Origin of the sequence: Phyllobacterium pellucidum (genome assembly GCF_013327855.1) — a bacterium.
In the GTDB taxonomy this organism is placed as follows: Bacteria; Pseudomonadota; Alphaproteobacteria; order Rhizobiales; family Rhizobiaceae; genus Phyllobacterium; species Phyllobacterium pellucidum.
Map to the genome: position 1 here is coordinate 508,186 of NZ_JABUMX010000001.1, position 56,513 is coordinate 564,698.

General features: G+C 59.5%; 53 protein-coding genes (2 of these 53 only partly in view). 36 read left to right on the forward strand and 17 right to left on the reverse strand.

Translation table 11 applies throughout. The features are described 5' to 3' along the window. Positions 1-261, forward strand: partial view of a hypothetical protein gene (locus HQ945_RS02515; RefSeq protein ID WP_174207624.1) — the 3' portion only. It extends 84 nt beyond the left edge of the window; 261 of the gene's 345 nt are visible here — the last part of the coding sequence; the start codon falls outside the window, past its left edge; the stop codon is at positions 259-261. 42 nt (positions 262-303) lie between these two features. On the opposite strand, the gene HQ945_RS02520 is transcribed toward HQ945_RS02515, so the two are convergent. Next, positions 304-639, reverse strand: coding sequence for a hypothetical protein (locus HQ945_RS02520; protein WP_139217607.1), 336 nt, complete (start codon positions 637-639; stop codon positions 304-306). A gap of 232 nt (positions 640-871) precedes the next feature. On the opposite strand from HQ945_RS02520, the gene HQ945_RS02525 reads away from it, so the two are divergent. Continuing rightward, a complete protein-coding gene (locus HQ945_RS02525) occupies positions 872-1,048 on the forward strand; it encodes a hypothetical protein (protein ID WP_174207625.1) in 177 nt (58 codons plus the stop codon). Here the strand turns inward: HQ945_RS02525 and HQ945_RS02530 are convergent. Further along, positions 1,042-1,725, reverse strand: a complete 684-nt coding sequence (locus HQ945_RS02530) for a TetR/AcrR family transcriptional regulator (protein ID WP_174207626.1) — start codon at positions 1,723-1,725, stop codon at positions 1,042-1,044. The genes HQ945_RS02525 and HQ945_RS02530 overlap by 7 nt on opposite strands. A gap of 92 nt (positions 1,726-1,817) precedes the next feature. On the opposite strand from HQ945_RS02530, the gene HQ945_RS02535 reads away from it, so the two are divergent. The 4 genes from HQ945_RS02535 to HQ945_RS02550 are packed head-to-tail and all read left to right on the forward strand — an operon-like array spanning position 1,818 to position 6,924. Continuing rightward, the gene (locus tag HQ945_RS02535; protein WP_113281988.1) at positions 1,818-2,861 is read left to right on the forward strand and encodes an HlyD family secretion protein; all 1,044 of its coding nucleotides are present in this window, start codon (positions 1,818-1,820) and stop codon (positions 2,859-2,861) included. After that, entirely contained in the window at positions 2,858-4,621 is a 1,764-nt protein-coding gene (locus HQ945_RS02540; RefSeq protein ID WP_113281989.1) for an ATP-binding cassette domain-containing protein, read from the forward strand. The genes HQ945_RS02535 and HQ945_RS02540 overlap by 4 nt, the downstream gene beginning before the upstream one ends. After that, positions 4,621-5,796, forward strand: a complete 1,176-nt coding sequence (locus HQ945_RS02545) for an ABC transporter permease (RefSeq protein ID WP_113281990.1) — start codon at positions 4,621-4,623, stop codon at positions 5,794-5,796. Before HQ945_RS02540 ends, HQ945_RS02545 begins: the two co-directional genes overlap by 1 nt. Before the next feature lie 6 nt (positions 5,797-5,802). Beyond that, positions 5,803-6,924: an ABC transporter permease gene (locus HQ945_RS02550; protein WP_027229891.1), complete on the forward strand. Its 1,122-nt coding sequence runs from the start codon at positions 5,803-5,805 to the stop codon at positions 6,922-6,924. A gap of 8 nt (positions 6,925-6,932) precedes the next feature. Here HQ945_RS02550 and HQ945_RS02555 read toward each other — a convergent pair whose 3' ends face one another. Further along, the gene (locus HQ945_RS02555) at positions 6,933-7,517 is read right to left on the reverse strand and encodes a TetR/AcrR family transcriptional regulator (RefSeq protein WP_091919168.1); all 585 of its coding nucleotides are present in this window, start codon (positions 7,515-7,517) and stop codon (positions 6,933-6,935) included. A 169-nt stretch (positions 7,518-7,686) separates the two neighbouring features. On the opposite strand from HQ945_RS02555, the gene HQ945_RS02560 reads away from it, so the two are divergent. From HQ945_RS02560 to HQ945_RS02580, 6 genes are all read left to right on the forward strand, one after another. Beyond that, positions 7,687-8,904: an efflux RND transporter periplasmic adaptor subunit gene (locus HQ945_RS02560; RefSeq protein ID WP_091919170.1), complete on the forward strand. Its 1,218-nt coding sequence runs from the start codon at positions 7,687-7,689 to the stop codon at positions 8,902-8,904. A gap of 30 nt (positions 8,905-8,934) precedes the next feature. Then, positions 8,935-12,156, forward strand: a complete 3,222-nt coding sequence (locus HQ945_RS02565) for an efflux RND transporter permease subunit (protein ID WP_113281991.1) — start codon at positions 8,935-8,937, stop codon at positions 12,154-12,156. A gap of 232 nt (positions 12,157-12,388) precedes the next feature. Next, on the forward strand, positions 12,389-12,514 hold the full coding sequence (locus tag HQ945_RS23015) for a hypothetical protein (protein WP_255453099.1): 126 nt from the start codon (positions 12,389-12,391) through the stop codon (positions 12,512-12,514). Between the two features lie 204 nt (positions 12,515-12,718). Next, positions 12,719-12,973, forward strand: a complete 255-nt coding sequence (locus HQ945_RS02570) for a hypothetical protein (protein ID WP_091919176.1) — start codon at positions 12,719-12,721, stop codon at positions 12,971-12,973. Between the two features lie 195 nt (positions 12,974-13,168). Next, positions 13,169-14,206, forward strand: a complete 1,038-nt coding sequence (gnd, locus tag HQ945_RS02575) for a phosphogluconate dehydrogenase (NAD(+)-dependent, decarboxylating) (protein WP_091919178.1) — start codon at positions 13,169-13,171, stop codon at positions 14,204-14,206. A gap of 36 nt (positions 14,207-14,242) precedes the next feature. Further along, complete coding sequence (locus HQ945_RS02580; protein WP_091919180.1) at positions 14,243-14,905, forward strand: hypothetical protein; 663 nt, start codon at positions 14,243-14,245, stop codon at positions 14,903-14,905. A 28-nt stretch (positions 14,906-14,933) separates the two neighbouring features. On the opposite strand, the gene HQ945_RS02585 is transcribed toward HQ945_RS02580, so the two are convergent. Further along, on the reverse strand, positions 14,934-15,839 hold the full coding sequence (locus HQ945_RS02585; RefSeq protein WP_113281992.1) for a LysR family transcriptional regulator: 906 nt from the start codon (positions 15,837-15,839) through the stop codon (positions 14,934-14,936). Positions 15,840-15,961: 122 nt separating this feature from the next. Between HQ945_RS02585 and HQ945_RS02590 the strand changes: the two genes are divergently transcribed. After that, positions 15,962-17,467 carry an MFS transporter gene (locus tag HQ945_RS02590; RefSeq protein ID WP_228018782.1) on the forward strand — a complete coding sequence of 502 codons (1,506 nt, stop codon included), beginning with the start codon at positions 15,962-15,964 and terminating at the stop codon, positions 17,465-17,467. A gap of 35 nt (positions 17,468-17,502) precedes the next feature. Here HQ945_RS02590 and HQ945_RS02595 read toward each other — a convergent pair whose 3' ends face one another. Further along, a complete protein-coding gene (locus HQ945_RS02595) occupies positions 17,503-18,507 on the reverse strand; it encodes an aldo/keto reductase (RefSeq protein WP_113282076.1) in 1,005 nt (334 codons plus the stop codon). Positions 18,508-18,606: 99 nt separating this feature from the next. On the opposite strand from HQ945_RS02595, the gene HQ945_RS02600 reads away from it, so the two are divergent. Together HQ945_RS02600 and HQ945_RS02605 are read left to right on the forward strand one after the other, a co-directional pair. Then, entirely contained in the window at positions 18,607-19,515 is a 909-nt protein-coding gene (locus HQ945_RS02600; protein ID WP_113281993.1) for a LysR family transcriptional regulator, read from the forward strand. A 120-nt stretch (positions 19,516-19,635) separates the two neighbouring features. Then, entirely contained in the window at positions 19,636-20,925 is a 1,290-nt protein-coding gene (locus HQ945_RS02605; protein ID WP_113281994.1) for an Hsp70 family protein, read from the forward strand. Here the strand turns inward: HQ945_RS02605 and HQ945_RS02610 are convergent. From HQ945_RS02610 to HQ945_RS02620, 3 genes are all read right to left on the reverse strand, one after another. Next, entirely contained in the window at positions 20,922-22,115 is a 1,194-nt protein-coding gene (locus tag HQ945_RS02610) for an MFS transporter (RefSeq protein ID WP_425500624.1), read from the reverse strand. The two genes, HQ945_RS02605 and HQ945_RS02610, sit on opposite strands and share 4 nt — an antisense overlap. A 78-nt stretch (positions 22,116-22,193) precedes the next feature. Continuing rightward, a complete protein-coding gene (locus HQ945_RS02615; RefSeq protein WP_113281995.1) occupies positions 22,194-23,243 on the reverse strand; it encodes an aldo/keto reductase in 1,050 nt (349 codons plus the stop codon). A 191-nt stretch (positions 23,244-23,434) separates the two neighbouring features. After that, positions 23,435-23,935 carry a DUF1236 domain-containing protein gene (locus tag HQ945_RS02620; RefSeq protein WP_027229903.1) on the reverse strand — a complete coding sequence of 167 codons (501 nt, stop codon included), beginning with the start codon at positions 23,933-23,935 and terminating at the stop codon, positions 23,435-23,437. Between the two features lie 127 nt (positions 23,936-24,062). Between HQ945_RS02620 and HQ945_RS02625 the strand changes: the two genes are divergently transcribed. From HQ945_RS02625 to HQ945_RS02635, 3 genes are read left to right on the forward strand one after another with little or no spacing between them, the layout of a single operon-like run. Next, a complete protein-coding gene (locus HQ945_RS02625; RefSeq protein ID WP_091919192.1) occupies positions 24,063-24,950 on the forward strand; it encodes a protein-methionine-sulfoxide reductase heme-binding subunit MsrQ in 888 nt (295 codons plus the stop codon). Between the two features lie 50 nt (positions 24,951-25,000). Continuing rightward, positions 25,001-26,101: a pyridoxal phosphate-dependent aminotransferase gene (locus tag HQ945_RS02630; protein ID WP_027229904.1), complete on the forward strand. Its 1,101-nt coding sequence runs from the start codon at positions 25,001-25,003 to the stop codon at positions 26,099-26,101. Positions 26,102-26,127: 26 nt separating this feature from the next. Next, positions 26,128-26,493 carry a DUF423 domain-containing protein gene (locus tag HQ945_RS02635; protein WP_162737276.1) on the forward strand — a complete coding sequence of 122 codons (366 nt, stop codon included), beginning with the start codon at positions 26,128-26,130 and terminating at the stop codon, positions 26,491-26,493. A 305-nt stretch (positions 26,494-26,798) separates the two neighbouring features. Here the strand turns inward: HQ945_RS02635 and HQ945_RS02640 are convergent, their stop codons facing one another. After that, a complete protein-coding gene (locus HQ945_RS02640) occupies positions 26,799-27,305 on the reverse strand; it encodes a hypothetical protein (protein WP_113281996.1) in 507 nt (168 codons plus the stop codon). 138 nt (positions 27,306-27,443) lie between these two features. Here HQ945_RS02640 and HQ945_RS02645 point away from each other — a divergent pair, with 138 nt between their 5' ends. The 5 genes from HQ945_RS02645 (at position 27,444) to HQ945_RS02665 (ending at position 33,546) form a co-directional block, all read left to right on the forward strand. Further along, positions 27,444-28,100: a TetR/AcrR family transcriptional regulator gene (locus HQ945_RS02645; RefSeq protein ID WP_113281997.1), complete on the forward strand. Its 657-nt coding sequence runs from the start codon at positions 27,444-27,446 to the stop codon at positions 28,098-28,100. Further along, positions 28,066-29,229, forward strand: a complete 1,164-nt coding sequence (locus HQ945_RS02650; RefSeq protein WP_113281998.1) for an isovaleryl-CoA dehydrogenase — start codon at positions 28,066-28,068, stop codon at positions 29,227-29,229. The genes HQ945_RS02645 and HQ945_RS02650 overlap by 35 nt, the downstream gene beginning before the upstream one ends. Before the next feature lie 56 nt (positions 29,230-29,285). Next, positions 29,286-30,893 (forward strand): carboxyl transferase domain-containing protein, encoded by a 1,608-nt coding sequence (locus tag HQ945_RS02655; RefSeq protein WP_113281999.1) that lies wholly within the window; start codon positions 29,286-29,288, stop codon positions 30,891-30,893. 21 nt (positions 30,894-30,914) lie between these two features. Then, the gene (locus tag HQ945_RS02660; RefSeq protein WP_113282078.1) at positions 30,915-32,921 is read left to right on the forward strand and encodes an acetyl-CoA carboxylase biotin carboxylase subunit; all 2,007 of its coding nucleotides are present in this window, start codon (positions 30,915-30,917) and stop codon (positions 32,919-32,921) included. A gap of 97 nt (positions 32,922-33,018) precedes the next feature. Continuing rightward, positions 33,019-33,546, forward strand: a complete 528-nt coding sequence (locus HQ945_RS02665) for a Dps family protein (protein ID WP_027229911.1) — start codon at positions 33,019-33,021, stop codon at positions 33,544-33,546. A gap of 90 nt (positions 33,547-33,636) precedes the next feature. Here HQ945_RS02665 and HQ945_RS02670 read toward each other — a convergent pair whose 3' ends face one another. Together HQ945_RS02670 and HQ945_RS02675 are read right to left on the reverse strand one after the other, a co-directional pair. Continuing rightward, the gene (locus tag HQ945_RS02670) at positions 33,637-33,843 is read right to left on the reverse strand and encodes a hypothetical protein (RefSeq protein WP_091919206.1); all 207 of its coding nucleotides are present in this window, start codon (positions 33,841-33,843) and stop codon (positions 33,637-33,639) included. Positions 33,844-34,013: 170 nt separating this feature from the next. Further along, positions 34,014-34,280, reverse strand: a complete 267-nt coding sequence (locus HQ945_RS02675; protein ID WP_027229913.1) for an SEL1-like repeat protein — start codon at positions 34,278-34,280, stop codon at positions 34,014-34,016. 449 nt (positions 34,281-34,729) lie between these two features. Here HQ945_RS02675 and HQ945_RS02680 point away from each other — a divergent pair, with 449 nt between their 5' ends. Beyond that, a complete protein-coding gene (locus tag HQ945_RS02680) occupies positions 34,730-35,077 on the forward strand; it encodes a DUF2147 domain-containing protein (protein ID WP_174207627.1) in 348 nt (115 codons plus the stop codon). A gap of 1,042 nt (positions 35,078-36,119) precedes the next feature. Here HQ945_RS02680 and bla read toward each other — a convergent pair. Next, a complete protein-coding gene (gene bla, locus HQ945_RS02685) occupies positions 36,120-37,010 on the reverse strand; it encodes a class A beta-lactamase (protein WP_246272473.1) in 891 nt (296 codons plus the stop codon). 167 nt (positions 37,011-37,177) lie between these two features. Here bla and HQ945_RS02690 point away from each other — a divergent pair, with 167 nt between their 5' ends. From HQ945_RS02690 to chrA, 3 genes are all read left to right on the forward strand, one after another. Next, positions 37,178-37,579 (forward strand): GFA family protein, encoded by a 402-nt coding sequence (locus tag HQ945_RS02690; protein WP_113282000.1) that lies wholly within the window; start codon positions 37,178-37,180, stop codon positions 37,577-37,579. Between the two features lie 1,237 nt (positions 37,580-38,816). Then, positions 38,817-39,635 carry a chromate resistance protein ChrB domain-containing protein gene (locus HQ945_RS02695; RefSeq protein ID WP_113282001.1) on the forward strand — a complete coding sequence of 273 codons (819 nt, stop codon included), beginning with the start codon at positions 38,817-38,819 and terminating at the stop codon, positions 39,633-39,635. Continuing rightward, the gene (gene chrA, locus HQ945_RS02700) at positions 39,586-41,046 is read left to right on the forward strand and encodes a chromate efflux transporter (RefSeq protein ID WP_113282002.1); all 1,461 of its coding nucleotides are present in this window, start codon (positions 39,586-39,588) and stop codon (positions 41,044-41,046) included. The genes HQ945_RS02695 and chrA overlap by 50 nt, the downstream gene beginning before the upstream one ends. Before the next feature lie 35 nt (positions 41,047-41,081). On the opposite strand, the gene HQ945_RS02705 is transcribed toward chrA, so the two are convergent. Then, complete coding sequence (locus tag HQ945_RS02705) at positions 41,082-41,783, reverse strand: glutathione S-transferase N-terminal domain-containing protein (protein WP_091921357.1); 702 nt, start codon at positions 41,781-41,783, stop codon at positions 41,082-41,084. A 182-nt stretch (positions 41,784-41,965) separates the two neighbouring features. On the opposite strand from HQ945_RS02705, the gene HQ945_RS02710 reads away from it, so the two are divergent. Both HQ945_RS02710 and HQ945_RS02715 read left to right on the forward strand, forming a co-directional pair. Next, the gene (locus tag HQ945_RS02710) at positions 41,966-42,130 is read left to right on the forward strand and encodes a hypothetical protein (protein ID WP_162737277.1); all 165 of its coding nucleotides are present in this window, start codon (positions 41,966-41,968) and stop codon (positions 42,128-42,130) included. A 45-nt stretch (positions 42,131-42,175) separates the two neighbouring features. Further along, positions 42,176-43,684, forward strand: coding sequence for an AMP nucleosidase (locus HQ945_RS02715; protein WP_091919223.1), 1,509 nt, complete (start codon positions 42,176-42,178; stop codon positions 43,682-43,684). Between the two features lie 18 nt (positions 43,685-43,702). Here HQ945_RS02715 and HQ945_RS02720 read toward each other — a convergent pair whose 3' ends face one another. Further along, complete coding sequence (locus HQ945_RS02720) at positions 43,703-44,470, reverse strand: VOC family protein (RefSeq protein ID WP_113282003.1); 768 nt, start codon at positions 44,468-44,470, stop codon at positions 43,703-43,705. 88 nt (positions 44,471-44,558) lie between these two features. On the opposite strand from HQ945_RS02720, the gene HQ945_RS02725 reads away from it, so the two are divergent. Further along, the gene (locus tag HQ945_RS02725; protein ID WP_027229922.1) at positions 44,559-45,005 is read left to right on the forward strand and encodes a MarR family winged helix-turn-helix transcriptional regulator; all 447 of its coding nucleotides are present in this window, start codon (positions 44,559-44,561) and stop codon (positions 45,003-45,005) included. Positions 45,006-45,008: 3 nt separating this feature from the next. Here the strand turns inward: HQ945_RS02725 and HQ945_RS02730 are convergent, their stop codons facing one another. Beyond that, positions 45,009-45,359, reverse strand: coding sequence for a VOC family protein (locus tag HQ945_RS02730; RefSeq protein ID WP_091919228.1), 351 nt, complete (start codon positions 45,357-45,359; stop codon positions 45,009-45,011). Positions 45,360-45,884: 525 nt separating this feature from the next. Between HQ945_RS02730 and HQ945_RS02735 the strand changes: the two genes are divergently transcribed. Then, a complete protein-coding gene (locus HQ945_RS02735; protein ID WP_027229924.1) occupies positions 45,885-46,925 on the forward strand; it encodes an endonuclease/exonuclease/phosphatase family protein in 1,041 nt (346 codons plus the stop codon). A gap of 3 nt (positions 46,926-46,928) precedes the next feature. On the opposite strand, the gene HQ945_RS02740 is transcribed toward HQ945_RS02735, so the two are convergent. After that, the gene (locus tag HQ945_RS02740) at positions 46,929-48,596 is read right to left on the reverse strand and encodes an electron transfer flavoprotein-ubiquinone oxidoreductase (RefSeq protein ID WP_113282004.1); all 1,668 of its coding nucleotides are present in this window, start codon (positions 48,594-48,596) and stop codon (positions 46,929-46,931) included. A 278-nt stretch (positions 48,597-48,874) separates the two neighbouring features. Here HQ945_RS02740 and HQ945_RS02745 point away from each other — a divergent pair, with 278 nt between their 5' ends. The 3 genes from HQ945_RS02745 to HQ945_RS02755 all read left to right on the forward strand — a co-directional run bounded on the left by HQ945_RS02745 (position 48,875) and on the right by HQ945_RS02755 (position 51,722). Continuing rightward, positions 48,875-49,486 carry a hypothetical protein gene (locus HQ945_RS02745; RefSeq protein WP_244532706.1) on the forward strand — a complete coding sequence of 204 codons (612 nt, stop codon included), beginning with the start codon at positions 48,875-48,877 and terminating at the stop codon, positions 49,484-49,486. Positions 49,487-49,536: 50 nt separating this feature from the next. After that, positions 49,537-50,367: a uracil-DNA glycosylase gene (locus tag HQ945_RS02750; RefSeq protein WP_174207628.1), complete on the forward strand. Its 831-nt coding sequence runs from the start codon at positions 49,537-49,539 to the stop codon at positions 50,365-50,367. Positions 50,368-50,468: 101 nt separating this feature from the next. After that, positions 50,469-51,722 (forward strand): MFS transporter, encoded by a 1,254-nt coding sequence (locus HQ945_RS02755; protein WP_174207629.1) that lies wholly within the window; start codon positions 50,469-50,471, stop codon positions 51,720-51,722. Between the two features lie 5 nt (positions 51,723-51,727). Here the strand turns inward: HQ945_RS02755 and HQ945_RS02760 are convergent, their stop codons facing one another. Then, complete coding sequence (locus tag HQ945_RS02760) at positions 51,728-52,642, reverse strand: DMT family transporter (protein WP_091950308.1); 915 nt, start codon at positions 52,640-52,642, stop codon at positions 51,728-51,730. 276 nt (positions 52,643-52,918) lie between these two features. Here HQ945_RS02760 and pepN point away from each other — a divergent pair, with 276 nt between their 5' ends. Continuing rightward, on the forward strand, positions 52,919-55,564 hold the full coding sequence (gene pepN, locus HQ945_RS02765) for an aminopeptidase N (RefSeq protein WP_174207630.1): 2,646 nt from the start codon (positions 52,919-52,921) through the stop codon (positions 55,562-55,564). A 218-nt stretch (positions 55,565-55,782) separates the two neighbouring features. Continuing rightward, positions 55,783-56,513: the 5' end (the start) of a PAS domain-containing sensor histidine kinase gene (locus HQ945_RS02770; RefSeq protein ID WP_174207631.1), read on the forward strand. Its footprint extends 1,591 nt past the window's final position; only the first 731 of its 2,322 coding nucleotides appear in the window; it begins with the start codon at positions 55,783-55,785; its stop codon lies off the right edge, out of view.

Below are 56,513 nucleotides of genomic sequence, written 5' to 3' on the forward strand. Positions count from 1 at the left end.
GTTATCGCCTCATATCAGTGCCAGGACGCCTTGGGGCGCGAACCGCACTACTCGGCTATCGAAAGCAGCGAAACCGTGTTGAAGGCGCTGGGTAAATCCGCCGATCAAGCCGATCAGACCGTGCGCAGCTGGCTACGCGAGGTAAACGCGGGGCCGAAACAACCAGGCGATTTCGACGCGAAGACCTGCAAGGACAGATTGTTGACACTCGCTGAAAAAGTGCGCGTTGGCTACGAGGCTATCAAGCGAAAAGGGAACTAGTCCGAATACGAAAAGGGCGGCTTGCGCCGCCCTCGGTGTCAATTACTGATGGCTGCGGCCGCTGCCACCCATCTGGTTTTCGCGCCACCTGCGGTCGCGATAGGTGCGAACATTGCGGCGCTCCCAATCGGACCGGCCCCAATGGGACCTGCCCCAGTTTCGGTTGTAGCGGTGATTTGATCTGTTCCAGTTACGGCGATTGTCCCAACCGTGACGATAGTACGGACGATACCTGTCGCGCGAACGTACCTGCTCAATATTGGACGTCACCTGCACGGGCTGGGAAGGGACCGGCGCGGCAAACGATGATATGGCCGAGCCCAGCAACATCGCCAAACCGACGATTGCGGCCGACAAGGCGGAAAGTGTTCTTTGCATATAAATGCCTCCTGATAAAAGCGGTACAGTTCTCAAATGCACCTCGAAGCATGAACTTGTCGTGAACGGATTGGTTCCCTGTTCACGCAATTGCTACCGCAGATCGCAGACATGCGCGGATCTGTAAATGCCGGTTGCAATTCTTGAATGGCACAGGCGGAACCGAGACCTTATTTGATCGTTATCCGCGACGCCTAAGGATCACACCCAATCGAATACTGGAGGTTGCAGAATGACGACACCGACCGTTCCGCAGGATGTTTATCAACGCCACGAAAGAGAATGGCAAATGCTGCGCGAGGCGATCGCCAAGTCTCAGGAGTTGTCCGAAAAGGCTGAGAAAAAGCCCGCGGAAATCAAAGCCGTTGCGGATGCCTATCGCTGGCCGCCCATTCAGATGCATCAATGAGCGGAACGCAGCGCCGAGGCTGTAGCCTCGAGCCCCGCCATGGCAAATCTCTGAAAATGCTCGACGATTTCATTCTGGGTCTGGGGTTCCGCGGGGTTTAGCCCCGGTAGGACGCGCGTGAAGATCTGCTTGTTGCCGACGACCAGCATCGCAAAGGGCGAAATGATGTTGAGGGCGCAACGCGTCACCGCCGGATCGTCATGCGGCAATCCCAGAATCTCGCCGACAATCGTCGTAACCACAAGCTTCTTCGGCAAAATTTCCTTGTCGAGAAGCAAATAAAATGCCGGTGATGGCGAAAGAATCTCACGTCCGAGCACCCCGAGCGCCCACGACGATCGAGCCGAACCCGTCACCGCGCGTGCGAGCAATCCGATGAGGCTACGCAGCTTTTCCCTGGGGTCACCCGGACCTTCCGCTACAGTCACAAGACTTTCATAGGTCAGGAGGCGGCGGTGTGCCTCGAGCAGCACTTGCCCGTAGAGACCGTCGATACCACCGTAATAGTAGTTGACGGCGGCGGAGTTGCTGCCTGCCAGTTCGGCAATTTCCTTGCCGGTGGCTCGATCGAATCCCTTTTCGGCAAAGACCTCCCCTGCAGCCTCCAGAATCTGAGCCTTGGTTGTGGCGCCATCCTCGCGCCGGCCGGGAAGTTTTCGAGTGCTCTGTTTCGCCATGGAATCATTGTAGCGGAGTCTACACGTTTTTCAAAGTTGAAATTCAAATTCTAATTTGACATAACCGCGCAAGTTGAATATGATGTGCGGCCATGGGCAAAAAAATCCGCATATTGATCATCCTGATCGTTCTTGCTGCGCTTGGCGTTGGCGCATGGTGGTACTGGCACCGTCCGGCAACCGCCGACGCACTGACACTCTATGGCAATGTCGACTTGAGGCAGGCCTCCCTCGCCTTCAATGGCTCGGAGCGCATCGATCAGGTCCTTGTCGAGGAAGGCGATGTCGTGAAAAAGGGACAGGTGTTGGCCCGCCTCGATACCGGCCGGCTTGCGCCGCAGGTCCGCGAGGCTGACGCGACCGTTGCCTCACAGCGCGCCATGGTCCTGAAACTGCGCAATGGCAGCAGGCCGGAGGAGATCGCGCAGGCCCGCGCCAATCTCACGTCGGCGAAGGCCGATGCGGACAACGCCAACATACAGCTCGAACGGCGGATGAGCCTGACGGTCAATTCCACGATCAGCAAACAGGAACTCGACACCACCAAGGCAGCGGCCGCCGTTGCCGACGCCAAGGTCGAAGTGGCCCAGAGCGCGCTGGAACTCGCCATCGCCGGTCCCCGCGCCGAGGACCTGTTGCAGGCCGAAGCACAGCTGCGCGGCAGCGAAGCGCAATTGGCGCTGATACGCGAACAGCTCAACGATGCGGAATTGATAGCGCCCGTCGATGCCGTGGTGCGCTCACGCCTGATGGAGCCGGGCGAAATGGCCGCGCCGATGAAACCGGTGCTTTCGCTCGCCGTGATCAAGACGAAATGGGTACGGGCCTATGTCTCCGAGCCCAATCTCGGACATGTGAAACCCGGCATGCGGGCGCGGATCACCACTGACAGCTTCCCGGACAAACCGCAGGATGGCTGGGTCGGATTCATATCACCGGTGGCGGAGTTTACGCCGAAAACCGTGGAGACTGCTGATTTGCGATCGAGCCTCGTCTATGAGGTCCGGGTTTTTGTCGATGACAAGGATGATCTTCTACGGCTTGGCATGCCGGCTACTGTCACGCTTCTGCCGAACGAACCGCTGAAGCCACTGCCGGCCGGCGGCCAGGAGACCGACGCCAAGGCAAAGTCATGACAGAAGCCGCGCCTTCCGCACCGGTTGTCGCAAGAAACCTCTTCAAGACGTTTCACCGCGAAACCGGCGAGACGGTCAAGGCGCTGGAGGATGTCTCATTCGAGGCACGGCACGGCACGTTGACCGCGCTCGTTGGGCCGGACGGCGCCGGCAAGACAACGATCCTGCGCCTGATCGCCGGGTTGATGACCGCTGAAAAGGGCGAGCTTTCCGTGCTTGGCGTCGATGTCGCCGCGGACCCGCAGAACATTCAGAACCGTATCGGTTACATGCCGCAGAAATTCGGCCTCTATGAGGACCTGACCGTTCAGCAGAATCTCGATCTCTATGCCGATCTGCACGGTATCGGTCACGACGCGCGCAAGGAAATCTACCCTCGCCTGATGGAAATGACCGACCTCGGCCGCTTCACGGATCGGCTAGCCGGCAAACTTTCCGGCGGCATGAAGCAGAAGCTCGGCCTTGCCTGTACCCTCGTTCGCGCGCCAGAGCTTCTTCTTCTCGACGAACCGACAGTCGGCGTCGATCCACTGTCGCGGCGTGAACTCTGGGAAATTGTCACCAAACTTGTGCGGGAAGACGGGCTAACAGTCGTCGTCAGCACCTCCTACCTCGACGAGGCGGAGCTTTGCGATCATGCCGTGGTCATGCATCTCGGCAAGGTATTGGCGCAAGGCAAGCCCGAGGAAATCACCGCCAGGGCAAAGGACCAGGTGTTCATCGCAACGCCCGACGCCGGCACGACCGCCAGGTCCCTGCAGGCGCGGCTGTTTCGCCAGGAAGGCGTCGCTGACGCCGTGCCGGAAGCCGGCAGGGTACGCGTCGTGAAGCAGCCGGATTTCGGCGGCGGTATCCGCATCGACGACAAGCCTGTCGAGCTCGAACCAGTGAAGCCGCGCTTCGAGGACGGCTTCATGATCCTCTTCAGCGCAGTAGCCAGGAAAAGCCAGTCGAGCGCGGTCACTCTCGACAGGCCGAAGCCGGCTGGGGGCAGCGAGATCTCCGTCGAAGTCCATGATCTCGTGCGCAAGTTCGGTGACTTCACTGCCGTCGATCACGTCACGTTCGAGGTAAGGCGCGGCGAAATTTACGGATTGCTCGGCCCGAACGGCGCGGGCAAGAGCACGACCTTCCGCATGCTGTGCGGCCTGATGCCGGCAACGAGCGGCACCTTGCGCGTCGCTGGGGCGGATCTGCGGACGTCCCGCGCCGAGGCCCGCGAAAATCTCGGCTATGTGGCGCAAAAGTTTTCGCTCTACGGCGATCTCTCCGTGGACGAAAACCTTGATTTCTTTGCCAGCGCCTATGGCCTGCGCGGGGCGAAAAAGCGCCAGCGTATCGAATGGTCAAAAGATCAATTCGAACTCGGCAGCCTGTCGACACTGCCAAGCGGGCAATTGCCCGGAGGCTTCAAGCAGCGTCTCGCCATGGCGGCGGCGCTCTTGCACGAGCCGGATATCCTTTTCCTCGATGAGGCGACCAGCGGTGCCGATCCGCTGGCGCGGCGCGAATTCTGGGGCCGCATCACTGCGCTGTCCGAACAAGGCGTTACCGTGATCGTAACCACCCATTTCATGGAAGAAGCCGAGTATTGCGATCGCATCATCATTCTCGATGCCGGCCGCAATCTTGCCGAGGGCACCCCCGCCGAAATCCGAGCCCATGCCAAGCCGAAGAAGGGCGAAGAGGCCAACATGGAAGACGCCTTTATCGCCATCGTCGAGGAATCGCGCCGCGAAACGCGCGAAAAGGCAGCGTGATGGCTTACCAAACCGGCGAGGGCTCAGCCATGAACGCGCCCGCTTCGCATCCCGCCAGGAACAGCCTGCGCCGCATCCTGGCGCTGGTGCGCAAGGAATCCTGGCAAGTCGTGCGCGATCCGAGCAGCATCGCCGTCGGCATCGTCATGCCCATGATCCTCCTGATCCTCTTTGGCTACGGACTTTCCTTCGACCTGAAGAATTTGCCCGTGGCGATGGTGATCGAAGATTCGTCCGCCGAGGCCCGCAATGCCGTCTCCGGCTTCGAACTCTCGCCCTATTTTCAGACGCATCGGGTGATGACCATGGCCGAGGCGCAGCGTCTTCTGATGAACAAGACCGTCAACGGTATCGTTCGTATACCGCCGCAGTTTGCGCGCGATGTCGAGGCTGGGACGGCGGAGATCCAGTTCGTGGTCAATGGCAGTGACGCCAATACCGCCCGGATTGCACTCGGCTATGCGCAGGGTGCCGTCGGTATTGCAGCTGCCCGGCAGATGGCCGAGGGCAAGATCGTCAGCAACGGCGCGACGATCGATCTTGAACCGCGCCTCTGGTTCAACGCGGCCAATGACAGCACCTATTTCCTCGTCCCCGGGCTCATCGTATTGGTCATGACGCTCATTGGCGCCCTGCTGACGGCGCTGGTCATCGCGCGCGAATGGGAACGCGGCACGTTTGAAGCGCTCTTCGTCACCCCCGCCCTGCCAAGCGAGATCCTCCTCGGCAAGACGGTGCCCTATTTCGTGCTCGGCATGCTCGGACTTGCGCTTTCGGTCATCGGCAGCCAGGTTCTGTTCGGCGTTCCACTGCGCGGATCGCTCTGGATCCTGGTGGTGGTCTCGACGTTCTATCTGCTGGTTGCGCTCGGCATCGGGCTCTTGATTTCGTCGCTGACCAAAAACCAGTTCGTGGCGAGCCAGATCACGCTGATCGTCACCTTCCTGCCGGCAATGATGCTCTCGGGGTTCATGTTCGACATCAGGAGCATGCCCTATGCGATCCAGGTCATCACCCATATTTTCCCGGCGCGCTATTTCGTCAGCGTGTTGCAGACGCTGTTTCTGGCCGGCGATATCTGGCCGGTCATACTGCCAAATGCCGCTGTGCTGGCCGTGATGGCGGCGGTGCTGATGACCGCCTCGGTCTTTGCAACACGCAAGAAACTCGGGTGAGCGGTCATGAAGGAATCGTTCTTCCGCATCATCGCCCTGATCCGCAAGGAATTGCTGGCAATCTTCAAGGATCCGAAGAGCCGGATCGTGCTTGTGCTGCCGCCGATCCTGCAGTGCCTGATCTTTGGCTACGCGGCGAGCTATGACCTCAACAACGTTCCCTATGCTATCCTCGATCACGATCACAGCGCGGCCTCCATCGAATTCATCTCCAAGCTTGACGGCTCTGGAACGTTCACGCGCGTGGCAACGCTGCAGCGGACCTCGGACATCGCGAAATTCATCGATGAGGGGCGCGTGCTCCTTGTCATCGTCGTCGACGAGGATTTCGAAAAGCGGCTGATGGCGGGGATGCCGGCCAAGCTGCAGGTGATCGCTGATGGCCGCAACTCCAATACGGCGGGCACGGCGCAAAGCTATATCAGCACGATCGCATCGGACTTCGCCACACGCTGGCGGGCAGATAATGGTCAGGATCCGCCCGGCGGCATGAAGCTCACCACCCGGGCGTGGTATAATCCAAGCCTTGAGACGCGCTGGTACATGATCCCTTCGCTGATCGGCACGATCACGATGATGATGACGTTGATGCTCACGGCAATGTCCGTGGCGCGGGAGCGCGAGGCAGGCACGTTCGACCAATTGCTGGTCACGCCATTTCGGCCCTCCGAGATCATGATCGGCAAGGCCCTGCCCTCGATGCTGGTCGGGCTCAGCCAGGCAACGACGATTCTTCTCGTTGCCCAATTATGGTTCCAGATCCCGTTTACCGGGTCCTATTTCATGCTGTATCTCGGATTAATACTGTTTCTCGCCGCAGCCGTCGGCATCGGACTGTTCATCTCGTCGCTCGCCGCCAACATGCAGCAGGCCATGATCTATTCGTTCGTGCTGCTTATGCCGTTCATGCTGCTTTCCGGCCTGACGGCGCCTATCGGCAACATGCCCGAGATCCTGCAGTATATGACCCTCGTTAATCCACTGCGCTATGCGATCAGTATCACGCATCAGGTCTATCTGGAGGATGCAGGCGTAAGGGAGCTCTATCCGGAAATGCTGGCGCTGGTCGCGATCGCCGCGGTCACCCTGCCGTTTTCGGCGTGGCTGTTCCGCAACCGGCTGACATGAAACGGCGGCTATTTGTCAGGAAAAGACTTCATCGCGATATCGACAAGCCTGTAGACGTCTTCACGGCTGGCGCCGCTCGACGCCTGCACGGCGGTACCTTGCGCAACGGTCAAAATGTACCGGGCAAGGTCCTCGGGATTGCTGTCGTCAGGCAGGTCGCCCTCGCGCTTGGCGCGCTCGAACCGACGCGCCAGCGCCTTCTGACCGACCTGAATACGCTCGACAATGGTCTTGTGGATCTCGAGTGCGGCATCGCTGCAGGAACTTGCGGCGTTGACGACGAGGCAGCCGCCGGGATTGCACGCTTCGGTCTGCGCCCGGACGAATCCGCGCAAAATGTCCAAGGCGACCGTGCGGGCTTCCGGCTGTTCGAGCGCGCTCCAGAAGAACGCCATATAGTGCTCTTCGTAACGCTGCAGCGCCATGCGGAAGAGTTCTTCCTTGTTGCCGAATGTGCCGTAGAGGCTTGGTTTTGTTATGCCCATGCCGTCAGTAAGGTCAGTGATGGACGTGCCTTCGTAGCCCTTGCGCCAGAACAGCTCCAAAGCCGTCTGCAAGGCATCGTCCGCATCAAATTCCCTCGGCCGTCCCATGGACAAGACTCCCTAAAAGAATTATACCGCTCGGTATAAAATCGGTTGACAGCTGCTGTACCGCAGCCTTATATCACCGCTTCTATACCGATCGGTATAGAACGTCAATGATCGAGTTCCGATCTGCCATCCTCCCAAGTGGCATATATTTTCAAAGCAGGTGACCACGATGTCAATCAGCACTTTTAAGAAGAGCCTCCTCGTCAGCGGCATTGTTCTAACGCTTGCAACCGTAGGTGGCACAAAAGTTTTTGAATTCTCCAAAGGTCATGCAGAAGTTGAAAAGCAGCAGGCTCCCGCTCAGGCAATGCCGGTGTCGGTAGCGCTCGTCCAGCCGAAAAACGTGACGCAGTGGAACGAATTTTCCGGCCGTCTTGAAGCAATCGATTCGGTGGAAGTGCGCTCGCGCGTTGCCGGCGCTGTCCAGTCGATCCATTTCAAGGAAGGCGCGATCGTCAAGCAGGGCGACCTTCTGGTGAAAATAGACCCGGCGCCGTTCGAAGCAGAGGTTGCGCGGGCTCGCGCCGAGGTTAGCGCTGCACAATCGAAGCTCGCCTTTGCCAAGAACGAGCTTGAGCGCGGCAAGCGCCTGATCGATTCCCGCACCGTATCGCAGAGCGATTACGACCAGCGCATGAACGTGCAGACCGGCGCGCAGGCTGACCTCCAGGCAGCTGAGGCCGTTCTCAAGACGGCCATGCTCAATCTCGACTATACGGATATCCGCGCACCGATCACCGGACGCGTCGGGCGCATCGAGATCACACCCGGCAACCTGATCGCTGCCGGCCCGAGCTCACCGCTTCTGACGTCGCTCGTCTCGATCAGCCCGATCTATGCAAGCTTCGAGGCCGACGAGAACGTCGTCGCCAAGGCGCTCGCCGATCTGCCGAGCGGTCTCAACGGCCGTGACTTCGTGGATCGCATTCCCGTGCAGATGGATGTGCAGGGGTCGAACGGCGTTGCCGGAAAACTCCAGCTCATCAACAACAGCGTCGATGTGTCGAGCGGCACGGTCAAGGTGCGTGCGGTCTTCGATAATGCCGACGGCAGGCTGATGCCGGGCCAATTCGCCAAGGTGCGCATGGGCCAGGCCAATGAGCGTCAGGAACTGCTCGTTGATGAAAAGGCTGTCGGTACCGACCAGAACAAGAAGTTCGTCATGGTCGTCAATCCGCAGAACATCGTCGAATATCGCGAGATCACGCTGGGCGCGCGGGCCGAAGGCCTTCGCATCGTGACGGCGGGCCTGCAGGCTGATGAAAAGATCGTCGTCAACGGCTTGCAGCGCATCCGTCCCGGTTCACTTGTCGCACCGCAAATGGTGGCAATGGGGGCAACGGCGGCCGCTAACCAGCAAGCGCTTGCGGAACCCGCAAAGCAATAATCCAGAGCCCCTCCGGGCAGGTGGAATGACATGAACATTTCCAACTTCTTCATCGATCGCCCGATTTTTGCGGGCGTTCTTTCTTTCGTCATCTTTCTCGGCGGCCTGATTGCCCTCACGGCGATGCCCGTTTCGGAATATCCGGACGTGGTACCGCCTTCGATCGTGGTGCGCGCGCAGTATCCGGGCGCCAATCCCAAGGTCATTGCGGAAACGGTGGCGACGCCGATCGAGGAATCGATCAACGGCGTCGAAGGCATGCTCTACATGGGCAGCCAGGCGACTGCCGACGGCCAGATGACACTGACCGTCACCTTCGCGCTTGGTACCGATCCAGACAAGGCGCAGCAGCTGGTACAGAACCGCGTCTCGCAGGCAGAACCGCGCCTGCCCGAGGAGGTGCGCAGTCTCGGCATAACCACGGTGAAAAGTTCGCCGGACCTGATGCTGGTCGTGAACCTCATCTCCCCCAACAACCGCTATGACATCACCTATCTGCGCAACTATGCCCTGATCAACATCAAGGACCGGCTTGCCCGCATCACTGGTGTCGGCGATGTGCAATTGTTTGGCTCGGGCGACTATTCGATGCGCATCTGGCTCGATCCGCAGAAGACCGCCGAGCTTGGTCTCTCGGCAACCGACGTTCTTAGCGAAATCCGCGCCCAGAACGTCCAGGCGGCTGCGGGCGTGATCGGTGCTTCGCCGAGCCCCAACGACGTCAATCTGCAGCTGTCGGTCAACGCGCAAGGGCGGCTCCAGTCCGAAGAGGAATTCGGGCAGATCATCGTCAAGACGGCGGCCAACGGGGCGATCACCCGCCTGAAGGACATTGCCCGCGTCGAGCTTGGCGCGGCGCAGTATTCGTTGCGCTCGCTGCTCGACAATAAGCCTGCGGTGGCAATCCCGGTTTTCCAGGCGCCCGGTTCCAATGCGATCCAGATCGCGGATCAGGTGCGCAGCGTCATGGACGAGATGAAGCTGACCATGCCGGAGGGCGTCGACTACGAAATCGTCTACGATACGACGCAGTTCGTGCGCGCTTCGATCGAGGCCGTGGTTCATACGCTGCTTGAAGCTGTCGTTCTCGTCGTCCTCGTGGTCATTCTCTTCCTGCAAACGTGGCGCGCCTCGATCATTCCGCTGATCGCCGTGCCGATCTCGATCATCGGCACATTTGCGGTGATGCATCTTTTCGGCTTTTCGGTGAACGCGCTCAGTCTCTTCGGTCTCGTCCTTGCCATCGGCATTGTCGTCGACGATGCGATCGTCGTCGTGGAAAATGTCGAGCGCAATATCGAAAACGGGCTTGCGCCCCGGCAGGCGACCATCCAGGCCATGCGCGAAGTTTCGGGACCGATCATCGCCATTGCGCTTGTGCTGGTCGCCGTGTTCGTGCCGCTCGCGTTCATCACCGGACTGACCGGCCAGTTCTACCGGCAGTTCGCGCTGACGATCGCCATTTCGACCGTGATCTCGGCGTTCAACTCGCTGACCCTGTCGCCTGCCCTCGCCGCCCTGCTCCTCAAGGGACATGACGCCCCGAAGGACCGGCTGACACGGTTTATGGACGCGTCGCTGGGCTGGCTGTTCCGTGGCTTCAATGCCGTCTTCACACGCGGCGCCAACGGCTATAGCCGGGGCGTGCGCGGTGTCATTTCGCGCAAGACGTTGATGATGGCGATCTACCTCGTCCTCATCGGCGCGACGGCGTTCATGTTCAGGAGCGTTCCCGGCGGCTTCGTTCCGCCGCAGGACAAGCAATATCTGGTCGGCTTCACCCAGTTGCCGGATGGCGCCACCCTTGACCGGACCGAGGCGGTCGTCCGCCGCATCGGCGACATCGCGCTGAAGATCCCGGGCGTCCAGAGCACTATTGCTTTCCCGGGCCTCTCGATCAACGGCTTCACCAACAGCGCCAATGCCGGTATCGTCTTCGTCTCGCTCAAGCCCTTCGAAGAGCGCAAGACGCCGGAACTCAGCGCCGGAGCGATTGCGATGCAGCTCAACCAGCAACTGTTCGGCATCCAGGAGTCGTTCAGCGCCGTGTTCCCGCCTCCGCCGGTGCAGGGTCTCGGTGCGATCGGCGGCTTCAAGTTGCAGATCGAAGACCGTAACGGCCTCGGCTACCAGGCGCTCGACGACGCAACCAAGGCATTCCTCGGCAAGGCGGCAGCGGCTCCGGAGCTGACAGGCCTCTTCTCCAGCTACCAGATCAACGTTCCGCAGCTTTACGCAGATGTCGATCGCGCCAAGGCGCGCCAACTCAACGTATCGCTGCCGGAGATCTTCAACACGCTGCAGATCTATCTCGGTTCCGTCTACGTCAACGACTTCAATAAGTTCGGCCGTACCTATTCCGTGCGGATGCAGGCGGAGTCGAATTTCCGGGCGAAGGCCGAGGACATCGGCGACCTCAAGGTACGGTCGGGAACTGGCGAGATGATCCCGCTTTCCGCCCTGATCAAGGTCGATTCCAGTGCGGGTCCCGACCGCGTGATGCGGTATAACGGCTTCCTCTCCGCCGATGTGAACGGCAATGCCGCGCCCGGATATTCGTCCGGCCAGGCACGCGCGGCTGTCGAGAAGATCGCCGCCGAGACGCTGCCGGCAGGCATCGGTTTCGAATGGACCGAACTGACATACCAGGAGATCATTGCCGGCAACTCCGCCTATCTGATCTTTCCGCTGTCGATCCTTCTCGTGTTCCTTGTACTTGCGGCCCAGTATGAGAGCATGGCCTTGCCGCTGTCGATCATCATGATCGTGCCGCTCGGGCTCCTCGCTGCCTTGACCGGCGTCTGGCTGACGGCTGGCGACAACAACGTGTTCACGCAGATCGGGTTGATCGTTCTGGTCGGTCTGTCGGCCAAGAACGCGATCCTGATTGTCGAATTCGCGCGTGAGCTCGAGTTTGCGGGGGCGACACCCTTCAAGGCCGTCGTCGAAGCGAGCAGGTTGCGCCTGCGCCCGATCCTGATGACGTCCCTCGCCTTCATCATGGGCGTCGTACCACTGGTTACCTCGACCGGGGCGGGCGCTGAAATGCGCAGCGCCATGGGCGTCGCGGTATTTGCCGGCATGATTGGCGTGACCCTGTTCGGACTGTTCATGACCCCGGTCTTCTATGTTCTGGTCAGGGCGCTCAGCGGGAATCGGCCTTTGCGTCATGCGACGCATGGGAGCCATTTCGAAGCAACATCAGGCCATAATTCGGACGTGATTCTTCCGGCCCCGTCGCCGGCAGAGTAAAAAAACGCGGCGGCGCGGGCTTTTTCCCCACCCGCGCCGCTCGAATCAAAGCATTGATCCAGCATCGATTTTTTCCGCCAGAAAGCGGCCAGCGCTAATTTCAATTTGGTTATGGAACTTTTTGGGTGACAAAAGGTTTCAAACTGTTACAGTTATGTGACCAGCCGAATTCGGCACTGACGATCATGATCCTACCGCCTGTCGCGGGGGTCGTTAAAATCAGGAGAACGCCTTGAGCAGCTTTGCCGCAGCCAATGATAATCGGAAGGTCAGCGACGGATTTATTCCCTTCGTTGTCTTTGTGTTTCTGACCGAAGTCGCAGCAACTTTCCTGCTGACCGTGCCCAATTGGTATTGAGGCCGCAAAACACGTCCCAAGGTTTTTCCATACTGCCGATCCTGGCGGGCGCCATCGTGCTTTTGATGATTGGCGGCTTGTTGTTTATCTGAAAACCCCATTTCCCCTATCATATGCCCAAAGTCTGACTGTTCAACCTGCCAGCCAAGCGACATAATGGCGGCGGGCCGACAAGTTCGTATTCTGGTGGCCCAGGAGGGACAGATGAGATTTACGGTGTTGTTCGCGCTCTTGCTGCTGCTGTTCGTTGCCGCATGTCAGACCATCACCCCCGAACAGCAGCGGGCCATGGACAACCAGAAGTGTGCCTCCTTCGGCTTCAAGCGCGGTACGACCGCCTTCTCAAACTGCCTGCTCCGCCTCGATCTCGACCGGCGTGCCGATCGTCGTGCGCAGATGCAATTCAACCAGCCCGTGTTCATTTACGGACCGCCCTATTACGGACCCGGCTGGTGGTAGAATCGATGGCGAAAGCCAATCAAAACCTCTCATGAGTCTGTCATCGGACTGAGGCACCAGCAATTCCGGCCATCACGATCTTATGACTCGCGCGTGTGCTTGTACCGCCAAAGCCCGGGGCATAACTTGGCTGTTGAACGCGCCGCCGATAACGTGCAGCCTGCATGCAAATTACTCTGACCTGGGAGATTTAAAATGCAGCTTGGCATGATTGGGCTGGGGCGCATGGGTAGCAACATGACGCAGCGCCTGTTGAAACACGGCCACGAGCTGGTGGTCTACGATACAAGAGCCGAGAGCGTAGCCGAACTGCAGCGGCTCGGAGCGGATGGCTCGACCGTGCTCGAGGAATTCGTGGCAAAGCTGTCGCGTCCGCGTGCGGTATGGCTGATGCTGCCCGCAGCTGTGGTGGATACGGTGCTCGCCAAGCTGGTACCGCTGCTCGAGAAGGATGATATCGTCATCGACGGCGGCAATTCCTATTACCACGACGACATCCGGCGCGGCGCGGCGCTTAAATCATCCGCCATCCATTATGTTGATGTCGGGACGAGTGGCGGCGTGTTCGGCCTTGAACGGGGTTACTGCCTGATGATCGGCGGGGAACCGGACATCGTGCAGCACCTTTCGCCTATCTTCGCAGCACTCGCGCCGGGAAAGGGCGATCTGCCCGAGACCGAGAGCCGCCGTGCCATGCTGGCGGGCGAAAGCACCGCAGATCAGGGTTTTCTCCATTGCGGCCCGCACGGCGCCGGTCACTTCGTCAAGATGGTGCATAATGGCATCGAATACGGCCTGATGGCCGCCTATTCGGAGGGGCTGAACATCCTGCGCAATGCCGATATTGGCCTGCGCTCGCACGAGGCGGATGCCGAGACGACACCGCTCAAGAACCCTGAACATTATCAGTATCAATTCAATCTTCCCGACATTGCTGAAGTCTGGCGGCGTGGCAGCGTGATAAGTTCATGGCTGCTCGACCTCACGGCCGACGCGCTTTACGAAGATCCGGGCCTCGCCGGCTATGCGGGGCATGTGTCGGATTCCGGCGAAGGCCGCTGGACGCTGATTGCCGCCATCGACGAGGCGGTGCCCGCCCCTGTGCTCGGCGCCGCGCTGATCGAGCGCTTCAGTTCACGCGGCAATGCCGATTTCGCCAACAAGGTTCTGTCCGCCATGCGCCGTGAATTTGGCGGACACGTGGAAAAGCAGGCCAAGCCCGGCGGGCAATAGGGTTGCGCCGGCTGCCTGTCTGACAGGAGCAGAAACATGGCTAGGATAACATCGAGATTTGGCTTCCCGGCAGCGCTGTTGGGAGGAGTGCTTTCGCTCGCCTTCCCGCTCGCGGTTCACGCAGAGAACACAATGTCCAAGCAGACGGCAGCAACGCCAGCCACCAAACGCGTCAACGTTCGCGGCGCGATCGAAAGCTTGAGCGACACTGCGATCGTGGTGAAAACTCGCGAAGGACCCGATGCGACCGTTGCCTTGAGTGACGGCTGGCAGGTCGGCGGCGTCGCCAAGGCTTCGATCGACGATATCAAGAAGGGCGATTTCGTCGGCATAACCAATGTGCCGAAAAGCGAAGGTGTTGCGAGCGCCGTCGAGGTCGTGATCTTCCCGGCCGCTCTCAAAGGCACGGGCGAAGGCGACCGGCCCTGGGATCTGAAGCCGAATAGCAGCATGACCAACGCGACGGTCGCCGATGCGGTCGAGGACATCGACGGACGGACGCTGACGGTCGTCTATCACGGTACGGAAAAGAAGATCGCTATCCCTGATGGAACGCCTATCGTGACGCTGGCCAAGGCCAGCAAGGATGACCTGAAGCCTGGCGCCACGGTGTTCATCTCAGCCGAGCGCGGCAATGGCGACAGCCTTTCGACAAAGCGCATCGTCGTCGGGACCAACGGTATCGTTCCGCCGATGTAATGAATGGGATCGCGCGCGTGCGCGGCCATCATCCAATAAGCGCATGGCCAGACAGACTTGTGACTGTCCTTTGGGGGGCTGACCGCGGATGCTCGCGAAAGGCCGCGGTTATGGCCCGAAGCGCTTCCCGGCTCTTCGGATCCGTCAGGGAAGAGTGCAAGACAATCGACAAGGAAGGCAGCGGCGGCAGCGCAAATCTTTCGCTGACTTCCACGACATCGGCCGGCGCCAGCCTGTGTGGAAATGCGGCGACGGCAAGCCCTGCCGAGAGGGCGGCGACAATTGCGGACGTGCTTCCAATGAAAACCTCCGTCCACGAAATCGCCGCCCGATCCAGCAGGCTGGTCGAAACGTCGCGAACGACGCAGCTAGGAGAGATCCCGGCAATGCGCAAGGGTTCACCCTTGCAATGAACGAATCCCGGCGCTGCGAACCACCCGAAATGCTCGGGTCCCAGGGTTTCGCCATCGCGCCTGTCATCATCGCTGCGGATTATGACCGCATCGAGTGAACCGGCATCGTACAAATCCAAAAGCGACCGCGAACTGTCGACACGAACCTCGATTATCAGTGTCGGATCCAGCGACTTCAGCTTTGCCAATAACGATGATACCTCCGGGCCCATGACATGGCTCGCTATGCCAAGCGCAAAGCGCCGGCGGGAGGCGGTAAGATCGGCCAATGCCCTTTCATGGGCAGTAAGAAAGGCCCGCGCCGATTGAATGAACATCTCGCCCTGGGCCGATAGCCTGACCTGGCGCGGCGTTCGCTCCAGCAATTTTTGCCCCAGCCGGTCCTCCAGTCGTTTCAGCTTTACGCTGATTGCGCCCTGAGTCGTTCCCAGCACCTCCGCTGCACGCGTGAAGCTTTGAAAATCGGCAATGGTCACGAAGGCTCGTACGGCATCCACTTCAAGTGAAATCACTTCAATCATCCAGTTTTGTTATCACTGATATGCGTTATCATACGATTGTGTTGTCATCAACTTCGCGACATTTTGCTCGTCGGTGTTCCCTCGCAGCCAAGGTACTGGCCGCTCATTCGATCAAGGCAATCATGACAACCGACGTTTCAAGAAATACGATGGCGCTGGCCGCCGTCTGCTTGTCCGCGCTTATGCTCGGGCTCGAAATCTCCAGCATTCCCTCCATCCTGCCGACGCTCCAGAGCGTTCTGCCGGCAAGCTTCAAGGAGCTTCAATGGATAATGAATGCCTATACGATCGCCATGTGCACGGTGCTGATGGCGATGGGCGCGCTGGCGGATCGTTTTGGCCGCAAGCGTATTTTCCTGATCGGGATAATTGTTTTTGGCGCGGCATCTTTCGCTTGCGGTCTGGCTAACACCCCGTCGCTGCTCATCGGTGCACGCTTTCTGCAAGGCGCAAGCGGCGCCGCAATGCTGGCGTGTCAGGTCGCCGTTCTTTCCGATCAGTTTCGCAGCGACAAGGAAAGGGCACGCGCATTTGGCTGGTGGGGCATTATTTTCGGGATCGGGCTCGGCTTTGGTCCCATTATCGGAAGCCTGATCGCGAGCTTTGCAGGCTGGCAATGGGTATTCCTGATCCACACGGTGCTTGCGGTCGGCACCGCTTTTCTTACGCTCGCAGGCGTGGTCGAGTCGCGCGATCCGCACGCGACGCGGATCGACTTTGCCGGCATGGCGGCCCTCTCGCTATCCGTGTTCTGCCTTGTCTACTTCATCACCCAGGGGCAAGCCATTGGATTGACCAGTCTGCACGGGTTGGCAATTCTGGCATCGAGCGGCATCAGCCTGCTGGCATTCATCGTCATCGAGAACTCCATTTCCCGGCCGATGTTCGACTTCCGCACTTTTAAAGTGCGCCTCTTCTCCGGTGCTCTCTTGGGATCGAGCGGCATGAACTTCAGCTTCTGGCCATTCGTCATCTACTTGCCGATCTTCCTACAGGCGGTCCTAGGCTACGACAGTATCGAAGCCGGGTTTATTCTGCTTGCCTACACGGTTCCCAGCCTTGTCGTTCCGCCGCTTGCTGAGCGCCTGCTCCTGCAGCGGGGACCACGGTACGTCATTCCTCTCGGACTCTTTACGATCGGTACGGGCTTTCTGCTGATGCGCTTTGCGACGTTCGGTGATCAAGCTGCCATTGCGATTGTGCCCGGCTGCATTGTCGCCGGGATCGGATTGGGATTGACGAATACGCCCGTCACCAACACCGCCACCGGCGCACTGCCGGTCGAACGCGCGGGCATGGCATCGGGAATGGACATGAGCGCCCGCATGATCTCGCTGGCGGTCAACATCGCTTTGATGGGCTTCATACTCGTTCTGGGCATTTCCGGCGCCCTCGCCCCGAATTTTCCCGCATCTGCGGCCCTGATCGACGCTATAGCCGCCGGCAATTTCTCCGAGGCAGTCGCCGCAGGCGTTTCACACGAACAAGCAATAAGCGCGTTGAACAACGGATTTGGCTGGGTGATGCTCTATGGTGCAACTGCCGCCTGGATCATGGGCGCACTCAGTTTAACGGTTCTTCCCCGGCGCTGCGACAAAGTCAGATTGGCTGCGGCGTCGGGGAGCTAGGTGCGGGCCCGCCTTGCAAGGCGGGCCAAGGGAACCTATCGATGTGCCGACGCCTCGCTGTCGAGATGAGCCATCTGGAACGCAGCATAGCGGTCGCCGGCTGCGGCACCCTTCGGCACGGCCTTTTCGATAGCCGCAAGGTCATCGCGGCTGAGGCTTGCATCGAGAGCACCAAGCGTTTCAGCCAGACGATCGCGGCGGCGCGCGCCAATGACGGGGAAAATATCGCTCCCCTGCGCTACGACCCAGGCAATGGCGATCTGCGCGACTGACACGCCCTTTGCCTCCGCGATCTTCTTCAGCGCTTCGACGAGCGCCAGGTTGGCGTCAACATTTTCGGCCTGGAAACGGGGACTATGGGCGCGCCAGTCACCGGTCTGCGCGCTCTCCTTCGTCCAGTGGCCACTGATCAGCCCCCGCGACAGCACGCCATAGGCTGTGATGGCGATGCCAAGTGAGCGGCAGGTCTCAAGGATATTGTCCTCGATACCACGCGAAATCAGTGAATACTCGATCTGCAAATCGACGACCGGATGGACCGCGGCAGCACGGCGGATCGTCTCCGAGCCCACCTCGGAAAGCCCGATATGCCTGACGTAACCAGCTTTCACGAGATCGGCAATTGCGCCTATCGTTTCTTCAATCGGTACGGCCGGGTCGAGCCGTGCGGGGCGGTAAATGTCGATATAGTCGACACCGAGGCGCTGCAGCGAATAGGCTGCGAAGTTCTTGACCGCCTGCGGCCGCCCGTCAAAACCGGTCCAGCCGCCTGCTGGGTCGCGCAGCCCGCCGAACTTGACGCTGAGCACCGCATCCTGACGCCTGACACCCTTAAGCGCCTCGGCAATCAGCAATTCGTTGTGACCCATTCCGTAGAAATCGCCGGTGTCGATGAGGTTGATACCCGCATCGAGCGCGGCGTGGATGGTGGCAATGCTTTCAGCGCGATCGGACGGCCCATACATGCCCGACATGCCCATGCAGCCGAGCCCGATCTGCGATACGCGCGGCCCGGTCTTTCCAAGTTGATGATGTTGCATTTCGTTCAATTCCTTTGCCTCGGTTGAAAGCACTATAGGCTCTCTGTATTTGTGCGATAATCCGCTATATTGCGCATGGGTTGTTTGGAAAACTGCACAATGACAGATCCTGATCTCTCTGATCTCAGCGCGCTGGTTGCGGTGGCGCAGACGCGGAATTTCCGCGCCGCAGCGACGATGCGCGGCGTGTCCGCCTCCGCGCTGAGCGAAGCCATACGCCGCCTTGAGGCCCGTATCGGCGTGCGGCTTCTCAACCGCACCACGCGGAGCGTTACTCCGACCGAGGCCGGCAAACTCCTCATCGAACGATTAACGCCGGCCCTTGGCGAGATCGCCGGCGCGCTCGACAGCATGAACAGTTTCCGCGACAGTCCGACGGGGACGCTCAAGCTCAATGTTCCGGTCATCGTAGCGGAACGGATCTTGCCGCCAATCATCAACGCTTTTCTTGCGGCCCATCCAGGTATCACGCTCGAGATCACCGCCTCCGACACATTCATCGACGTGCTCGCCGCTGGGTTCGACGCCGGCATCCGTTATGATGAACGTATCGAGCGCGACATGATCGCAATCCCAATCGGGCCCCCGACCCAGCGGTTCGTCGCAGCGGCGGCGCCCTCCTACCTTTCGGCCCACGGCGTCCCCGCCCATCCGCGCGACCTGGTGAACCATGCCTGTATCCGTCACCGCTTCAGCAGTGGCTACATTCCGCATTGGGAATTCGAACGGAATGGACAAGTGATCAAGGTGACGCCCAAGGGCCCACTCATTGCGTCGACAGCCGAAATGGAGGTCAAAGCAGCGATCGACGGTCTGGGGCTGGTCTATACATTTGAGGAATTTCTTGCCGAAGCGCTCGCCAGCGGCGCGCTGGTCGCGGTCCTCAGCCCATATTGGCAGAGCTTTACCGGTCCGCGCCTTTACTATCCAAGCCGCAAACACATGCCAGCACCGCTGCGCGCATTCGTCGACTTCATAAAGGCATCCGCTAAATCGCCGTCAAAATAAGGCGGCTGGCCTTGCATCGCAGCGGCGACTATGCCATGACGCGCCTCCCTTGCCGGGTGCGCATTTCGCATCCGCTGAATTCCGACCTTAATGACATCACGCGATAGAAGGAGCGCTGCCATGGCACACGCGCTGGGCTTTGATTTCGGCACGACCAATACGGTCATGGCGCTCGCGGAGGGCCGTTCGACACGCTCCCTTGCCTTCACCAGCACGGCCGGCACCGCCGACAGCATGCGCACCGCCCTCTCCTTCATGAAGGACCCGCGCGCTGGCGCCGCGGCCCTCAAAGTCGAGGCCGGCCACGCTGCCATCCGCCAGTTCATCGATCATCCCGGCGAATGCCGTTTCCTGCAGTCGATCAAGACATTTGCCGCAAGCCCCCTGTTTCAGGGCACGCTGATCTTCGCCAAGCGCCAGACCTTCGAAGACCTGATGGAGATTTTCCTGCGTCGGCTCAGGACTTATGCCGGCGATCACTGGCCGGCCGATATATCGCGGATCGTCACCGGACGGCCCGTGCATTTCGCTGGCGCCAATCCCGATCCGCGACTGGCCGTCGAACGTTACAACGCGGCGCTGACCCGCTTCGGCTTCCCAGAAATTCATTTCGTCTACGAGCCTGTGGCCGCGGCCTTCTACTTCGCCCAGAACCTGAAATCCGACGCAACAGTGCTCGTTGCAGATTTCGGCGGCGGCACGACCGACTATTCGATCATCCGCTTCGAAACGACCGGCGGCAAGCTCAGCGCCACTCCAGTCGGACATTCAGGCGTCGGCATTGCCGGCGACCATTTCGACTATCGAATGATCGACCAGATCGTCGCGCCGCAAATCGGAAAAGGCAGCTTCTTCAAGAGCTTCGACAAGACACTGGAAGTACCCGCCTCCTGGTATGCCAATTTCGGCCGCTGGAACCAGCTTTCGATCTTCAAGACCTCGAAGGAATTTTCGGCGCTGAAGAAACTTGTCCGGGATAGCCTCGATCCGGAACGGCTCGAACTCTTCGTCGATCTCGTCGAACATGACGAGGGCTACCCGCTCTACCAGGCAGTCTCCGCCACCAAGATCGCGCTTTCGTCCGGCGATGAAGCGGCGTTCGATTTCGCACCGCTTGGTCGCGGCGGCCACAAGACGATCCGGCGCGCCGACTTCGAGTCGTGGATCGCGGGCGACCTTGCCCGCATTGAAGGCGCGCTCGACGACGTTCTCGAAAAGACGGCGACGCCTGCCGGGGCAATCGACAAGGTATTCCTGACCGGCGGGACCTCGTTCGTGCCCGCCGTGCGGCGCATCTTTACCGAGCGCTTCGATCACAGCCGCATTGAGACCGGCGGTGAACTCCTGTCGATCGCCCATGGGCTCGCACTCATTGGAGAGCGCGACGACGTCAGGCAGTGGGCCGTCTAGACCGCTTTTCGCTCGGTCGCAAAGATAAGCAGCACCAAAAGGCCGAGTGCCGCACCTGACGCTGCCGTCGCCCACCAGCCGCCATAGAAATAGGTTGCCGCAGCAAGCGCGGATCCCGCCGAGCCGAGCAGGAAGACGATCGTCATATAGACGGCATTCAAGCGTCCGCGCGCATGGTCGTTCAGCGAGAAGATGATGCGCTGGCTGAGTATCTGGTTGGTCTGCACGGCGCTGTCGATGAAGATCGCCGAAAGCACCAGCGCAGCGATGGAAATAGCGGTGCCTGCCCAACCTGCCACGAGAAACCAGATCGTCAGCGTGATCATGGCGATCGCAGTCCCGCGCTGTGTGTGGCCGCGATCGGCAAGCCGCCCGGCGATCGGGGCCGCTGCCGCGCCCGCTGCTCCGGCAAGGGCGAAGAGAGCGATCTGACGCTGGCTGTAACCAAATCTTTCAGTCAGCAGCAGCGGGATCGCCGTCCAGAACAGGTTGAAGCTCGCAAAGATAATGCCCTGGTAGATTGCCCGGCGCTGCAGGGCGGGTGTGGTCACCAGCAGATGCGCCATGGATTTCAGGATTGCGCCGTAGCCCATTGAACCGTGGGGACGGCGGAGCGGGAGCGCAATGCGCAGTAGGGCGAGGACGACGAGCATGGCCCCCGCGGAAATCCAGAAGATCGCCCGCCAGCCGAACTCCGAGGCAACAAGGTTGGCAAGCGGTCGCGCCAGCATGATGCCGGTCAGGAGACCAGCCATGACGTTGCCGATGGTGCGCCCGCGCGATGCCGCCGGCACCAGATGCGAGGCGAAGGGTACGAGCACCTGCGCGCCGCAGGCAAAAAAGCCGATGGCAAAGGAAAAAAACAGAAATGTCGTTGCCGATCCGGACATGGCGGCGCCGGCAAGACCGATCGCCGTGCCAGCCAGAGTTAGAAGGACAAGGAGACGATTTTCAACGAGATCGGCTAGGGAGACGAGGAAGAGCAGTCCGGCACCATAACCGAGCTGAGTCACCGTGACGATGAAGCCAGCCATGCCGCCATGCATGTCGAGGTCGGTGCTGATCAGGCCGATCAAGGCCTGCGCATAGTAGATATTGCCTACCATCGCCCCGCAGGCGAAAGCGAACAGAAACGTAAGGGCCGGCGAAAGTCCCGGCAATTCGGGCGTGTCCGTGATGGCAGTTTCAATTTGGGCGGCGTCGCGGGAATGGGGCACCAAAATCGATCTTTCGAGACCGGCGCTCCACCTTCGCCGGTTGTGTGTGGCTTATAGATGTGGCTCGATCAGGGAAAGATCGGCCTGCGACAGGCGATCGGACGCGGTGCGCGCCTGATGCCAATAGGGATAGATCAACGGCAGAAGGCTCACCTTGTCGAGTCTTTCCCGCTCCTCGGACGTCAGGCTGATTTCGGCGGCCTTCAGATTGTCCGCAAGTTGCTCGTCCGTGCGGGCGCCGACGATCACGGACGTGATGCCCGAGCGCCCGAGCAGCCAGGCTAGCGCGATCTGCGCCGCAGACACATCGCGGCTTTCTGCGATTTCAACCAGCACGTCGACAATATCGTAGAGCCGTTCCTGGTCGCGGATCGGCGGTTCGCCCCAATTGGCGAGTTGCCGCGTGCCTTCGGGCGCGTCCTTGTCGCGGCGATATTTGCCGGAAAGCAGGCCACCGGCGAGCGGGCTCCAGACAAGCACGCCGAGCTGCTGGTCGAGCGTTGCCGGAATGAGCTCATACTCGGCTTCGCGGGCTTCGAGACTGTAGTGAATCTGCTGGCTGACCGGCGCGATGTAGTTCTTGAGCGCCGCGGTGCCAATTGCCTTCATGAGGTGCCATGCCGAGAAATTGGAAACGCCGGCATAGCGCACTTTTCCGGATCGGATGAGCGTGTCGAGCGCCTCAAGCGTTTCATCAATCGGCGTCAGCCCGTCCCACTGGTGCAATTGGTAAAGGTCGATATGGTCGGTGCCAAGCCGCTTCAGGCTGGCCTCGGCCGCGCGGATAATGTGGTAGCGCGACAGGCCGGCATCGTTGATTTCCGAACCCATGCGGAACCGCGCCTTGGTGGCGATCAGGACGCTGTCGCGCTTGCCTTTCAGGGCCTGGCCCACGATCTCCTCCGAGGCGCCGGCTGAATAGATGTCGGCCGTATCGAAAAGATTGATGCCGGCGTCGAGGGCCATGCCGATCTGACGCTTCGCACCTTCAAGGTCCGTGTCGCCGGTCTTGGCGAAATTGCCCTTGCCGCCCATAGTCATGGTACCGAGGCTCAAGCAAGACACGATGAGGCCGGAGCGGCCAAGCTGACGATACTCCATGTCGGACTCCCTGATGATGCAGATGGGCTGCGCCGGAACGTGACGAAGGGCCTATCTGTAAGTGGCGGGCGCGCAGATGTCGCCCCCAGATTGAACCGGATGACGCAAATGTGCACCGTGAGCAACTGCCAAACACGACGAAGCCGGTTGCAGGCGCAACCGGCTTCGGGCCGTGATCGACAGCTATCGGTTTAACGCACCCAAACGACGCGTCTCGTGCTCCGGTCGATGAGCGCTGGCCTCTGGTCGACGTAGACGTAGGAATAGCGCGGCTGGTCCGGGATATCGTTGAGCATCACATCTCCCGGAATGACCGTGCCGCTCGAAACGGGACCATCGATCATCACGGTGTCAACCGGATGTCGCTCAATATAGGTTATCGCATCGTCCGGCACGGCTTTTGAACTTTCGGACAGGTAGACCACTTGGCGGCTGCGCATCGATACGATCACCGGACGACCGTTGACGTAGACATAGCCAAAATCGGGATTATCCGGAATTTCGTGGATAACGATCCTCTCCGGCACGACATAGCCCTGTGAAACACTGTCGTCGAGCACCACCGGATCGGACGGATTCGCGATCACGTAGTCACGGGCGCCCTGCGGCACTTCCACGAGCACGTCCTGCGCAAGGGCGAAACCGGTCGTTGCAAACAACGCGGCTGCCGTCAGTGTGAGAACCTTGTTCATTGTGACCTCTCCTGTTTCATCCGCAGGGAAAACCCCGCGGGGGCCGATATGGTTCCGAGAAAATGGCAGGCGCATTGGCGCCTTCACGGCTTGTTGTGTTGAACCTTCGGGTCGGTTATGGCCGTAAATGACGCAGACGAAACGCCAAAACAGGATCGCCATGAAGTATCCGTGGAATGATCGAGCCGGTAAGCCATCGGTCATCAAGATCGCAGCGCTGGCGGTCGCTTTTCTGCCTCTGTTGTGGATTGCTGCAAGCTACAAGACCAACATTCTGGGGCCCCGGCCAATTACCCAGGCGATCCACGAGACCGGCGATTGGGCCATCCGTTTCTTTCTGGTCTCGCTGACGATTTCACCACTTCGCGCCATTACGCGTTGGTCGAAGCTCATTCTTGTCCGGCGCATATTGGGGCTGACGGCCCTTGCCTACGCGCTCCTGCATTTTTCGCTCTACATCGTCGATCAGAACTTCAACCTTTCAAGGGTCGCCACCGAAATCTGGCTGCGCATCTACCTGCTTATCGGTTTTGTCACCCTCCTCGGATTGGTAGCGCTCGGCGTCACCTCGACGGATGCCATGATCCGGCGCATGGGGAAAAACTGGAACAGGCTGCACCGTCTGGCTTATCCGCTGGCCGCCCTCGGTATCCTGCATTTCTTCATGCAGTCGAAGGCCGATGTGACGGAGCCCACCTTAATGGCGGGGCTTTTGCTCGCGCTTCTCGCCTATCGCGTGGCCAAGGTGTGGGATTTTGATATAGCGGCAGTACCGACGCTCATCGCCATCGCCGTCATCGCGGCGTTTGGAACAGTCCTCATCGAATATGCCTGGTTCGCCGTTGCGACGCGGATCCCCCCGTCCCGCGTCCTCCTCGCCAATCTCAGTTTCAGCCACTCGATCCGGCCAACCTGGTGGGTCCTGATGGCCTGTCTGATACCCGCCTTCTGGGCGGCGATAAGACCGATGATTGGCAATGATGGCCGCAAGATCAATCCGCTATCGGCCAAGTAAACGCAGAAGTTTTGCTTTTCACCGACGCAAAAACTGCTATCGCTTTTGCCATGGAACCGCAATTTACCCCCCTCATCGACTCCTTGCCCTCGACAGTGCCATTCGTCGGACCTGAAGCGCTCGAGCGCAAACGCAACCGCATTTTCCGGGCGCGGCTTGGTGCCAATGAAAACAGTTTCGGTCCGGCGCCGTCAGTCATTGCCGCCATGCAGGAAAATGCGGCGGATGCCTGGAAATATGCCGATCCGGAGAACTTCGATCTGAAGCAGGCCCTGGCCGCCCATCTCGGTGTGGCGCCGGGCAACGTCGTCGTCGGCGAAGGCGTCGATACGCTGCTCGGGCTTGCGGTGCGCCAATATGTTCAGCAGGGTACGCCCGTCGTCACCTCGCTCGGCGCCTATCCGACATTCAATTTCCATGTCGCGGGATTTGGCGGGCGACTGGTCACGGTGCCTTATCGCGATGACAGGGAAGACCTTGACGCTCTGCTTGACGCCGTCGAGCGCGAAAACGCACCGCTGGTCTATTTCTCCAATCCAGACAACCCGATGGGAACGTGGTGGGCAGCGGCGGATATTGAACGTTTCATCGCAAGGCTGCCTACCACAACGATGCTGATCCTCGACGAGGCCTATGGCGAAACCGCGCCTGCCTCTGCCATGCCGCCGATCGACGTTTCGCGCCCCAACGTGTTGCGCATGCGCACATTCTCCAAGGCATATGGCCTTGCCGGCATGCGCTGTGGCTATGCCATCGGCGCTGAGCGGCAAATCCTTGCCTTCGACAAGATACGCAACCATTTTGGCATGAACCGGCTGACCCAGGCGGCAGCGCTCGCCGCGTTGAAGGATCAAGATTACCTGACATCGGTCATCGCGCGGATCATAGCCGGTCGCGACCGTATCGCGCAGATCGCCGCCGGAAATGGCTTGAGGGCGATCCCGTCCGCCACGAATTTCGTCACCATCGATTGCGGCCGCGATGGGCCCTTCGCGCTCTCCGTCCTCAACGCGCTTATCGAGCGTGACGTCTTTGTGCGCAAGCCCATGGCGCCCGGGCTCGACCGCTGCATTCGGGTGAGTGTGGGGCTGGAACACGAACTCGATTATTTCGCCGAGCAGCTTCCGCTCGCCCTCGCCTCACTTGCTTGAAGCCTCAAAATCACGGAGAAACCCCGGTGGATATCAATCGCGCCTTTGTTGGCCTTGGTGGTCTTTTCGGAGCGGCGGGCATCGCCGCCTATGCGGCCGCGGCTCATAGCGCAAGCGGACATATGGCGACGATTGCGCCGATCCTTTCCATCCATGCGCCGGCGTTTCTTGCCCTCGCTATTCTCGCCAGGATGAGCAAGGCCGCCTATTTCGGCGGTCTGGTGCTGGTGCTCGGGCTCTTGTTCTTTATCGGCGATCTTGCGGCACGCGATTATACCGGCGACCGGCTCTTCGCTTTTGCAGCGCCGCTGGGCGGCTCACTGCTTATTCTTGGATGGCTGATCGTTGCGGCGACGGCTTTTCGCGGGCTGGATTTCAAAAGCCATAGATAAACGGCTCGCCATCGGCCAATTGTTTATGATTGCAAAGGCGCCGACGGCAGGCTCGAGAGGCGGGCAAGTCTGGCGGTCGTCGGCAGGATGTTGACGCGCCCGCGAAGCTCGCAGACGGCAACGGTTGACGCTTCCTTCAGATAGAAAACATCTTCCCTCGGCCCCGCGTATCCCCCATCAAGATATCCCGCTGGCATCCACTTTTCGGAAAGACTTTTCAAGAAACGCGATCCTCTTTTCTGGGAGATCGACTGTGCCACCGCCGCCGCATTTGGAGGAATGCATCGGCAACGGTTTCTGCGGCATCAGTTACCCTTGAGCCTCGCATTGCACGTCGAGTAATAGCCGCCGCCCTGCTGGATCCAGCGCAAGCCGCCCAAAGTGCCCTTCTCCTTGTTGGCGTGATATTGCTCGAGACAGGTGTGCATCCGCGCCTTGGCCGGCGTTTCTGAAGCAAATTTCGCCGCCACCGATGAGGGGTACGTCGCCTTGCCGGAGTTCAATGTCGCCGTGGTGTCGGTCTTCTTTGGCGACTTTTTCGGCTTTGCGACAGGTTCCTCCGCTGCTGTGGCATCGGATGGCTGGGCATCGGTTTCAGCTGCCGCTGCCGGCGTCTTTGCGGCATCGGTTGCACAATTGGCCTTGCGAAAATCATTCCACGACACACCGGCTGCTTGACCTGCCGCCTGCGCAGCTTTGTATTTGACGCTGCATTCTTTCATGCTGAGAGCGCTGGCCGGCAAGGTGTAGTTCAAAGGAACGAGGACGGAAACGAGGGCAATAGTTTTGCGGGCGATTCGGTAATCGATCATGAAAACCTGCTCTGAAAATGAATCATCAAAAAGCTCTAACAGGGTGATCCTACATGCACCTTTCGCTCCTTGCCATGCAGACTTTCGTATAGGAAAAGTAGGGTTGAATTAATCGAACGATCGTTTTATTAACCCGCCATGGCACGAACCACAGGATCTGAAGGCGTTAAGACACGCAGCGCGATTGACGCGGCTGCGAAGCGTCTTATTGCGCGCGTCGGCTATGAGGCGATGTCGATGCGCCAGCTTGCCGATGAGGTTGGCGTCCAGTCGGCCGCCTTCTATCACTATTATCCCAACAAGCAGCAATTGCTGTTCTCGCTCATGCGCGCGCACATGGTCCGGTTGATCGACGCATGGGAGGAGACGAGCTCTGGGGTGGAAGACCCCGTCGAGCGATTCGCCGCTTTCATACGATTCCACATCACTTATCATGCCGATCGTCGCGATGACGTGCATATCGGCAATATGGAATTGCGCAGCCTCAACGCCGACAATCGCGCCGTGATCGTCGCCTTGCGCGGGCGATACGAGAACAGCTTGCGCGAAATTCTCGACGACGGGCTCGATGCCCGCAAGTTCGTCATCGATGACATTGCGCTTATGACACGCGCGATCATTGGAATGACGACCGGTATCAATCTCTGGTTCCGCAGCGATGACAGGCTTACTGTCACCGAGGTGGCGGAAAAATACGTTCAGATGGGATTGCGCCTTGTTGGCGCCAAGAAGATCGAGACAGCTACCACGGGAGGACGCAATGTATCAGTCAGGACTAAGGTTCGGAGTTTCTGAAGACATCGAGGCGCTGCGCGACACCGTACATCGTTTCGCCCAGGAGAAGATTGCGCCGCTCGCGTCGGAGATCGACCGAACCAACCAGTTTCCCATGCACCTGTGGCAGGAGATGGGTGCGCTCGGCCTTCTCGGCATGACTGCCAATCCTGAATTTGGTGGTTCCGGGCTCAGTTACCTCGCTCATGTGGTGGCGATGGAGGAACTGTCGCGCGCGTCGGCCTCGGTCGCCCTTTCCTATGGCGCGCATTCCAACCTCTGCGTCAACCAGATCAATCGCTGGGGCACCGACGAGCAAAAGGCAAAATTCCTGCCGAAACTCTGTACCGGCGAGAATGTGGGCGCACTTGCGATGTCGGAGCCGGGTTCCGGGTCGGACGTCGTTTCGATGAAGCTCCGGGCCGACAAGAAGAACGACCGCTACGTTCTCAACGGCAACAAGATGTGGATCACCAATGGTCCGGACGCCAATACGCTCGTCGTGTACGCCAAGACCGATGCTGCTGCCGGTTCGCGCGGCGTCACGGCTTTCCTGATAGAGAAGGAGTTCAAGGGGTTCAGCACGGCGCAGAAGCTCGACAAGCTTGGCATGCGCGGTTCGAACACCTGCGAACTCGTGTTCGAGGATTGTGAAGTCCCCTTCGAGAACGTCCTTGGCGAGGAAGGCAAGGGCGTCAAAATTCTGATGTCCGGCCTCGACTATGAGCGCGTCGTTCTTGCCGGCGGTCCGCTCGGCATCATGGCGGCCTGCCTCGATGTGGTCGTTCCCTATGTGCATGAGCGCAAGCAGTTCGGCCAGCCGATCGGCGAGTTCCAGCTCATGCAGGGCAAGCTCGCCGATATGTATACGACGATGAACGCCTGCCGCGCCTATGTCTACGCGGTGGCGGCGGCCTGCGATCGCGCCGAAACCACGCGCAAGGACGCCGCCGGCTGTATTCTCTACGCCGCCGAAAAGGCAACGTGGTGTGCGCTCGAGGCCATCCAGGCGCTCGGCGGCAACGGCTACATCAACGACTATCCGACCGGCAGGCTTCTGCGCGATGCGAAGCTTTACGAAATCGGAGCCGGCACCAGCGAAATTCGCCGCATGCTGATCGGCAGGGAGATGTTTGCCGAGTCACAGTAGCTGCCTGTCGCGTTTCGAGTTTCCGCTGCCAATCAATTGATCCTACAGGAGACCGCATGACGATTCTTTCATCCGAGGTCAGCACCACGTCCGACGTCTTTATCGCGAATCGGGCGCGGATGCAGGCGCTGGTCAGCGAAATCGAGACCAAGGCAGCAAAGGTCAATCTTGGCGGCACCGAAGAGGCGCGCAAGCGCCATACGTCGCGCGGCAAGCTTCTGCCGCGCGACCGCCTGGCCCAACTCCTGGATGCAGGCTCGCCCTTTCTCGAAATCGGTCAGTTTGCCGCTTGGGGCATGTATGACGACGACATTTCGTCTGCCGGGCTTATCGCAGGTATTGGGCGGGTATCGGGCAAGGAAGTCATGATCGTTGTCAACGATGCCACGGTCAAAGGCGGCACCTACTACCCGCTCACTGTGAAGAAGCATCTGCGCGCCCAGGAAATCGCGCTCCAGAACAACCTGCCTTGCATTTACCTCGTCGATTCCGGCGGCGCAAACCTGCCGAACCAGGATGAAGTGTTTCCAGACCGCGAGCATTTCGGCCGTATCTTTTACAATCAGGCCAATATGTCGGCGGCGGGCATTCCGCAAATTGCCGTCGTCATGGGATCGTGCACCGCGGGCGGCGCCTACGTTCCGGCGATGTCGGAAGAAACAATCATGGTGAAGGGGCAGGCAACGATTTTCCTCGGTGGTCCGCCGCTGGTCAAGGCGGCGACGGGCGAGGACGTGTCGGCTGAGGACCTTGGCGGCGCCGATCTTCACACACGCGAATCCGGTGTGGCCGATCACTACGCGATGGATGACGCACATGCGCTCGCCATTGCGCGCCGCATTGTCGCAAATCTCAATCGAAAGAAGACGATAGGGCTCGATCTTCGCAAAGTGAGTCCGCCGCTGTATGACCCGGCCGAACTCTACGGCATCGTTCCGACCGATTTGCGCCAGCCATACGATGTGCGCGAACTGATTGCCCGCATCGTTGACGGCTCGGAGTTCGACGAGTTCAAGCAGAACTACGGCACGACGCTGGTCACGGGCTTTGCCCATCTTTACGGCATGCCTGTCGGCATCATCGCCAATAATGGCGTGCTCTTTTCGGAAAGCGCACTCAAGGGTACGCATTTTATCGAGCTATGCACCCAGCGCGGCATTCCCATCGTCTTCCTGCAAAATATCACAGGCTTCATGGTCGGCCGCTCCTACGAGGCGCGCGGCATTGCCAAGGACGGAGCCAAGCTCGTCACGGCCGTTGCAACGGCGCGGGTACCCAAGGTCACGATGATTGTCGGCGGCTCGTTCGGCGCCGGCAATTACGGCATGTGCGGACGGGCCTTTTCGCCGCGCTTCCTGTGGATGTGGCCGAACGCCCGCATTTCAGTGATGGGGGGCGAACAGGCCGCTACGGTGCTTGCCCTGGTCAAGCGCGAAGGCATCGAACGCAAGGGCGGTGAATGGACCACGGCTGAAGAGGCTGCGTTCCGCGCGCCGATTCTCGAAAAATACGAGCGCGAGGGTCATCCGCTCTATTCGTCGGCACGGCTTTGGGATGACGGGATCATCGACCCCGCCAAGAGCCGCGATGTGTTGGCGCTGTCGCTCTCTGCCGCGCTGAACGCGCCGGTGGAAGAAACCCGCTTCGGCGTGTTCAGGATGTAGGGGAAAAAGACCATGACGAAAATGTTCTCCAAAATCCTGATCGCCAATCGCGGTGAGATCGCCTGCCGTGTCATTCGCACGGCGCAGAAGCTCGGCATAAGTACGGTAGCGGTCTATTCCGATGCGGACGCCCATGCGCTGCATGTCGGCATGGCCGATGAGGCCGTGAATATCGGTCCGGCGCCGGTCACCGACAGTTATCTTCGCGCCGACCACATCATCAAGGCGGCGCTCGATACGGGAGCCGAAGCAATCCACCCCGGCTACGGTTTCCTTTCGGAAAATCCCGGTTTCGTCGATGCCGTGGTCAAAGCCGGCCTTGTCTTCATCGGACCGTCGGCTGATTCGATCCGCGCGATGGGTCTGAAGGACGCGGCGAAGCGGCTGATGGAAAAGGCCGGCGTTCCCGTCGTTCCGGGCTATCATGGCGAGGCGCAGGAACTCGTCGTGCTCGCATCCAAAGCGCGTGAAATCGGTTATCCGGTGCTGATCAAGGCCCGCGCTGGCGGCGGCGGCAAGGGCATGCGCAAGGTCGACAGCCCCGACGACTTCGCCGAAGCCCTCGGTAGCGCTCGGCGCGAAGCCAAGAGTGCCTTCGGCGACGACCGGGTTCTCGTCGAAAAATACATCGCGAAGCCCCGGCATATCGAAGTGCAGGTCTTCGGCGACAATCATGGCAATGCCGTTCACCTTTACGAGCGCGATTGCTCGCTGCAACGCCGGCATCAGAAAGTGATCGAGGAGGCTCCTGCCCCCGGAATAACCGCGGAAATGCGCGAGGCGATGACCGGAGCCGCGGTCAAGGCGGCGCAGGCGATCAAATATTCCGGCGCAGGCACGATTGAGTTCATCGTCGACGCAACGGAAGGCCTGCGGCCCGACCGCTTCTGGTTCATGGAGATGAACACGCGCCTTCAAGTCGAACATCCCGTGACGGAAATGGTCACAGGTCTCGACCTTGTGGAATGGCAATTGCGTGTGGCAGCCGGCGAGAAGCTGCCATTGGCTCAAGCGAATATCCCTCTCAACGGCCATTCCATCGAGGTTCGCCTCTATGCGGAGGATCCGGCAAAGAGCTTCCTGCCTGCCACCGGGACGCTCTATCACCTCGCCTTCCCCAATGCCGTCAAGGACGGTGCGGTACGGGTCGAGACCGGAGTTCGCAGCGGCGACGAGATTTCGCCGTTCTACGATCCGATGATCGCCAAGCTTGTGGTTCACGGCGCGGATCGGGCTGCCGCGCTCCGCGCGATGCAAAACGCGCTGAGCGAGACGGAAGTCGCCGGGACGGTCACAAACACGGCCTTTCTCGCGGCGCTGGTGCGGCATCCTGGATTTGCCGCAGGCGATGTTGATACGGGGCTGATCGACCGCGATCTTGCCGGGCTTATCGCGCCGGTTGCGATTGAAGCAGGGGCGAAGGAACTCGCCATTCTCTTTGCAAGCGGCCTGCTTAAGCGCCCGGTTTCCACCGATCCCTGGACCGCCTTGCGCGGTTACAGCCATCATGCAACCCTCGCCTATCCTGTGATGCTTGAGGAAAACGGAGCGATCACTCGTTACGAGGTGTCGGTTCTCGGCGATGAGCGATACGGAATTTCCAGTCCCGCCGATACGCAGGAACTGCGCGTTCGCCATGGACCGGCCACGTGGCATGTCACCGGCAAGGGCATAAATCTTCACGCCAAGGCCATGACGATACCGCATGGGGTCGCGGTGCTTGCCAAGGGCGCGGCGGCGACGTTCAGCGTTGCCGACCCGTTCCTCCTTGCCGAAGCGGCGGGCGGTGGCGGCGATCGTCTTGCCGCGCCAATGCCGGGCCTCGTGAAATCTGTGCGCTTTGCGGTGGGCGATCAGGTCAAGAAGGGGCAGGTTTTGCTCGTCCTCGAAGCCATGAAGATGGAGCATTCGATTACCGCACCGCATGATGGCCGGATTGCCGAAATTGCCAGCGAAGGCACGCAGGTCAAAGAAAAGTCGTCGCTCGTGCGGTTTGAAGACGCGGGCAATGATTCTTCAAAGATTTGAGGCAGCAAGCACGCCTTCGGCATGCTAGGAAAGTGGCGCGGGGCCCGCAGCAGCGGGCACCGGGCTATGTTCCCGCCTTTAATTCAGGAGATTACCTATGGCCACAAAATCCCTCCAGACGATAAAGCGCGCGCCCCTCGCCACCCCTACCGACCTTGGGGAAAAGGCGACGCGCGATATTTCGGCCGCCGTCAATGCGCTGCTTGCCGATACATTCGCGCTTTACATGAAAACCAAGAATTTTCACTGGCACATGAGCGGCCCGCATTTTCGCGACTATCATCTGATGCTCGACGAGCAGGGCGAACAGATCTTCGCCATGACCGACGTTCTTGCTGAACGCGTCCGCAAGATCGGCGGCACCACGCTCAAGTCCATCGGGCAGATTTCGTCGAAACAGCGCCTTCTCGACAATGACGCGAATTTCGTGACGCCTGAAGACATGATCGCCGAGCTACGCGACGATACAAAGAGCTTCATCGGCTATCTGCGCCAGGTGCATGAGCTTTGCAGCGAATACAATGACAGCGCCACGACCAGCATCATAGAGAACTATATCGACGAGTCCGAGCGGCGCCATTGGTTCCTGTTTGAAGCATCGCGCGTCGGCCCGGCTGGCGTCTGATCGATCCGTTACGGATAACCCGGCCGTCCCGGCGGCCGGTTTGTTTGCGTAATTTCCTCGGCAGACCGATACTATCCAAACAAGACGTGCCTAATCGTTCGCCTTGGCCAGCCTTGCCACCTGCGCGCGGGCTTGCGTCTCGACAATCATGGTCTCGACCGATGAAATGTTGAGGGCCAGCGTTGCGATCTTCTGCAAAGTATTGTTGTCAGGAAATGTCTTGGTCTTGGCTGAGCTCGTTATCAGCTGCCTTTGGGCAGCCGTGAGCCTAGCGAGCAATTCTTCGAGTTCATCCATGAATGTCCGTCCGCCGTGGTTGCAATAAATACAATACTTATAGTTGTAGCGTAGCAGTATGGCCAACGTATACTGTAATCACAATCTTGTGTCCATCCACGGCTTGCAATCTAGCCATAGGGTGCAGACGAGAATTTTCTACACGCTAAGGTTGTGTCCATTCCGACAGATCAGTGTGCCGTCATCCATTCGCGGGCTTCGCGCAGGGCGGTTGCGAGATCAATCTTGGACATTGTCTTGCCAAGTTCGGCCCGCAGTTCCGCGGCGCGATCGCAGCCCTTGATGGCGGCGATGTTGAACCATTTGTGCGCGGCCACCAGGTCGATGGCGCAATCGCGACCGGTCGCATACATGATGCCCATTTCGAAGAGGATGTCGGTCTGGGCGGAGCCACCGGCGTCGCCGGTTTCGACAGTCTGAAGATCAAAGCGTGCCATTTCAGTCAAACCCCTTGTTGAACCAAATTCGCGTCGAACGAAAAGCCCTGTTAGACTTCTGAGAACCGCCATTTGTTTGTTTCGGCGTGCTCTTTCGATGCTTTCGAGAATGAACGATAGGCTTGAAATTGCTGTTAAAAGCCATGATTAACCACCCACAAACAAAACAAAAACAACTCGTAAACTTCGCAATTCATTAAATATAGCACGCCAGCAATTGCAGGCATTTGCCGCAAATTTGCCTAAAATCGGATCCGACCGCCTGAAGAGTTTGATAACCAAACGCGCGGTTTGCGAATCTGAACTTCGGCAATTCACCCGAACGCCACGCTGTTTAAAACAGGCGGATTTCTGACTGGGCCGCTTTCTTTCACTGGTATTTTGATTTACGTTTACGTTTGCGTAAGAAAGCGATGCTGGAGAGATCGCCGCGTATCGGGAGGAAATTCATGAAGCGCAATATAGTTTTGGCCTGCACCGGCCTTGTCCTTATGGCTGGCCCTGCCCTTGCAGAAGAAGCGATCGTCGGATCGTGGAAGCGGCCAAACGGCACCATCATTCAATATTTGTCCTGTGGGACAGATACTTATTGCGGCACGGTGATGACCGGCGAATACAAGGGAAAGTCGATCGGCTCGATGTCCGGCAAGAGCGGTTCCTACAAGGGCACGGTCAACAAGCTCGATGAGGGCAAGACCTATAATGGCAAGGCGACGGCGACCGGGGCGACCCTTTCGCTTTCAGGCTGTGTCATGGGCGGGCTCATCTGCAAGAGCGAGAGCCTGACGCGCCAGTAGAGGTCGGGTGGGACAGACTTTTGGGAGCCGGGCGCCGGCGGTTCTCGCATGCGTTTACATTATCCACCCTCTCCGAGCTCTTGACCCGAGGACCATTCTTCGCTTCGTGAGGCAAACAACGTCGACGATGGATCCTCGCGACAAGGGCCCGAGGATGACGGAAGTGAGGGGAGCCAGAGGGACGTCCTCCCTCCGTGGCCGAACAGCGCCCGCGGTGACGGCAGTGCAGACTGCCGAAGGATGGAGGAAGTGGAACAGGCCCAAGGTGACGGCAGTGGGTCAGTCCGCCGTCTGCACTCCCCCGTCCGATGTTTATCCATAGGACGGAGTCGAATGAGCGGACTTCGATGGCTGAGTGGCGGCAATCCTCGCATAAATTCCCATCATCCACCCTCTCCGCCGTCATCCTCGGGCGTTAGACCCGAGGACCCATTCTTTCTTCGTGGGCAGACAGCGTCCGCGATGGATCCTCGGGACAAGGGCCCGAGGATGACGGAAGTGAGGGGAGCCAGAGGGACGTTCTCCCTCCGTGGCCGAACAGCGTCCGCGGTGACGGCAGTGCAGACTGCCGAAGGATGGAGGAAGTGAGCACGGCCACCGGTGACGGTAGTGGGTCAGTCCGCCGTCTGCACTCCCCCGTCCGATGTTTATCCATAGGACGGAGTTGAACGAGCGGACTTCGATGGCTGAGTGGCGGAGCTTCTCGCATAAATTCCCATCATCCACCCTCTCCGCCGTCATCCTCGGGCGTTAGCCCCGAGGACCCACTCTTCCCTTCGCGGCGCAAACAGCGTCGACGATGGATCCTCGGGACAAGGGCCCGAGGAAGACAGAGAGGAGATCCCGTGGATGGCGGCAGTGAGGGGAGCCCAACGAGAACGGCCCGAGGCGACGCAGTGCAGATGACCCTTTTTGACGCAAGTGGGGACCGCCGGGGGATAACCGCCGTGGGAATCGTACGGCACACTTGGCGCTGATAACAACAGGGACCACTCTGCCCGCGTTCTGTTTGAGCGGCGACCGGATCGCCGCCCAGCAAATCTCAGATGTTCTCAGCGACCAGGCTTGCCACCTTCCGGTGAATTTCATTCCGGCTATCCGCGGTTCCCTTCGGATCGTAGAGATAGACGGCCAGCAGGATCGGCTTGCGGCTTGGCGGCCAGATCACGGCGATATCATTGGCCATGCCGCTGTCGCTGGTACCGGTTTTGTCGCCGACGCTCCAGCCCTTGGGCAAGCCGCCGCGCAGACGTTTGTCGCCGGTCTTGTTCGCAAGCAGCCACTCGATGAGTTGATCGCGTGAGGATTTCGCCAGCGCGTTGCCGAGAACCGTTTTCTGCAGATCTTTCAAAATGTGCGCCGGCGTAATGGTGTCACGCGGATCGCCGGGCGCCGCCTCGTTCAGTTCTGTCTCGCGCCGGTCCAGTCGAAACGTCGCATCGCCGAGGCTGCGCGCATATTGTGTCAGACCTTTCGGTCCGCCGAGATTGTCCAGCAGGAGATTGCCGGCGGTATTGTCGCTCAACGTGATCGCAGCTTCGCAGAGTGCAGCAAGGGTCATGCCCTCGTCGACATGCTTTCCCGTGGCGGGCGAGCCGGCAACAAGGTCGCCCTTGCCATATTTAATGACCCGGTCAAGTTTTTCTTCCTTGCGATCGACTTTCGCCAGTACCGCTGCCGCGGCCAGGAACTTGAACGTGCTGCACATCGCAAAGCGCTCATGCGCGCCGTATTCGATCTTGCTGTCGCTCGCCGTGTCGAGTGCTGCAACCCCAAGGCGTGCACCGGTCTTTTCCTCTAGCCCCTTGAACGCCGCATCGAGATCAACCCTTTCGGCCGGCGCGGCATAGGCCAAAGCCCTCGGCAACGCCAATGCCGGTATCACCAGCATCGATCCGAGCAATGCTCCGCGGCGGGTAATTGAACCACTCATTTCATATCTCCATGTCTTACAAACCGACTGCGCGATTCACGCGTGGCGAAAGCTGCGATCCGAACTGGCAAATTCCGTGGAGAAACTGTGACGAAAAAGAGCGTCTGAACTTGACCAACAGTAAACCCTTAGGTTATTTAACTTCTTGGTAAACTCAGGAGGGAACGATGCGAAAGACCTATCATGGGAGCTGTCATTGCGGAGCGGTTCGTTTCGAGGCCGACATCGACCTTACTCAGGGCACCAGCAAGTGCAATTGTTCGGTCTGCGCCAAAGGCCGTTTCTGGAAGGTGATCGTCGGCGGCGATGAACTTCGTGTCGTTACTGGGTCAGAAAAATTGACCGCGTATCGTTTTGGCGGCGGCGCAATTACCCATTTCTTTTGCGACACATGCGGCATGAAACCGTTCGGTCAGGGCGAGAAGGAAAGCATGGGAAAGTTCTATGGCGTCAATGTCGCCTGCCTCGATGATATGCCTGTCAAAGACCTGGTAGCGGCGCCTTTGGAGTATCAGGATGGGCTCCACGACCACTGGGAGCGGCGGCCGCAGGAAGTGCGCCATCTTTAGATGGGATTTTGAGTTCTAACAAAAATGAGCGAGCAAAAACAACACTCTACGGCGTGAAAAGCCCTTTATTTACAGCATATTAGACTAATGTCTAATTGTTTCGAACAATTCCCCCGGCTATAAAGAAATCGATTTTAGCGTGTAGTTGTTTTCGAAATGCACTGTTGTTGACCACCTTTATCCTGCGGTTGCTGGTGTCTTAAGTATCCAGTCGTTTATGTGCAAACCCTCCCTGCACATAAAGCCGAAATTTCGGGAGGATCAGGGATAGAATGGTGCGTAGGCCATTCCTTTCTTGAGGCATGTGCCCGAACTTTTGTCGGGCCAGGCAACCGCAGGACCAATGCGCTCGAGCAGCTCCTTCGCTGGTTACGGGCAAAAAGACAGGCAGCCATGGAAGTCCCCCCATGGCTGCCTTTTTCTTGTGGTGGATGAGTTTCCCGTGCCTGGTCGCAGCGATTTTGCAGCGCCGCGTGGGCGGACGACTTTACGCCTTGTTAGTGGCCGCAAGTTGCCGAGCGCTGGCCGATGCCTTGGCCGAGCCCTGTAGGCGGCAGCGAGTTGCTGAGCACTGCTGGTTGCGGACTTTGTCCAATGTTGGTTGCGACCGCGATCTGCCGAGCACTGGCCGAGGCATTGGCCGAGCCCTGTAGGCGGCAGCGAGTCGCCCGGCCCTGTTGGTTGGGAAACTTGGCCGAGCCCAGGCGGCGGAAGTGAATTCGCTACGCGAGTTGGTTGAGACGAGTTTGCCTAGCTTTGGTGACGGCACGGCATTCGCCAAACCCTGTCGTTTGCAGACTTCGCCGTGCCTTGGTAGCGGGAGTGAATTTGCTGCGCGAGTTGGTTGCGACGAGTTTACCGAGCCTTCGCAGCGGCAGCGAGCTTGCAGCGCCGTGTTGGCTCAGGACTTTGAGCCTTGATGGCGGAAGTGAATTGGCTATGCACGTTGATTGAGACGAGTTTGCCGAGCCTTGTCAACGGCAGCGAGCTTGCAGCGCCGTGTTGGCTAAGGACTTTAAGCCTTGGTGTCGGAAGTGAATTTGCTACACGAGTTGGTTGAGACGAGTTTGCAGACCCTATTAGCTGGGGTGCCCGCGGGGACAGCCTCTTGCTTTCGCTCTTGTTGACATAATCCTGTTTCGTGACAATCATAACCTTATGGGGATTGCGGTCTCCCCACGAGGCGTCATGCCCAAGTATCGCGTCCAACAACCCCACTTTAGCGGAGGGACGCGAAATGTCTTCGACGACACGAATTTCACCCGAAAAACTGGCACGGCTTATCGGAACGCCGGCATGCCCTGTCCTTATCGACGTCCGTACGGACGAGGACTTTGCCCTCGATGAGCGATTGATTCCCGGCTCACGCCGTCGGTCATATGCGGCAATCGAAACCTGGCGCGATGAACTCGTCGGCAAACGGGCAATCGTCATCTGCCAGCAAGGCAGGAAGCTCAGCGAGGGGACCGCGGCGCTGCTGCGCTATCACGGTGTGCCGGCCGAATCGCTCGACGGCGGTTACGAGGCGTGGGTGACGGCATCTCTGCCGCTGGTTCGCGTGTTACGGCTGCCGGCGGCAGACCCGAATGGACCGACAATCTGGGTTACGCGGGCGCGGCCGAAGATCGACAGGATTGCCTGTCCTTGGCTGATCCGTCGGTTTATCGACCCTGATGCCGCGTTCCTGTTCGTCGCGCCTGCGGAGGTCGGGGCGGTGGCCGAGCGTTTTGGAGCGACGCCCTTTGATATCGAAGACGTGTTCTGGAGCCATCGCGGCGAACTTTGCACGTTCGACGTGATGATCGAGGAATTCGGCTTGACGTCAGCACCGTTGACGCGCCTTGCAACGATTGTGCGCGGTGCGGATACCGCCCGGCCGGACCTTGCACCTGAGGCTCCGGGATTGCTTGCCGCATCGCTCGGCCTGTCCCGAATGTATTCTGACGATCTGGCACAGTTGGAAGCTGGCATGACGCTCTACGACGCATTCTATCGCTGGTGCCGTGATGCGACGGGCGAAACGCATAACTGGCCTAATCGCAAGCTTGGTGCATGAGTTGACCGTTTCAGCACCCGATGGCGTGAACGCCGTATCCCAAGGGCGAACGGGCCATGACATCTCGCTCGGTGAAGCCCTGCGTGTCTGGATGCGTGTCGCATCATTGAGCTTCGGCGGGCCCGCCGGGCAAATCGCGGTGATGCATCGTATTCTCGTCGATGAGAAGCGCTGGATCGGCGAGAACAGGTTTCTGCATGCCCTCAATTATTGCATGCTCCTGCCCGGACCCGAGGCGCAGCAGCTGGCGATCTATATTGGCTGGCTGCTGCACCGGACCAAAGGCGGCCTTGTTGCCGGCACGCTGTTTGTCCTTCCCGGCTTTCTGTCGATCCTCGGCCTCAGCGTCATCTACGTCCTGTTTGGCAATGTCGGGATGGTGGCGGGGCTGTTCTTCGGCCTCAAAGCAGCCGTGCTTGCCATCGTGCTGCAGGCGGTGGTGCGGATTGGCGGGCGCGCGCTCAAGAATTGGGTCATGGTGTCAATCGCCATTGCCGCTTTCGTGGCAATTTTCGTCCTGCACGCGCCTTTTCCACTCATCGTTCTCATCGCGGCATTGATCGGCTTCATCGGAGGAAAAACCGGATCGACGCTGTTTCAATTAGGCGGAGGTCATGGCGATGCAACCTCCGGTCTTGCGGACCGGGACTCGGCGCTCGGCGAAGACACGCCCGAACACGCCCGGCCGAATCTCGCCTGGTCGCTGAAGATAGGCGCCGTCCTTCTCGTCCTTTGGCTTGCGCCGGTCGGTGCCATAGTCCTCGCTCTCGGACCGGACAATGTGTTCAGCCAAATCGGCATTTTCTTCAGTAAAATGGCGATGGTAACGTTCGGCGGCGCCTACGCGGTTCTCTCATACGTCGCCCAGCAGGCGGTCCAGCATTATGGATGGCTGCAGCCCGGGGAAATGCTGGACGGGCTTGGCATGGCGGAGACGACGCCGGGACCGCTGATCATGGTGGTACAGTTCGTCGGTTTCCTCGGCGCCTATCGAGCGCCCGGTTCGTTGCCCCCGCTCACGGCAGCCGTGCTCGCCTCGATCCTGACGACATGGGTGACGTTCGTGCCGTGTTTTCTGTGGATTTTCCTTGGGGCTCCCTTCATAGAGCGGCTTCGCAACAACCGGGCGCTGACAGGAGCGATGACCGCGATTACCGCCGCCATCGTCGGCGTGATCACCAACCTTGCCGTGTGGTTCGCGCTGCACGTGATGTTCACCAGCATCGTTCGCTGGGAGGCATTGGGCATCACGATCGACGTGCCGGTGCTCTCTTCTGTCAACCTCGCTTCCGTCGCGCTGACCGCCAGCGCGATCGCCGCCATTTTCTGGCTGAGGTGGGGAATGTTGCCGACGCTTCTTGCCACGTCATTGGCGGGCATGGCGTGGTATCTCTTCCACGGGCTGAATTGAAGCCCTGCCCCGTCAGGGCTTCAATTGTGCAGGGTTCAGCGGGCCCGCTGGCCGAAGAGCACCTTCTTGGCTTCCTCGTCGTCGGCGAGATTGCGCCGCTCTTCTTTGCCGAGTTCGAGCCCCCGCTTCACGGCGGGCCGCGCACCGATCGCTTCGAACCAGCGCTTCAGATTTGGAAACTCGTTCAAATCCTGACCCTGATTGGCATGCGGCACGACCCAGCCAAAGGCGGCCATGTCGGCGATGGAATAATCGCCGGCAAGATAGTCGTGCTCGGCAAGCCGCCGGTTCATCACGCCATAAAGGCGGTTTACCTCGTTGGTATAGCGATTGAACGCATATTCGATCTTCTCGGGGGCATATTGACGGAAATGATGCGCTTGGCCGGCCATCGGGCCGAGACCGCCCACCTGCCAGAACAGCCATTCTTCAACCGCGACGCGGCTGCGTTCCTCCTGCGGATAGAATTTTCCGAATTTCCGGCCGAGGTATTGCAGGATCGCGCCGGATTCGAACACCGAGATTGGCTTTCCGCCCGGTCCCTCGGGGTCGATGATGGCCGGCATACGGTTGTTGGGGGCGATCTTCAGGAAAGAAGGCTCGAACTGTTCGCCCTTGCCGATGTTGACAAGTTTCAGATCGTAGGGAACGCCGAGCTCCTCGAGCATGATGGATATTTTCCAGCCGTTGGGCGTCGGCCAGTAATAGAGTTCGATCGGTCTGGTTTGGGAGGTCATCGCAGTCTCCATGCGTGGGGGAATGTTCAAGAGAAATAGAACTTCCATAGCCGCGCGCAAGATGGGCCATGCAATTCCGTTGAACGCCAGATGAACGGCGGTCTCAGCTTTGGTTCAGCACGCCTCGCCTAATTTGCGCTCGATACGATGGGTGCCGAAGCGGGCCGAGGAGATTCCGGGACATGATGCGGTCGACAGCAAACTTTTCGCTGATTTTCCTGAGGGCGCTTGTCTTTTCGGCGATCCTCGTCGGGCCGGTCATCGCCTTTGCGGCCAGCTATGAAAGCCGCTCGCCATCCAATGGCGGCATTGGGCTCGTACTCCTCGTTGCCTTGCAGCGCGTTTGAGACAGGTGCATTTCAACTGTCACCCGGAGCGACTATATTGCGGGGATGGATAAACGAATCGGAACAAGAAAGCCTGTCACGATCAGCATGCCGCCGCATGTTGAACCCGAAGAGTTCATGGACGAGCATGCGGCTGTCGACGCGCTGCGCCGGATCTACGAGCGCAATACGCAATTCCTGCGCGACGCCTTCGACAAGGTCGCGAAAGGCGAAGCCAAGGACACGCTGCATTTTCGCGCCTTTTACCCCGAGGTGCAGCTTTCCACGTCAAGCTATGCGCAGATCGACTCGCGCCTTGCCTTCGGCCATGTGTCTTCGCCCGGCCAGTACGCGGCGACCATTACCCGCCCCGACCTATTTGCAAGTTACCTCGAGGAACAGATAAAGCTCTTGATCCGCAACCACGGCGGACCGGTGACTGTGCAGGAATCGACGACGCCTATCCCGATCCACTTCGCCTTCCTTGAAGGAACGCATGTTGAATCCTCGATCGCCGATGCGTTCACACGGCCACTGCGCGATCTTTTCGATGTGCCGGACCTCAATGCAACCGACGACCGCATCGTCAATGGCGAATACGAGGCGGACGACCTCGATGGCATCATGCCGCTATCGCCTTTCACGGCACAGCGCGTCGATTATTCCCTGCACCGGCTGTCGCACTATACGGCCACGCATCCGGTGCATTTTCAGAACTATGTGCTGTTTACCAACTATCAGTTCTATATCGATGAGTTCTGCGTGTGGGCGCGCAAGCTCATGGCAGCCGGTGGTGGCGGCTATGAGCGTTTCATCGAGCCAGGCAACCTGATCACCGAGGCAGGCAGCAGCGCGCCGACATCGGGCGTTCCGGCAGGTCGCATGCCGCAAATGCCGGCCTACCACCTCGAACGCCGCAATGGTTCGGGAATCACCATGGTCAATATCGGCGTCGGCCCCTCCAATGCCAAGACGATCACGGATCACATCGCGGTCTTGCGTCCGCATGCATGGCTGATGCTCGGGCATTGCGCGGGCCTGCGCAATACGCAGGCGCTCGGAGACTATGTGCTGGCGCATGCCTATGTGCGCGAGGACCATGTGCTTGACGATGACCTGCCCGTATGGGTGCCGATCCCTGCTCTTGCCGAAGTTCAGGTGGCGCTGGAACAGGCTGTCGCCGAAATTACCGGGCTCGAGGGCTATGATCTGAAGCGCATCATGCGCACAGGCACGGTGGCGACGATCGACAACCGCAATTGGGAATTGCGCGACCAGCGCGGTCCGGTGAAACGCCTGTCACAGTCGCGGGCCATTGCGCTCGATATGGAATCGGCGACGATCGCTGCGAACGGCTTCCGCTTCCGCGTCCCTTACGGCACGCTGCTCTGTGTTTCCGACAAGCCGCTGCATGGCGAACTCAAGCTGCCGGGCATGGCGACGGAGTTCTACAAGCGCCAGGTGGCCCAGCATTTGCAGATCGGCATTCGCGCGCTGGAGAAGCTGGCTGAAATGCCACCCGAGAAACTGCACTCGCGCAAGCTGCGCAGTTTCTACGAGATGGCATTTCAGTAGCACATCAAGCGATCTGGCTCAGCTGCGCATGCCTACCAGGCAGAACATCGCGCCCTGCGGATCAAGGCATTGGAGGATAAAGGCGCCGCCCGGTACCTCCTGCGGCCCGAACAGGACCTTGCCGCCCTTGCTCGTCACCCGTTCCTGCGCCGCATCGATGTTGTCGACGCAGAAATAGAAATTCCACATTGGCGGGACCGACTTGTCCATCCGGTTCATCATCCCGCCGACAGCTTCGGCACCGGCGGCGAAGAGCTGGTAAGTGCCCATATCGCCCATATCAATTGCCTGGTCCTTGGTCCAGCCGAAGAGTCTCGAATAGAAGTCGAACGCGCCTTGCCAGTTCTCGGTGTTAAGCTCATGCCAGCCGATCGTGCCTTGCACCGGCGGTTTCGGCATATCGCCCTGGTCCGTCATGCTTGGCGCAAACAGCTGAAACGTTGCGCCCTGCGGGTCGGCGACAACTGCAAAGCGGCCAACATTGGGAATATCCGCCGGCTCGCGATAAACCTTGCCGCCGAGTTGCTCGACTTCCTTCGACTTCGCATCGACGTCCTGCGCCCAGATATAGCCAGTCCACGCTGGCTTCATGTCCGGGCCGCAGTCGTCCGGTATCGTCATCAGGCCCGCCACTGGCGCGGCGCCAACGTTAAGCAACGTATAGCGCATGTCGGGATGTCCGGAATCCTTTGGGTCCCAGCCGACGACATCACCATAGAAAGCCTCTGCCGCCTCGGCGTCGGTGGTCATCAATTCATACCAAATGAAATTGCCGGGTGTGGTCATGTTAGTACCTCCTCCATGATTGGCCGGACTATATCGGGATCTCGTGATTAAATATTGACATTTAGGTTGATATCAACATATATAGGCCATGTCAAAGCCGATTTCCGTCCCTTTCGAAACCACCCTTTATGTCCGTGATACCTGCATGTGTCTTGCCGTGCAGCGGACGGCGCGCGCCCTTGCCCGTCGCTTCGACGAGGCGATGCGCCCCTACGATGTCACCAACGGGCAGTTTTCCCTGCTCATGTCGCTGAACCGTCCGCAGCCGCCGAACCTGCGTTCGGTGGCATCGCTCCTTGCCATGGACCGCACCACACTGACCGCAGCGCTGAAACCTTTGGAGCGTCGCGGCCTCGTGAAAGTGGAGATCGACCCTGCGGACAAGCGCAGCCGATTATTGGCGCTCACGCCGGCCGGGAGCAAGCTCCTGTCCGACGTCTTGCCGGTATGGACCAGCACGCATAAGGACATTCAGGCGCTTCTCGGCAATGACGAACACGATCGCCTTCTCAGCAATCTGGCAAAGTTGCTTTGATCTTCAAGCATGCGCGAGAATGTTGACGATCCTGCCCGACGGATCGCGTACGTAGAAGCGGCGCACGCCCCATGGCTCGTCTGTGATGCCATAGGTGATCTCGTAGCCCGCCGCCACCGCCCGCGCATAGAGAGCATCGACATCATCGACCTCGATGGAAAGGTCGGGCACGGGCGTTCCTGAACCGCCTTCGCTGGCAATACTGAGCTCAGGCCTGGTCGTAGCGTCGGACGCGAAGGTCAGTATCCAGCCATGGTCCATGACCACATTCAGGCCGAGCAAATCTTCATAAAACGCCCGAACGGCGGCAGGATCGGAAACAGCGAGATTGGCGACGATGCGCTTGACGGTCATTAAGTGCTCCGGTTCGACGGTACAGATTGGCTCATGGATATCTAGCTTCGCGAATGATGCAGTGAAAGACCCAATGCGATTCCCGTGCGCCGAAAGTCCAACGCGCTGCATCTTGGAAACCGAGCAGAGGATGCTATACTATTTTTGGAGTGGGAACGGACTTTCGCCCGTCCCCTTTCTCTGGTTATGTAAAATGAACCCGGACACAGACTTGCCAGCCTGTCCGGGTTCTTTTCACTTCCAGAGTGATGCTAAGTGGTCTGAACCACATAACTTCACCTCCAAGTTTGACAGCAAGGCTGTTGCCTCAGTCGGGGAGCCAATCTTCCCGATGCACCGGCTGGCGTGGTGCCTGCTGCTTTGCCTGCAAACAGTGCAAAACATCGCGGGAAAGGGGCCGCGCGGCAACGAATTCAGGGTTGCAAATGCTGCGCGAAAAAGTTGACACCGATTGCAGGCACGGACGTAACACCCTCTTGGAGTCATCATCTTGATTGCGTCGCAATTGCCGGTTTAATGCGTCCAATGACGACCCCATCATCGCATTCGCGGCTCAGGCTCGCTGCAGTCCTCATACCGAGCCTGATCTCGGTGCCGCTGGTTCTTGGCTTTTTCGGATCGGCGCATCCGCTCTTCGATGCCTTTGCGCATTTTCGCATGCATCTCGCCGTACTGATGGCCATCTCGGCAATCCCTGCGCTCATCCTTGGCCTATGGCGCGAGGGGCTGATGTCGATCGTCTTCGCGCTGACGGCGCTAGGGACGGTATTGATACCCACACCTGCTCCTTCGGCCGAAGGCGGAAAAGAGCCCGCATCGAATGGCGGCCTGCCCGAATTCAAGCTGATGCAGCTCAACCTTCGCTACGACAATCGCGATCAGTCGGAAGTCATTCGAACGATCGCGCGCGAAACGCCCGACGTCATCACCTTGCAAGAAGTATCCGACGACTGGCGATCCAGACTCAAAGCTGTTGAAGGACGATATCCTCACAAGATCGTCTGCCCAAGCACGAAGCGCGTCGGCGGCGTTGCCATCCTTTCGCGGCGGCCTTTCGCGCTCGGTACGACACCGCAATGCGTCGGGAACAGTTTGATGGCGCTGGCGCGCATCGATTTCGGCGGGCGCAGCGCACTCATAGCCTCCGTGCACCTTGGCTGGCCCTGGCCTTTCGAGCAGGCGGAAAATGTCGAGGAGATGCAGCCCTATCTCGTGCGCCTTGGCGGTCCGATGATCCTTGCCGGCGATTTCAACGCTGCACCGTGGAGCCAGACCATCAGGAACCTCCTCGACGCCAGCAACACGCATCCAGTCGACGGCTTGCGTCCAAGTTGGCTGATCAATGGCACTTTTGCCCATGCCGCGCGCTGGATCGGCCTACCGATCGACCATGTGCTCGTATCAGAGCGCATCGCGGCAAAATCGGTGGATTCGCTTCAGCCGGTCGGCTCCGACCATCTGCCGCTGCTGCTGCGATTTTCAATAGAGGGCGTGGATGACAATGGACCGGACGAGCAGACCGTCATGCTCCGCAATCAGGAGCCCGGCACGATGGCCGGGCTTTGAGAACTACATGTTCGTATAGACGGGCCCCTCGCCGCCCTGCGGCGGCACCCAGTTGATATTCTGATTGGGGTCTTTGATATCGCAGGTTTTGCAGTGAACGCAGTTCTGGGCGTTTATGACGAATTTCGGACCCGACGCCTCCTCGACCCACTCATATACACCCGCCGGGCAATATCGGGTCGATGGCCCGGCAAAGACATCATGTTCCGAAGACTTCTGCAGCGCGGGGTCCTTGACGATGAGGTGAACCGGCTCGTTCTCCTCGTGGTTGGTGTTCGACAGGAACACTGACGAAAGGCGGTCAAATGTGAGAATGCCATCCGGCTTCGGGTAGGCGACCGGGGTGTATTTGCTCGCGGGCTCGAGCGAGGCAGCGTCGGTCTTGCCGTGCTTCCAGGTTCCGAACGGCGACCAGCCGCCAAAGATCGTGTTGAGCCACATGTCGAGACCGCCGAGCATGACGCCGCCAATGGTGCCGAGCTTGGACCACATCGGCTTGACGTTGCGCACGCGCTTCAGGTCCTTGCCGATTTCACTGGAGCGCCAGGCATTCTCGTAAGCGATAAGTTCATCATTGGCGCGGCCTGCCGCAAGCGCCTCGGCGACATGCTCGGCTGCCAGCATGCCGGACAGCATGGCGTTATGGGAGCCCTTGATACGCGGCACATTGACGAAGCCGGCCGAGCAACCAATCAGCGCGCCGCCCGGGAACGACAGTTTCGGCACCGATTGCCAGCCGCCCTCGGTGATGGCGCGCGCGCCATAGGAAAGGCGTTTGCCGCCTTCAAACGTACCGCGAATGGCCGGATGCGTCTTGAAGCGCTGGAACTCCTCGAAGGGCGACAGATAGGGGTTCTTGTAGTTCAGGTGCATGACGAAGCCGACGGCGACGGTATTATCCTCAAGGTGATAGAGGAATGAACCGCCCCCCGTCTTCATGTCGAGCGGCCAGCCGAAGGAGTGCTGCACGAGCCCGAGTTTGTGCTTGGAGGGATCGACTTGCCAGAGTTCCTTCAGGCCGATGCCGTACTTCGCCGGCTCCTTGCCCTCGCTGAGCTTGAAATTGTTGATCAACACTTTGGCGAGCGACCCGCGGGCCCCTTCGGCGATGAGGACATACTTGCCAAGAAGAGCCATGCCGCGCGTATAGGCGGGCCCATGCGTGCCATCTTTTTCAATGCCCATGTCGCCGGTGGCTACGCCGATGACTGCGCCGTTATCATCGTAAAGAACATCGGTGCCGGCGAAGCCGGGGTAAATCTCAACGCCGAGTTCTTCCGCCTTGGTACCGAGCCAGCGGCAGACATTGCCGAGCGAAACGATGAAATTGCCATGATTGTTCATCAGTGGCGGCATGGCGAAATTAGGCAGGCGGATAGAGCCCGAGTGTCCCAGCACCAGGAAATGATCGGCCGTTACCGGCGTCTTGAAGGGGTGGCCCTCCTCGTCGCGCCAGCCGGGCAGCAGTTTGTCTATGCCGATGGGATCGACGACGGCGCCGGAAAGGATATGGGCTCCGATCTCGCCACCCTTTTCGAGAACGACGACGGAAAGTTCAGGATTGATCTGCTTGAGCCTGATGGCAGCCGAGAGGCCCGACGGTCCGCCCCCGACGATCACGACATCAAACTCCATGCTCTCGCGCTCTGGAAGTTCTGGTGTCTCGCTCATGCTTTCCTCCTGAATACCTGGTATGTGCCCCGTAACACGATTCCTGCCCGTGTTTTTCCGATTTGTAACGCAACAATAGCCGCAAGACAGTGCCTAGAAAGCATTCCAGATGCGGCCAATTGCCCTCATGTTACGACGAGCGCGGCGATTCATATTTTACCTTGACGTAAACGTCAATCAACTGCCGCCTTGTGACAGTTGCGCGATGCGGCAATTCGTTCATACTTAGCCACGAACATAGCGAAGCTGGTGCCCATCGTTTGATGATTGGAGACCGGATGACACGACCCCGGGCAATCTCGATGCTCAAAGGCGTCCTCGCCGCCGCTTTGCTGTTCGCCGCCGCCGTTTCCACTGCAATCGCAGCCGAAGAACCCGAACTTTGGGTGGCGGGGCCCTATTCATTTTCCGACGAACTCGGCGGCTTTACGATCCGGTCGATCAGCGGAACGGGTACGCTGAAAGACCCCATCATCCTCACCGAGGAGTTTCCTTCCGCAACGCCGACAACCCTTGTCATCCGCACCGACAGGGTCGCTCTTGCAAATCCCAGCGAGGATGCCGGCATTCTCTTCTACTTGCAGGTTCGGGCGATCAACGGCAGCGGCCATCCGTGGATCGAGTTCGAATTCGAACTGCAGGAGCAATTGAATGTGCCGAGCGACTATGGCGACGGCCTGTCGTTCTATCAACCGGGAGACAAGACCGACCTGGTCAAGTCGAGGGGCTTTGCCCATTACAGCGACGATTTCGAGCCTTACGACCGCCTTGTGTTCAGTGGCGGCAAACTCGATCCCGGCCAGAATGCTACGTTCCAGTTTCCAATCGCTGATTTTACGCCGAAGCGTGTGTTCTATCTGGTGCAGGACCCGCGCATTCCATCCTCTTGAACTTGCAATCGCCCGCACAATTTGCGACTTCAGAGGAAAAGGATTTCCCATTGCCCCACCTGCGCGAGCTCTTGCACTTTTATGCCGAGGCCGGTGTCGACACGCCGCTCGAGGATGTGCCCGTCGACAGGTTCTCGCAGATCGAGGCGAAGCGTGCATCGTCGGTCGCACCCATGTCCCCTCCTGCGAAGTCCGCATCCGCGCCGGCTCCTGAACGCCCTCAAGCCAACTTAGCCGCGCCGGCGCTCGCCAAGGCGTCCGTGCCTGACGATGCGAAGATCGCAATGGCGCGCCAGCTTGCATTAGGGGCAGGTTCGCTCGAAGAACTGCGCGAACAGCTCGCCGCCTTCGACGGGTGCAATCTGAAGTTCACGGCCAAGAACCTCGTCTTTGCCGATGGCAATCCAGCCGCACCCGTCATGTTCGTAGGCGAGGCTCCCGGGCGCGAAGAGGATCTGGAGGGCGTGCCCTTCATCGGCCGCTCCGGGCAATTGCTTGACCGCATGTTTGCCGCCATCGGCCTTGATCGCAGCAGTGTCTATATCGCCAATACAATCCCTTGGCGGCCACCGGGCAACCGGACGCCGACGCCGCTCGAAACCGAAATCTGCCGTCCGTTCTTTGAGCGCCAGGTGGAACTCGCCAACCCAAAGATTTTGGTGGCACTCGGCGGCCCGGCTGCCAAGGCATTGACCAATGCCAGCGAGGGCATTTTGCGGCTGCGGGGCAACTGGAAGACTCATCTTACGCCGTCCGGCATCGAGATACCGGTGATGCCAACGCTTCACCCGGCCTATCTCCTGCGCAACCCGGCGCAGAAGCGCTTTGCCTGGCGCGATTTCCTCAATGTCAAAATGCGGTTGCGCAGCCTGGCCGAATAATCCAATGGCTTGGCGCAAAACTGGAAAGGCAGTGTCGTAATTATCGGCTTGCAGACCGAACGAAACCTGTAGCTTTCCAGGCTGACACGCAGGATCCTTCGATGTTTCTCCAGCTCTTGCCGATTACGGCGCTATTGACCAGCACGTTTCTGATGCTGACGGCGGGGGGCCTCGCGGGAATTCTGTTGCCGCTGCGCGCCGGCATGGAGGGCTGGTCGCCGACGACGATCGGCTGGCTCGGAACCGGTTATGCGCTTGCCTTCACCGGGGGCTGCATCGTGGTACCACGGCTGGTCCGGCGCGTCGGCCATGTCCGGGTCTTCGCCGTTCTCCTGACGCTGCTCAGCATGTCGATGCTCCTGCATGGCTTGATCGTCGATCCCTGGGCCTGGACCGTTTTTCGCGCTCTGGCCGGATTTTCGCTCGCCGGGAGCTACATGGTCATCGAGAGCTGGCTCAACGAGCGCGTAACCAATTCGACGCGCGGCATGGTGTTCTCGATCTATATGATCGTGTCGATGATCGGCCTCCTTGTCGGCCAATATATCCTGCCATTCGGCAATCCCATGACACAGGCGCTGTTCATGATCGGCGCTCTCATCTACGCCGCCGCCCTCATACCGACGGGCCTTTCCAATGCGCAGTCGCCGCGTCCGCTCACTCAGGTCTCGCTGGATTTGCCCGGCCTCTTTCGCAAGTCGCCTGCGGCGCTGGTCGGCTCGCTGCTTGCCGGTATCATCGCGGGTGCATGGAATTTCTTATCGGCGGTCTATGGACGCGATATCGGGCTTTCCACCTTCGGCATCGCCACGATGATTGCCACATCGATGATCGGCGGGGCGATTTTCCAGTACCCCATCGGCCGCATGTCGGATTTCATCGACCGTCGCTACGTCATGGTCGTCGCCGGGATTGGCGGCGTCGCCATATCATTGACGATGATCATGCTGCAGCCAACGACGCCATGGGTCATCTATACGCTGATGTTCGCTTTCGGGACCGTGCTCTTCCCCATCTATTCGCTGAACGTGGCCCATGCCAACGACTTCGCCGAGCCGAGCGAATTCGTCAAGGTGTCGAGCGGACTGCTCATTGTCTACGGTGTTGGCAGCATGATCGGGCCGCAGATTGCGGGCCGGCTCATGGACTTGAACGGCCCGTCCGGATTCTTCGTGACGATGGCGATTACCTACGCCGCCTACGGATCCTACGCGTTCTGGCGCAGCCTGCGCCGTGCCGCGCAGGCGCCCTCGACGCGGCCGGATTTCGCCATTCGCCCACATGACCGCCCGCAAACGCCCGAAACCTTGCAACTGCACCCATTAAGCGAAGCGGCTCAGGGCGAGCAGCAGTAGGGCAATCACCCCTGCGGCGTCGATGCCTTGCGCGCCCTTGCGCGTGCAAGGCCTAGCCGGTGCTCACGGTAGATGATGAAGATGCCGGCACTAATGACGATGACCGCGCCGGTGATCATTTCCGCGGTCGGGATATCACCGAAGAGCAGATAGCCGATAGTAATCCCGAGCAACATGGATGTGTATTCGAACGGCGCAATTGTCGACATGTCGGCGTGGCGGTAGCTTTCAGTCAGCAGGATCTGCGCGACGCCGCCGGCGATCCCGGCCATGATCAGATAGGTTGCCTGCAGGCCCGTTGGCCACACCCATCCGAATGGAAAACTTACGAGCGCGATAAGGCTCGACGCGATCGAGAAATAGACGACGATTGTGGGTGTACGCTCCGTTTGCACGAGCTTGCGCACGAGCAGCATGGCAACGGCAGCAAGCCCGGCGCCGCCGAGCGTGGCAAGCGCGCCAATCGCCTCGCCGCCGCCAAATTCCGTCGCCCCGGTAAAGAAGGACATGCGCGGCCAAAGGATGATCAGGACACCAACGAGCCCGAAGCATACCGCCGACCAGCGGTAGAGACGAACCGTCTCGCGCAGAAATATCGCGCTGCAGACAACGGTCAGGAGCGGCGTCGCGTAAGAGATGGCAATCGATTCCGGCAGCGGCAGTTTGGTCAGGCCGTAGAAACTGAGGCTCATGGCGCTGACGCCGACGAAGCCGCGCCAGAAATGGCTGAAGGGCTCGCTCGTCTTGAAAGCGACGGACATCTGTCCCTGCCAGGCGATAAAGGCAATGACCGGAAAGATTGCAAAGAAGGAGCGGAAAAAGACGAGCTGGCCGGCGGGAATGCCATCCGATGCCTTGAGCAGGCTCGACATGCAGACGAAGACACAGACGGAGGCGACTTTCAGACCAATTCCGAGCATCGCATTGGTCGAACGCAATTTGTCTGCAACGGGCGGTTCACCTTCTTGCGGGTGAACGATAGTGGTCACAACGGGAATTCCTTGGGGGTAGGCGGCGAGCGAAATGATGAGGACTGGAAACTGATATATCTATATGCTTGTTTTCGCAGGCACACCAGATGGAATTCCGATCACGTTGCGTTTGGCGCTCAAACAATCGGGTGATCGCTGACCTCAGGGTTTCATACCGACGCAACTTGCTCTAGGTTCCCGCACCACACAAAGGATTTTTCGACTATGCGTACCGATACCGGCAAGGTTTTTCATCTGGAAGATTACAAGCCGACCGATTTCCTTATTCCCGAAACACATCTGGATTTCACGCTCGATCCGGAACGCACGATTGTCAAATCGAAGCTTATCGTCGAACGCCGCGCAGGCGTCGGCGCCGATGCACCGCTCATTCTCGATGGTGACGAACTCAAGCTTGTCGATATCCGCATCGACGGAGCCCCGCTTGGCGACAATGCCTACATGGCCTCGCCGGAGCGACTCGAGATCCGCGGCCTGCCGGAAAGCGGAAGGTTTACGCTTGAAATTACCACGGAGATCAATCCTACTCTCAACCGGCAATTGACTGGCCTCTACCGCTCGAGCGGCGTGTACTGCACCCAGTGCGAGGCTGAAGGCTTTCGTCGGATCACCTATTTCCTCGACCGGCCGGACCTTCTTTCCGTCTATACGGTCCGCATCGAAGCGGCGCGCAGCGAGGCGCCTCTCCTGCTTTCAAACGGCAACCCCAAGGATAAGGGAGCGCTTACGGATGGGCGCCACTTTGCAGTCTGGCACGATCCGCATCCCAAGCCCGCCTATCTCTTTGCGCTCGTCGCCGGCGATCTCGGCGTCATCAACGACAGCTTCACGACGGCTTCCGGCCGCCATGTCGATCTCGGCATCTATGTCGAACATGGCAAGGAAGCGCGCGCGCTTTATGCGATGGACGCACTGAAACGTTCGATGAAGTGGGACGAGGAGGCATTCGGCCGCGAATACGATCTCGACATCTTCAACGTCGTCGCCGTTTCCGATTTCAACATGGGCGCGATGGAGAACAAGGGGCTCAACGTCTTCAACGACAAATATGTCCTTGCCGATCCCGAGACGGCGACCGACGCCGACTATGCCGGCATCGAGGCCGTCATCGCCCACGAATATTTCCACAATTGGACAGGCAATAGAATCACTTGCCGGGATTGGTTCCAGCTTTGCCTCAAAGAAGGCCTGACCGTCTATCGCGACCATGAATTTTCGGCCGACATGCGTTCACGGCCGGTCAAGCGCATTGCCGAGGTCAAGGCGCTCAAGGCGCATCAGTTCCCGGAAGACGCCGGTCCCCTCGCCCATCCGGTGCGCCCGCGCCAGTTTCGCGAGATCAACAATTTCTACACCTCGACGGTCTATGAAAAAGGTTCGGAAGTCGTGCGCATGATCCGCACGATCCTTGGACCCGAACTCTTTCGCAAGGGCATGGATCTCTATTTCGAACGCCATGACGGCGATGCAGCGACCATCGAAGATTTCATCAAGGTCTTCGAAGATGCCTCCGGCGAAGACCTCAGCCAGTTCGGCCTCTGGTACGATCAGGCGGGAACGCCCAATCTCGCCGTCACTTACGACTACGACCAGGCAACCAAGACATTCGAGATCGAAATCGAACAGTCGCTGAAGCCGACGCCCGGACAGGCGTCGAAGAAGCCGATGCACATTCCCATCAAGTTCGGCCTGCTCGGTGCCAAGGGCCGCGAACTCAAGCCGCGGTCGGCGAAAGGCGGGCTCGTCGATGGCGACGTGATCCATCTGCGCAAGCGCAAGGAACGCTTCACCCTTTCGGGCATCGCCGAGCGCCCGGTGCCATCGCTGCTGCGCGGCTTCTCCGCGCCGGTGACGATGACGAGTGAGCTGACCCGGACTGACCTCATCTTTCTTGCACGCAACGATGGCGACGAGGTCAATCGCTGGCAGGCATTGACCGAGCTTCTCAACAGCAAGCTCACCAGCAACGCCAAACGTATTCGCGGCGGCAAGCCGGCGACCATCGAAAGCTCATCGATCAAACTTCTCGGGGAGATCGCGGCCAATGTTGTGTTGGACGAGGCTTTCCGCGCGCTTTGCCTGAGCGTTCCGTCCGAAAGCGATATTGCTCGCGAGCTCGGCGCCAATATCGACCCCGACGCGATCCTCGCGAGCCGCGACGCGCTGATCAAGACCGTCGCCGAAGCCAATGAGGAAAAGTTCACCCAGATTTACGAACAGCTCGCCGATGACGGGCCATTCCAGCCCGATGCTGCAAGTGCGGGGCGGCGTGCGCTGCGCAACGTCCTCCTCGATTATCTGTGTGTCGCGGAAGCGGATCCGAAGCGGGCGGCTGCTCAATTCAACGGCGCCGACAACATGTCGGACCGTGCAGCGGCGTTGCATGTGCTTGTCCAGCGCTTCAGCGGCAGCGATGCGACCAGCCATGCGCTCAAGGCCTTCGAGGACCGCTTCGGCAGTGACGCGCTGGTCATGGACAAATGGTTCATCGTCCAGGCGATGCAACCCGGCGTCGGAGCGCTGCAGAGGGTGCAGGGCCTGATGAAGCACAAGCTGTTCTCTCTCGACAACCCCAACCGCGCGCGTGCGCTCATCGGCGCGTTTTCGAGCGGCAACCAGACCGGGTTCAACCGCGCCGATGGCAATGGCTATGTCTTCTTTGCCGAAACGATCCTGACGATCGAAAAGAAGAACCCGCAGCTTGCCGCGCGCCTGCTGACTGCAATGCGCTCCTGGCGCTCCTTCGAGCCGGTACGGCGCGAACATGCGCGCGAAGCGCTGGCAAATATCGCCAAAGTCGGCGGTCTTTCGGCGGATGTGCGCGATATCGTGGAGCGAACTCTGGCTTAGGCCGGCAATCCGGGCCACCTGCGATCAGGGAATTCGAGTCATTTCAAGGTGTTACGATCCGTCGTTCATCGGCGGCCTCGATTTGCCTAAACTATTGATAAATATTTAATAAAGGGACTAGACACAAAGAATCAGTTTTGATTCACTGTAGCTGCTTCGGATGTGCGGCGTGCCGGAGCAAATCACGGGACACAACGACAATTCGAGGGGGCCATTCAATGGCAAATGCGGACGCGTATCGCGCGCCGACGGGGAAGATTTACGCCAAGGACCGGACGACTGCGCGGGGGCGCAACCGGCTCTCCGGACACGTAAAGCTTCTTGCCGACCCCGCCTATGGCAAGCTTCTCGCCACCGAACCCTACCTGCGCCGCGCCATTCCGCCGCTCATCGTCGTCTTTCTCATCGTGCTCGCCGTCATCCGCTTGATGTCACTGCTCGCCTGGCGCGACGATGCCGAACGGACGGCCCGCGCTACCCTTTCAATGGCTGCCATCCATATGGCGAGCATCATCGACAATCGGATGAACGGCGGCCAGAAACTCGGCCGCGGCGATCTTCAGAACATCATCGCCGAGACCCGCGCCAGCGACCTCATCCCTCAGGGCATGTGGTTTGCAATTGCCGACGCGGATGCGCGCATTATCGCCTCGTCCGAAGGCGGCGAGCGCTGGCGCGAACGCAATCTCGAAACCTTCGTCACCGAGGGGCAGCCGCTGTTCTTGTTTGGCGAGCGTGCCGGCACCATGCCCGTCAAGGTCGAGGGAACGCCAGCCTTTGCCGCCTATAGCCGCACAGCCAATGCGGCGCATTCTGTCTTCGCCATGCAGCCGGTCGAGGACGTCTTTGCCGAGTGGCGGCGCACCGTCTCGGTCAATGTGACGATGTTCGCAGGAACAGCGACGATCATGCTGATCGTGCTCTACGCCTATTTCAGCCAGTCGGCCCG

What these genes read in the sequence shown, in the direction of transcription:
- HQ945_RS02680 (WP_174207627.1), top strand. Translation starts at nt 34,730, where the DNA reads ATGAAGCGCAATATAGTTTTGGCCTGCACCGGCCTTGTCCTTATGGCT.
- HQ945_RS02565 (WP_113281991.1), top strand. Translation starts at nt 8,935, where the DNA reads ATGAACATTTCCAACTTCTTCATCGATCGCCCGATTTTTGCGGGCGTT.
- HQ945_RS02725 (WP_027229922.1), top strand. Translation starts at nt 44,559, where the DNA reads ATGTCAAAGCCGATTTCCGTCCCTTTCGAAACCACCCTTTATGTCCGT.
- HQ945_RS02630 (WP_027229904.1), top strand. Translation starts at nt 25,001, where the DNA reads ATGGAACCGCAATTTACCCCCCTCATCGACTCCTTGCCCTCGACAGTG.
- HQ945_RS02705 (WP_091921357.1), bottom strand. Translation starts at nt 41,783, where the DNA reads ATGACCTCCCAAACCAGACCGATCGAACTCTATTACTGGCCGACGCCC.
- HQ945_RS02555 (WP_091919168.1), bottom strand. Translation starts at nt 7,517, where the DNA reads ATGGGACGGCCGAGGGAATTTGATGCGGACGATGCCTTGCAGACGGCT.
- HQ945_RS02720 (WP_113282003.1), bottom strand. Translation starts at nt 44,470, where the DNA reads ATGACCACACCCGGCAATTTCATTTGGTATGAATTGATGACCACCGAC.
- HQ945_RS02655 (WP_113281999.1), top strand. Translation starts at nt 29,286, where the DNA reads ATGACGATTCTTTCATCCGAGGTCAGCACCACGTCCGACGTCTTTATC.
- HQ945_RS02560 (WP_091919170.1), top strand. Translation starts at nt 7,687, where the DNA reads ATGTCAATCAGCACTTTTAAGAAGAGCCTCCTCGTCAGCGGCATTGTT.
- HQ945_RS02595 (WP_113282076.1), bottom strand. Translation starts at nt 18,507, where the DNA reads ATGCAACATCATCAACTTGGAAAGACCGGGCCGCGCGTATCGCAGATC.
- HQ945_RS02745 (WP_244532706.1), top strand. Translation starts at nt 48,875, where the DNA reads ATGACACGACCCCGGGCAATCTCGATGCTCAAAGGCGTCCTCGCCGCC.
- HQ945_RS02540 (WP_113281989.1), top strand. Translation starts at nt 2,858, where the DNA reads ATGACAGAAGCCGCGCCTTCCGCACCGGTTGTCGCAAGAAACCTCTTC.
- chrA (WP_113282002.1), top strand. Translation starts at nt 39,586, where the DNA reads ATGCGACGGGCGAAACGCATAACTGGCCTAATCGCAAGCTTGGTGCAT.
- HQ945_RS02535 (WP_113281988.1), top strand. Translation starts at nt 1,818, where the DNA reads ATGGGCAAAAAAATCCGCATATTGATCATCCTGATCGTTCTTGCTGCG.
- HQ945_RS02625 (WP_091919192.1), top strand. Translation starts at nt 24,063, where the DNA reads ATGACGCAGACGAAACGCCAAAACAGGATCGCCATGAAGTATCCGTGG.
- HQ945_RS02675 (WP_027229913.1), bottom strand. Translation starts at nt 34,280, where the DNA reads ATGGCACGCTTTGATCTTCAGACTGTCGAAACCGGCGACGCCGGTGGC.
- HQ945_RS02690 (WP_113282000.1), top strand. Translation starts at nt 37,178, where the DNA reads ATGCGAAAGACCTATCATGGGAGCTGTCATTGCGGAGCGGTTCGTTTC.
- HQ945_RS02615 (WP_113281995.1), bottom strand. Translation starts at nt 23,243, where the DNA reads ATGGAGTATCGTCAGCTTGGCCGCTCCGGCCTCATCGTGTCTTGCTTG.
- HQ945_RS02755 (WP_174207629.1), top strand. Translation starts at nt 50,469, where the DNA reads ATGTTTCTCCAGCTCTTGCCGATTACGGCGCTATTGACCAGCACGTTT.
- HQ945_RS02715 (WP_091919223.1), top strand. Translation starts at nt 42,176, where the DNA reads ATGGATAAACGAATCGGAACAAGAAAGCCTGTCACGATCAGCATGCCG.
- HQ945_RS02645 (WP_113281997.1), top strand. Translation starts at nt 27,444, where the DNA reads ATGGCACGAACCACAGGATCTGAAGGCGTTAAGACACGCAGCGCGATT.
- gnd (WP_091919178.1), top strand. Translation starts at nt 13,169, where the DNA reads ATGCAGCTTGGCATGATTGGGCTGGGGCGCATGGGTAGCAACATGACG.
- HQ945_RS02600 (WP_113281993.1), top strand. Translation starts at nt 18,607, where the DNA reads ATGACAGATCCTGATCTCTCTGATCTCAGCGCGCTGGTTGCGGTGGCG.
- HQ945_RS02660 (WP_113282078.1), top strand. Translation starts at nt 30,915, where the DNA reads ATGTTCTCCAAAATCCTGATCGCCAATCGCGGTGAGATCGCCTGCCGT.
- pepN (WP_174207630.1), top strand. Translation starts at nt 52,919, where the DNA reads ATGCGTACCGATACCGGCAAGGTTTTTCATCTGGAAGATTACAAGCCG.
- HQ945_RS02550 (WP_027229891.1), top strand. Translation starts at nt 5,803, where the DNA reads ATGAAGGAATCGTTCTTCCGCATCATCGCCCTGATCCGCAAGGAATTG.
- HQ945_RS02620 (WP_027229903.1), bottom strand. Translation starts at nt 23,935, where the DNA reads ATGAACAAGGTTCTCACACTGACGGCAGCCGCGTTGTTTGCAACGACC.
- HQ945_RS02605 (WP_113281994.1), top strand. Translation starts at nt 19,636, where the DNA reads ATGGCACACGCGCTGGGCTTTGATTTCGGCACGACCAATACGGTCATG.
- HQ945_RS02665 (WP_027229911.1), top strand. Translation starts at nt 33,019, where the DNA reads ATGGCCACAAAATCCCTCCAGACGATAAAGCGCGCGCCCCTCGCCACC.
- HQ945_RS02640 (WP_113281996.1), bottom strand. Translation starts at nt 27,305, where the DNA reads ATGATCGATTACCGAATCGCCCGCAAAACTATTGCCCTCGTTTCCGTC.
- HQ945_RS02760 (WP_091950308.1), bottom strand. Translation starts at nt 52,642, where the DNA reads ATGCTCGGAATTGGTCTGAAAGTCGCCTCCGTCTGTGTCTTCGTCTGC.
- HQ945_RS02520 (WP_139217607.1), bottom strand. Translation starts at nt 639, where the DNA reads ATGCAAAGAACACTTTCCGCCTTGTCGGCCGCAATCGTCGGTTTGGCG.
- HQ945_RS02525 (WP_174207625.1), top strand. Translation starts at nt 872, where the DNA reads ATGACGACACCGACCGTTCCGCAGGATGTTTATCAACGCCACGAAAGA.
- HQ945_RS02530 (WP_174207626.1), bottom strand. Translation starts at nt 1,725, where the DNA reads ATGGCGAAACAGAGCACTCGAAAACTTCCCGGCCGGCGCGAGGATGGC.
- HQ945_RS02730 (WP_091919228.1), bottom strand. Translation starts at nt 45,359, where the DNA reads ATGACCGTCAAGCGCATCGTCGCCAATCTCGCTGTTTCCGATCCTGCC.
- HQ945_RS02670 (WP_091919206.1), bottom strand. Translation starts at nt 33,843, where the DNA reads ATGGATGAACTCGAAGAATTGCTCGCTAGGCTCACGGCTGCCCAAAGG.
- HQ945_RS02735 (WP_027229924.1), top strand. Translation starts at nt 45,885, where the DNA reads ATGACGACCCCATCATCGCATTCGCGGCTCAGGCTCGCTGCAGTCCTC.
- HQ945_RS02740 (WP_113282004.1), bottom strand. Translation starts at nt 48,596, where the DNA reads ATGAGCGAGACACCAGAACTTCCAGAGCGCGAGAGCATGGAGTTTGAT.
- HQ945_RS02695 (WP_113282001.1), top strand. Translation starts at nt 38,817, where the DNA reads ATGTCTTCGACGACACGAATTTCACCCGAAAAACTGGCACGGCTTATC.
- HQ945_RS02710 (WP_162737277.1), top strand. Translation starts at nt 41,966, where the DNA reads ATGATGCGGTCGACAGCAAACTTTTCGCTGATTTTCCTGAGGGCGCTT.
- HQ945_RS02570 (WP_091919176.1), top strand. Translation starts at nt 12,719, where the DNA reads ATGAGATTTACGGTGTTGTTCGCGCTCTTGCTGCTGCTGTTCGTTGCC.
- HQ945_RS02585 (WP_113281992.1), bottom strand. Translation starts at nt 15,839, where the DNA reads ATGATTGAAGTGATTTCACTTGAAGTGGATGCCGTACGAGCCTTCGTG.
- HQ945_RS02650 (WP_113281998.1), top strand. Translation starts at nt 28,066, where the DNA reads ATGTATCAGTCAGGACTAAGGTTCGGAGTTTCTGAAGACATCGAGGCG.
- HQ945_RS02545 (WP_113281990.1), top strand. Translation starts at nt 4,621, where the DNA reads ATGGCTTACCAAACCGGCGAGGGCTCAGCCATGAACGCGCCCGCTTCG.
- bla (WP_246272473.1), bottom strand. Translation starts at nt 37,010, where the DNA reads ATGAGTGGTTCAATTACCCGCCGCGGAGCATTGCTCGGATCGATGCTG.
- HQ945_RS02590 (WP_228018782.1), top strand. Translation starts at nt 15,962, where the DNA reads ATGACAACCGACGTTTCAAGAAATACGATGGCGCTGGCCGCCGTCTGC.
- HQ945_RS02580 (WP_091919180.1), top strand. Translation starts at nt 14,243, where the DNA reads ATGGCTAGGATAACATCGAGATTTGGCTTCCCGGCAGCGCTGTTGGGA.